Below are 56,518 nucleotides of genomic sequence, written 5' to 3'. Positions count from 1 at the left end.
GCTTCAATGAACAGGATATCGCCGCCAACAGGCGTCCATGCAAGCCCGGTCGCTACGCCGGGACTGCTGGTTCTCTGTGCCAGTTCCGCCTTGAACCGGGGTGGCCCGAGAATGTCGTGAATATCGGCTTCTTTGACCGACACCTTTTCCGCCTTTCCCTCGGCAATGCGAATGGCCACACGGCGGGCGACAGCACCAATTTCCCGTTCGAGGTTCCGGACGCCAGCCTCCCTTGTATAGCCATCAATGATCGCTTCGAGCGCGGACTTGTTGATGCGGCATTGGCTTGCCTTCAATCCGTTCGCAACCAGTTGGCGTTTGACGAGATACTGCCTGGCAATCTCGAGCTTCTCTTCAGCTGTGTAGCCCCCCAGCTCGATCACTTCCATCCGATCCCTCAACGGCCGGGGAATAGCTTCAAGCACATTGGCCGTAGCGATGAAGACGATCTTGCTGAGATCGAATGGCACACCGAGATAGTTGTCGCGGAACGTATTGTTCTGGGCGGGGTCGAGCACTTCCAGCATAGCCGATGCCGGGTCGCCATGCGCGCTTGCTCCCATCTTGTCCATCTCGTCCAGCATCAGGACGCAATCGCGCGACCCGGTTCTTTGGAGGGTCTTGATGATGTTGCCCGGCATGGCTCCGACATAAGTCATCCGGTGCCCGCGAATTTCCGCTTCGTCATGGACACCGCCGAGGCTGAGCCGCGCGAAATCCCGGCCCATGGCACGTGCAATGCTTTGTCCAAGCGACGTCTTGCCAACCCCGGGAGGGCCAACAAAACAAAGGATGGGGCTATTGCCGTCGGGATTGAGTTTGTGAACGGCAAGGAATTCCAGAATGCGCTGCTTGATCTTTTCCAGCCCGAAATGGTCCTCATCAAGGATCGCACGCGCCGTCCCAATGTCTATCTCGCGCGGGGCTGGCACCTTCCAGGGCAACTGCGCCAACGTCTCCAGATTCGTGCGCACCATGCCGTATTCCGTGGAAGCTTCGGGAATTCGCTCGAGCCGCGCGAGGTCCTTCAGGGCATGTTGCCTGGCTTCACCGGGCATCCCGGCAGCCTCGATGTCGGCCCTCAGCTGAGCCAGTTCCGCACCGGACCCGTCCACCTCGCCGAGCTCCCGCCGGATTTCCTGCAATTGCTGGCGGAGAATATGTTCGCGCTGCTGCGCCGAGAGTTTCTCCTGGGTCTGCCGTCCGATATCCTGGGACAGCTTCAGCACTTCGATCCGATACCCCAGGATATCGATCATCCGGTCCAGGCGTGTCTTCAGGTCCGCCGTTTCCAGAATCTCCTGCTTCTCCTGCGATTCCAGGTCCATGTGCTGCGCCACGAGGTCAGCCAGCGCAGAGGGCTGGTCAATCGCGGCAATCGTATTGATAAAGTCCTGCGGTATGCCTTCTAGAAGCCCAAGCGCTTCGAGCGCTCGCTCCTTGAGTTGCAGAAACCGGGCATCGATCTCTGCGCTGCGCTCATCTGAAGTCTCGATCACCGTATAGCCCGCTACCAGGAACGGGAAGTCCGGCCGAAACTCTTTGAGGCTAATCCGTTGCAGTCCCTCGCAAATCAGATGGTGTGCGCCATTGCCTGTCGGCATGTGGCGTATGATTTTTGCCAGCGTGCCAACCTTGAACAGGTCCTCGGGCTGCGGATCCGCGATCTCGGCTTCCCGTTGCATCACAACACCGACAGGCCGCCCTGCTTCGATGGCAACCTTTATCGCCGCGATGGATTTTGGGCGTCCGATGGCGATCGGCACAGTTGCACCCGGAAACAAAACCATACGCCTCACTGGGAGAATGATCAGGCCATCATCCTGCAACTGTCCAATCTGTTGTAATGTCTCCGTAGGCTTTCCCTGCCCGGCAGGCGACGCAATCTTTGGTTTGCTTTTTGTGAACGTATCCATGAAGGCTCCTGCAACCTGCCGGTCAGGCGATGATGGCAACAGGTTAGTGGTCCGGAAATTATCGCCATTGACGAAAATCAAGGAATAGGGAGAGCCGAGCTCTCATGAACCGCGACTTTGCAATTCCTCGTCAGGCGAAGCTTCTGCCAAATTGATCTCCATGATGCGATCAAACTCGTCGGCATAATCATGCACTGCGCTGCTCGCAGCATTGTACCATACTTCGGAGATATCCTGAGGTGTCTTGCAGGACGTCAGCGCGTTCATCAGGGACAGGTCCTTTTTCATGCGCGCAGAATAGAAACGCGCCAGTTCCTGGCTGCTGGCCACCCAGTGCTGCATTGCACGCGCGCTTCCTCCGAGTAGGCTGGTCATGCCACCGTTCTGCATGAACAAGCTCGATGGCTCACCATCCGATTGGGCCGAGCCGTTTCCATCACGGCCTTTCGCTTTTTTCGTCGCCTCGGATTGGGCCTGAGATGTGGTCATGGGGCACTCCTATCGTTGCGTGGATTGTACGGATTTTCATTTTCTCTCATGCACCGGACAAGGTAGAATTGAGACAAATCAATCCCCCATTGGCTCCCGTTCCCGTCGTTTTGAAGAAATCGGCGTCTGCTAGGTAGAATCCCGCAATTCAATTTTAGCGTGGAGTACCATCTTATCTGGGAGAGGCAGGATGGGTGACCTGCCGTAGACAAAAGGAGGTAGAAAATGACTGCTCACACCATTCTTGAACTCCCGACGGCGCGACATTCATCGAATGCGCGCACGGCTCATACCCACAGGGACGCGCATGGTGTACCGCGAAACAGGCTGCGATTTGCGCCACATGAGCATCTGTTCTTCCAGGGCGATCAGCCGACCGGTGTCTTTCAGATCATTTCAGGCACGGTAATCCTCTACAAACTGATGGCCGATGGCCGACGCCAGATTCAGGACTTTTCCAGCGACGGTGATTTTCTCGCGCTCACCTTCGCTGACGTTCACAATCTCAGCGCGGAGGCGCTGACAAATGTCGAGGCCGACTTCATCGCTCAATCCAGTTTTGATCGCGCGTTGCAAGAGAATGCGGAATTTCGCCAAGGCATCTTCACGCTGATCGGCGACATGCTGAACGCCTCGCGCGAGCAAGCCCTTCTGCTCGGACGCAAGTGCGCTATGGAACGCACAGCGACTTTCCTTCTGTTCCTCGACAGCCGCTTCGCAGACCCCAAGACCGGTTTCGTGGATATCCGGATGAGCCGCTGCGATATGGCCGACTATGTTGGACTGACTCTCGAAACGGTTAGCCGCATGATGAACCAGCTGAAGCGACAAGGGATCATTGAACTGCCGCAGTCGAACCGGATCAGGATATCCGACCGAAAGCGCCTCATCGCCGCCGCTGGTGAACCCAGTGAGGATGAATATGCATCCGTCGTCGGTTACTGATACAGTCGGAGAATCCTGACCAGACACGATGGGGCATATCTCTGATGATACAAAGCAGCGCGGAGCAAGGCGATCCGATCGACGCCTTCGCCACGATCCTCTCACGCGCAAACGGCGCCCCGATAGCGACAGCAGTCATTCATCCCGTCAGCCAGAATCCGCTTGAGGCTGCATTGGATGCGCAGGCAGCCGGGCTGATCAAGGCCGTTCTCATTGGACCAGAGCAACGGATTCGCACGGCCGCAGACGCGTTCAACCTTGATCTGGCTGGAACCGAGATCATAGACACACCGCACAGCCACGCCGCAGCCCAGACCGGCGTCGATCTCGCCCGGACCGGCAAGGTCCAGGCGTTGATGAAGGGCGCCCTGCACACGAGCGAATTGATGGCGGCCGTCGTTGCCCGCAATACCGGCCTGCGTACGGACCGCCGGATGAGCCATGTCTTCGTGATGCAGACACCTGCCTATTCGAAATACCTGCTCATCAGCGACGGCGCCCTGAATATTGCCCCAGACCTGAACACGAAGAGGTGGATCGTCCAGAACGCCATAGACGTTGCCAACGCCATCGGTATCGACTCACCGAAGACAGCGATCCTGGCCGCCACCGAAGAGGTCGATCCTCACATGCCGTCGACAACTGACGCGGCAGCGCTCTGCAAGATGGCCGAACGGGGGCAAATCATTGGCGGCGTGCTCGACGGACCGCTCGCCTTCGATCTGGCCGTCTCCAAACAGGCGGTCAAAATCAAGGGCCTCGTGTCGGATGTCGCCGGGGACGCCGATATTCTCATCGTGCCGAATATCGAAGCGGGCAACATGCTCGCCAAACAACTCGACTATCTGGCCGGCGCCGCAGCCGCAGGGCTCGTCGTCGGCGCACAGGTTCCTATTGTCCTGACCAGCCGCTCGGACAGCGTGACCGAGCGGCTCGCCTCTTGCGCGCTGGCCAAGTGCTATCGCGACTGGAAGGCTGGCAGGACATGAGCACGCCGGTGATCGCAACCTTCAATACCGGATCGTCCAGCCTGAAATTCTCGCTATACCGCGCCGGAACGGACCGGCTGGGAGAGCGCTTGCTGGGTGGGAAACTGACGGGACTGGGCACGGCAATAAAGGTCACGACGGACACCCCCGGTGAGAGCCTTCAACATCGGCTGTCTGCAGCCCTTTCAAATGTTGACCCGGCGCCTGAACGCCTCATCCCGGAGCTCGCACGCTGCCTGAGCACGACCGTAGAAGGCAGCGAACTCGTCGCGGCTGGACACCGCATCGTGCATGGCGGCCAGACCTGCGACGGCGCCCGGCTCGCAACGCCAGGATTGCTGGATGACCTCGACGAGCTGTCTGTCTTTGCGCCCGATCACCAGCCTTACAACCTGGCCGGGGTCCGCAGCCTGGCAGAAACATTCCCCGGCCTGCCCCAATCCCTGTCCTTCGATACCGCTTTCCACCGGACACAGCCGCGGGAAGCCTGCCTGTATGCGATCCCGAGAGAGCTCACCGAGGCCGGCCTTCAGCGCTACGGGTTCCATGGCCTCTCCTACGCCTACATTTCAGGTGTCCTGCCGCAAACCTTTTCCAGTGTCCCTCATCGCAAGACCATTGTTGCCCACCTTGGCAACGGCGCAAGCCTCTGCGCGATGCAGGACGGCAAGAGCGTCGCCACTTCGATGGGACTGACCGCCCTGTCGGGTATCCCCATGGCGACCCGCTGCGGCGACCTTGATCCGGGCGCCGTCCTTTATCTGATTGACGTCCAAAAGAAGACACCGGGCGAAGTCTCGGACCTGCTTCATCACAAGTCCGGTCTGCTCGGCGTCTCCGGGATTAGCGGCGATATCCGTGACCTTCTCGCCAGCCCCTCGCCAGCAGCGGAAGAGGCCCTCGATCTGTACACATACCGGATTGCACGTGAGATCGGCTCCCTCGCAGCTGCCCTCCATGGCCTTGATGCCATTGTCTTTACCGGTGGAGTCGGCGAAAATTCGCGAGAAATGAGACAGCGTATCTGCTCGCACCTGTCATGGATGGGAGTCAGGTTCGATGCGGCAAAAAATGAATCCGGCGCAGGCATTATCTCTTCCGAGCGCTCCGGCATTTCTGTTGCCGTGATCCCAACCAACGAGGAAGAAGTGATTGGCCGCGAAACCTTTTCCACCTGCCGGGCCGGATTGGGCGGGTAAGTCCATACGTGAACCGGCACGCAGCCAGCCTGGCGTGAGGCCTTCGGAGAAATCCCGATGACATTTGACGTTCCCTTCACCGGCCTGCTGACAGCACTCGGCATCGGTCTGCTGATCGGCCTCGAACGCGGCTGGAAAGATCGCGCCGACCCTGATGGTTCAAGAGTAGCCGGGTTCCGCACCATCGGACTTATCGGATTTCTGGGCGGCCTCTTCGCCTTCATCGATACGGGAAGCGGTCTTGTCATCGCAGCCGGTTTTGTCGGGCTCGCGCTGCTCTTGCGGGAAGGGTTTGAAGCCCAGATCGATGTTACGCGCATTGTCAGTGTCACAACGATGGTGGCCGCGCTGAGCGCCTATGCGCTCGGTGCCCTCGCAGTGCTCGGCCATACGCAGGCCGCAGCGGCTGGCGCAGTTGTCGTAACATTTGTGCTCTGGCTGAGAACACCCTTTCACGCCCTGTTACACAAGATCGAGGAAAAGGAGCTCAGCGCCTTCCTGCGATTGCTTCTGATTTCAGTGGTCGTCCTGCCCGTTCTGCCCGACCAGGCATATGGGCCATATGATGCGATCAATCCGCGCGCAATCTGGTGGCTCGTCGTACTGATCAGCGGCCTCGAATTTGCCGGTTATCTCGGCGTGAAATGGCTGGGCAGCCGACGCGGCCTCGGACTGCTGGCGCTCGCAGGCAGTTTCGCGTCATCGACCGCCGTCACCCTGTCCTTTGCCCGGTTCAGCCGGAACGATGCCGGCGATGCGCGCGCGCTTGTCGGTGGCACAACCCTGGCATGGGCTGGCATGATCATTCGCACTGCCGTGATCATCGGCGGCTTTGCCCCCGCACTTGTCGGCCCCCTCGCACTGCCATTTGGATTCATGCTGATTGTCGCCTTGGGACTATCGGCAATGTTCCTTTTTCACCGGGGGACACAAGCGGCTCCGGAATTGGTCTTGTCCAATCCGCTCGACTTGAGATCCGCCCTGTTCTTCGCAGCCCTGCTGGCAACGGCGCTCCTCCTGTCCCGGGCAGCGGCTGAAATACTGGGATCGACGGGAATTTACGGCATTGCCCTCGTGGCGGGCGCCGTGGATGTGGATGCGATCAGCCTCTCCATGGTCCGGATGAGCGCAACGGGACTGGACACAGAAACCGCAGCAATCGCCGTCGCGCTGGCCGCGATCGCCAATACGCTCCTGAAGGGCACCATCGCCATCGTCGCGGGCGAAGGCGCCTACAGACGGCGAGGCATGATGTCTGCAGCCCTCATGGCGCTGGCGGGTGGAGTGGGGCTGGGAGTGGCAGGCGCAATCGGGCTGCTTTGAAACCGCCCGCCACGGCCCGCTACTGCGCCACGAAGCCGCCATCCACCGGAATGTTCGCTCCGGTGACGAAGGACGCACTGGAGGAACACAACCAGACGATCAGTTCGGCAACTTCTTCGGGTTTTCCGATATGCCCGATCGGGTGCAAGGGGTCGAGCATCTCGCGGGATGTCATCTTTCCGTCGCTCGATTGTTCTGCGAGGGAATCCAGCATCCTGGTATCGATCCCACCGGGGCAAACCGAATTCACGCGGATACCGGCCTTGCCATACTCAAGCGCGGCATTCTTTGTCAGGCCGTTGACGCCATGCTTTGACGCCACATAGGGACTGAGGCCTGCAAACCCGACAAGGCCGGCAACCGAGGCGAGATTGACGATTGCCCCGCCGCCGGTTTCGGCCATGTGCCTGACCTCGGCGCGCAGGCACAGGAAGACGCCCTTCAGGTTGACCGATATGATCCGGTCGAAATTCTCTTCGGTCTGCTCTGCGAACGGCGCGATAGTCCCCTCAATCCCGGCATTGTTGCAGGCACAGTCGAGCTTTCCATAAGTTTCCACGGCCTGCTTCATCAAGGCGTCGACCTCATTTGCCTGAGAAACATCGGCGCGCATGAAGAAGGCCTCGCCCCCGGCTGCCTTGATCAGGCGAACTGTCTCCTCGCCCCCCTCTGCGTTGACATCCGAGACGATGACGCGGGCGCCTTCAGTCGCGAACTTGAGCGCTGTCGCCCGCCCGATTCCCGCGCCGGCACCGGTAACCAAGGCGCTCTTGCCGTCCACCATTCCCATGACTCGTCTCCTCGTTTTGCTTCAGAGGGCTTCGTAGTCATCTACGGAATAGCCCATCTGGCTCAGCCCCTCGATGAGATACGTGCTCGCGAGCGGCGTTTCTGAAAGATATTTGGCCAGGTTTATGTCGGCGACATCGACGGCCTGGTGGCGCGCAGCCGACCAGTCTTCAGGCTTGTAGTCGCCGCGCCCTACCCACATCAGGGCGAGCAGGTCCCTTTGGGCATCGACATTCAAGAGATTGACGGCAGAGTTCAACTCTTCGAGTATCGGGTCTGCCTGATCCTGCTCCTCCTTTTCGAGCAAGTCCTCCTGGTCAGTGAATGCCTCGTCGCCCGAATATTCTTCGCCTGTCGGATCAATGTCCTCAGTGTCGAACTCGCGCACCAGCATGGCAATCTGCATCGCGGCTGCGGGATCAAGGATAAGATCGAAATTTCGCACAAACATTGGAAGCCCCCTTTCGTTTCGCTCAGTCTCCGCGCAGGTGAACGGCGACAGCCTGCGGGCCCTTGTCGCCCGGCTCTATCCTGAAGGTGACATCATCGCCAATTCTCAGCGCCTTGAACCGGGCATCGGTCACCGAGCGGGCTTGAAAGTAGCATTCCTGCCCATCTTCGGCGACAATGAACCCCGCATCCTCTTCGGCCAGAAATCTCGCGATCTTTCCGGCGACCCGGGTTTTATCCGTCGTTCGGTCAACCCTGTTATCATGCTTGAGTTTCTTGATCTGCCGCTGGGCAGCCTTGAACGCATCCCGGACGCTGACAAGCACGTCCTCATGCGCATGATCGTCGTCGGCAACATGCGTGACGGCAATATCCTTCCGGCCCGGTGCCGTCAGGTGGATGCGCACTGTGGCCAGGCCACCCACGCGCTTGCGCCCACTCGGACCTTCAATCAGGACCGTGCAGCTGGTCAGGTCCGGATAAATATTCTCCAGCTGGCGGATTTCCTTGTCGACCCGCTCCTGCAAATGCTGGGATGGCTCGATATTTCGATACGATATCTCTGGTTCTATTTGCATGCACGCAACAAAGCACGGCTTGCGTCAGCTCGAATTGATCCTTGTCATCTCCGCGAAATTTTCGGGGGACGTGGAAATACGATTCGAACAACACGCGGCACTTGCTGCACAACGCGCTACGCTAGACTTTGACAAAGCTATTTGCCCGGCTAGGTTGGAAGCGAATGTGAGCTCGATCATGTCTCAACAAAGTTCTGTTCCGGTAAGAGAAGCCGTGGGCGTTTTCCAGACCGAAGACGCGCTTCAGGCTGCAATCGATGACTTGTTGTCGCATGGATTTGACCGGGCAGAGATCAGCCTGCTGGCGCGCTCGGATAGTGTTGAAAAGAAGCTCGGGCACGCCTACCGGAAAGTCGCCGAAGTGGAGGATGATGTGGCGGCCCCCCGGATCGCCTATGTCGCCGAGGAAGATGTCGGCAATGCCGAGGGCGCGGTGATTGGAACACTGATGTATGTCGGTGCTCTGGCAGGGCTGATACCGGTCGTCGCATCCGGCGGGGCGCTGGCAGCCGGGTTGGTTGCCCTCTTGATCGGTGGCGGAAGTGGTGCCGCGCTCGGAGCCGCACTCGCGCGCATAATCGGGAATGAACACGCTGAATACATCGCAGACCAGGTCGAGCATGGCGGCCTCGCATTGTGGGTGCGCACCTGGAATGAAGGGGACGAAGCGCGCGCGACGAAGATCCTGAAGGCCCATTCCGGGAAAGACGTACACTTGCATGGCCTGCCAGACCTGCATCCTGTTCTCGAAGACCGGTTTCTCGGGGCGATTTCAGACGCTGAAGCGGAAGCCTATCGGGATACGGGTTTTGTCCACTCGGGCGATGACGAATATTATGTCTCTGGCAAGGTCTTCTCGAGTGCCGAGGACGCCAGCTCCTATGTCGAGCGGCGGAAATATATCGAAGCCCTTCATGCATCGGTCCAATCAAAAAATATCGATCTGAACGCCGCCCTTACAGACCCAGCCGGCACATTTCACACAATTGCAAATCTCCTTGCCACGCCTTTGTCAAACGCCGTCAAGCTGGAGCTGCTCAAGCGTTGGGCGTACGATGCGAAGTCGCTTGAAGTGGCAGAAGGCGAAGGCATGATTGCACCCTCGAATGGGGACAAGCTCCAGGACATCGCAAAGGCGATCGCAGACCTGAAAGCAACGAACTGACTCTTCCCCAGAGAAGTCTTGAGAACCCGCCGGAGTTCCGCCTCCCTGCCCTGCCCGCAGATCCCGTGATGCCATTACAGTCTGCAACGAGGATCGCGGTCGTGTGAACTGGATAATTGCGAATTCAGTTCCAAAAGGGCTTGGCGCATGGAATGTTAGCGTGCAACAAAGAGGAAAATAAAGCGGAGCCGCACACGTCGGTTCCCGGCCTTTAGAGGAGGGGCGCATGATGACGGTCACCAAAAAAACCATGAAACGATTTCGGGAAACTGTAGGGTTCGCAGCACTCGCGGCGGGTCTTGCGGCCTGCGCCACGACGATGCCCCCTGCCGCAATGGATGTCGCGCCGAGCGCCGGTCCTACCGAAACCGTGACCTACGAATATCCATTCCGCGATCCCTCCCTCAGCCCCGAGGCACGCGCCGCCGATCTTGTCAGTCGCCTGACACTCGAAGAGAAGGCCGCGCAGATGTACGACAAGGCCACACCTGTCGAACGGCTCGGCATTCGCAAGCACAATTGGTGGAACGAAGCACTCCACGGCGTCGCGCGCGCCGGCGAGGCGACAGTCTTTCCTCAGGCAATCGGCCTTGCCGCGACGTGGGACGAAGACCTGATGCTCGAAGTGGCCACAGCCATTTCCGACGAAGGCCGAGCAAAGCATAACAATTTCGCCCGTCAGGGCGTCTACGAGATGTACACCGACCTCACCTACTGGTCGCCGAACATCAATATCTTCCGCGATCCGCGCTGGGGCCGGGGGCAGGAAACCTATGGCGAGGATCCGTTCCTCACGGGCCGCATGGCGACAAATTTCGTCAACGGAATCCAGGGAGACGATGACAAATACCTCAAGGCCGTAGCGACAGTGAAGCATTTCGCAGTCCATTCCGGTCCTGAGCCGACACGCCACTCCGACGATTACAATCCCACAGAAGCTGACCTTCACGAGACCTATCTTGGCGCGTTCAAGGCTGCCTTCGACAATACGCAAGTCGCGTCGGTAATGTGCGCCTACAATGCCTTCCGCGGCGCGCCGGCCTGCGGCAGCGAAGAGCTGATGGTCGACATCCTGCGTGGCGAGCTCGGCTTCAAAGGTTATGTCGTGTCCGATTGCGGTGCCATCGGCGATTTTTACTACGATCATGCCCACAAATACGTCAAAACCCGCGCCGAGGCAGCGGCACTCTCTGTAAACATGGGGACCGACATCAATTGCGGCGATGGCGAGGGCAACAAGATGGACGCCCTGCCCGAAGCCGTTGCTCTGGGACTAATCGACGAGGCGACGATTGATCAGGCCGTCACGCGACTGTTCACAGCCCGGTTCCGGCTCGGCGAATTCGACGAGGGCGTACCCTATGCCGATATCCCCTACAGCGTCGTAGCAAGCGAAAAGAACCTCGCCCTCTCGGCCGAGGCGGCCCGCGACTCCCTCGTTCTGCTGAAGAATGACGGCATTCTGCCTCTGGCTGAAGGCACGAAGGTCGCTGTTATCGGTCCGAATGCAGACAATGAATTGACCCTGGTGGCGAACTATTTCGGCTACCCGACCGCACCGGTGACCGCGCTTGAGGGTGTGATCGCCAAGGCAGGCGCTGAAAACGTCGTCTATGCGCCCGGCGCGGCGCTGGCAGGCAACGTCTTCGGCAACAAGAAGCCCGTCGAGGCGAGCGTTTTCAAGCATGCTGACGAGACCGGCGACTTGCAGTCCGGCCTGACGATGACGAGCTGGGACAATGCTTCGCGTGACGGCGATCCGGTGTCTGTCACGGTCGATGCGCAGATCGATCACCACTGGAAAACCTCGCCGATCAACGGCCAGGTCGCAGATGAATTTGTGATTGTCTGGACAGGCTTCATCGTTCCGGAAACCGATGGCGCCTACAGCTTTGGGGTTCCGAGAATGTCCGAGGCCACGGTTGATGGCAAGAAGATCACCGATGGCCCGATCGAGATGAAGGCAGGCGAGGCCTACCCGGTCGAATATACGCTGAACGCCGTGCGGGACTGGCCGGTCAACACGATCGAACCGGTCGCAAAACTGTCATGGGTGAATACATCGCGCGACTGGGCTGGCGAGGCGCTGGACGTCGCCAAGGACGCCGATGTCGTGCTGTTCTTCGGCGGCATTGACGCCGATCTCGAAGGCGAGGAAATGAGTGTCGAGATTGACGGCTTCCTCGGTGGCGACCGCACCCACCTCAAGCTGCCGCAAGTGCAGGAAGACCTGCTGAAGCAGCTTCACTCGACAGGCAAGCCGGTCGTTCTGGTCAATTTTTCGGGCAGCGCAGTGGCGCTCAACTGGGAGGCCGAGAACCTGCCGGCCATCGTCCAGGCCTTCTATCCCGGCGAGAAGGCTGGCATGGCCATCGCCGACCTGCTCTGGGGCGAGTTCAGCCCCTCGGGCCGCCTGCCGGTGACATTCTACACATCGCTCGACGGTATGCCCGCCTTTGACGATTATTCGATGCAGAACCGGACGTACAAATACTATGAGGGCAAGCCGCTCTATCCGTTCGGCCATGGCCTCAGCTATACGACCTTCGCCTATTCCGACATCTCAGTGCCGGAAACGCAGGACAGCGCTGCAGCAATGCCCGTCTCGGTGACCGTAACCAATACGGGCGAACGCGCAGGACGCGAAGTCGTGCAGGCCTATATCCAGCTCGACGAGCGGCCGAACCCCTCGACCCCGCGCGTTGAACTCGTGGCATTCGATGTCGTTGAACTGGCCCCCGGTGAGAGCAAGACTGTAACTTTCGACCTGTCGCCGGAGCGACTTGGCTACTTCAGCGATGATGGCGCGCTTGTCGCCCCGGCGGGCATGTCGGCAACGATATCGCTCGGCGGCGGCCAACCGGGATTTGTCAGCGAGACCGGTGCGGCGTCCGCCCGAGTCGCCTTCAACGCGGACTGATCCGCAGCAATACGACGATCCAGCGACCTGAAAGGGGCGCCGCTCGCAAGGGACGGCGCCTCTCATCGTTCTAGCATGTTGTTCGTTTCACTGTTTCCCTCGCAGCCGAACAGATTGAAACGTATTTTTGAAGTCGTCCTACCGTCTGAAATGGGAGTACTCCCGTTCCCGGAAGCGGAATGGCAGGAGTGCCGACGGCGAGCCTTCAGGCGATGCGCAGAGGTGCACTGGCGGAGCCCGTCGCGGAATGCCAAACTGAGTTTATGACGATCCGAGCAACGACTAAAAATCAGACACTCATGAAATCCTCCAGCCAGCGCCGGATCAATCTTCCCGCAACGTTGACGGCCGGCCTGCTCATATTGTTGACGGGTTGTGTTCATCCTGACCGCTCACCGCAGCATGAGACCACGATCACCCACGGCACCGAGCGGGATGAACCCGGTGAAACCGCTTCGTCGGCAGTATCGCCTCCGAAAGATGTCGAGCTGCAAAGCAATATTCTGACGGACGCCCTTGCCCGGCTGTCCGAGCATGGCCTTGATCCCGAGGACTATGGCCTTTCGCATATTCTTGACTTGTCGGACCATCCCGGTGCTCAGGATCTAGTAGCGCAACAAGCCTGGCTTCTGGCCGCCACTCACCTCGCGCATGGCGTGCTGGATCCAGGTACGCTGCAGCGACGCCTTGCAGCAGGTGCCGCAGAAAACGCGATGTTCACGCAGCTCGACGCACAAGGCGGCCCGGCGGCGCTTGCTGCCGCGCTAGACCGTATGGCGCCGCAGCATCCGGAATACCTCGCCCTGCGCGCGGAGCTGGCCCGCGAGCAAGCCGCATTGGCACTGGCAACCGATCCGACCGTCCGCGACGGGCATACGGCACGGATCGGCCAGCTGCATGTCAACATGGAGCGATGGCGCTGGCTGCCGCATACGCTCGGGCCGCGATATGTCATTGCCAACATCCCCGGGTTCGACGTCGCCGCTATTGAACAGGGGGCCGTCCATACCAGTCACGCGGCAATATTCGGCAAAACCAACCGGGAAACACCGACCTTTTCCGACAGTATCGAATATATCATCTTCAATCCGTGGTGGGATGTACCTGACAGCATCGCCCGGGCCGACAAGCTGCCGCAGTTCCGGCGCGATCCCGGAATCATCGGCCGACTTGGCTACAGGGTGCTCGACCGGCAGGGAAAGGCCATCAATCCGGCTGACATCAATTGGTCCGAGGTGTCAGCCGCATCCTTTCCGTACCGGCTGCGCCAGGCCCCCGGTCCGTCCAATGCACTCGGGCAGGTGAAGATCATGTTCCCGAACCCGCACAATGTTTATCTCCACGATACGCCGGACCGGGACTTGTTCGATGCCGACCAGCGAACCTTTTCATCCGGCTGCGTCAGGGTGAAGGAGCCGCTCGACCTTGCGGCATGGTTGCTGGAGGACACGGCGGGCTGGGATCGAACGCGCATCGATGCAGCCGTCGCTTCGGGCGCCGAAACGCGCGTCGACCTGCTGGCGCCGGTGCCAGTCTACGTGGTCTATATGACCGCCGTCGACAATTCCTGCGGCGGCGTACGGTATCTGACAGACATTTACGGGCGTGACGATGCCATCCTTGAAGCGCTGGAACGACCGATCCTGCGATAAAGCAGGTGTCAGGTTTCAAGGCCGGTCCATTCATCCAGGCCCAGCGCTATGTTGAGATTCTGGACCGCAGCACCGGATGCGCCTTTGCCGAGATTGTCGAGCCGCGCGACGAGACGGACCTGGTCATCCGATCCGAAGACGTAGAGATCCAGCCGGTTGGTGCCGTTGCAGCCTTCCGGTTCGAGCCCCGTCAGACTGTCACTGTCGGCCAGTGGCACCACGCGCACGAAGCGTTCGCCTTCATAAGCATGCGTGATCGCGTCGTGAAGCGCCGCCCGCTTCGGTGTGCCGGGTAGTGCCCAAAGCGCCAATGGCACTTCAATGATCATGCCCTGCGCAAAGCGGCCGACGGCGGGCATGAACAGCGGCAGGTTGGCGAGGCGGCAATGCCGCATCATTTCCGGCGGGTGCTTGTGCTTCTGCGAAAGACCATAGATGCGGTAATTGTCCGCTGTGTGGTTGGCTGCGTCGGTATTTTCGAATTCAGCGATCATCGTATTGCCGCCACCCGAATAGCCTGACACGGCACTCACGGTCAGCGGATGCGACGCGGGCAGCAAGCCGCGCGCTACGAGTGGTCGCACCAGCGCGATTACACCAGTCGGATAGCAGCCCGGATTTGATATCCGGGTTGAGGCCTGAATCGCCGCGCGCTGGGCCTTGTCCATTTCGGGGAAGCCGTAAGTCCAACCCGGCGCTGTGCGATGCGCGGTGGAGGCATCGATGATGATCGTGTTCTTGTTAGTGACAAGCGACACGCCAAGCCGGGCAGCATCATCCGGCAGGCAGAGGATCACGGCATCCGCCATGTTCATGAGACGGGCGCGTTCGTCGATATCCTTGCGCAGGGCCGGATCGATCGAGATCACATCAAGATCGCTGCGCTGGCGCAACCGGTCGGCAATCTGCAGGCCGGTCGTACCTGCTTCGCCATCAATGAAAACCTTTGGCAACATCGTCGCCCCCCATCACAGGACAATAAAAAACGGGCGCTTCGTCTCCGAAGCGCCCGCCGGGAATTTGAAAAACCGGAATACGGCTTTAGCGCTTGGAGAACTGGAAGCTGCGGCGAGCTTTGGCTCGGCCGTACTTCTTGCGTTCGACAACGCGCGGGTCGCGGGTCATGAAGCCGAATGGCTTCAGCACGGCGCGCAGGCCTGGCTCATATGCAACGAGCGCACGTGAGATACCGTGCCGGACAGCGCCTGCCTGGCCCATCAGGCCGGAGCCCTTGACGGTGGCGATGACGTCGAACTCGGTCTCACGGCCGGATTCGATCAGCGGCTGGGCGATGACCATGCGCAGGACCGGACGCGCAAAATACGTTTCCTGGTCGCGGCCATTGATCGTGATCTTGCCGGAACCCGGTTTGATCCAGACGCGTGCAGTGGCTTCCTTGCGGCGACCCGTGCCGTATGCGCGACCCTGTGCGTCGATTTTTGGCTCCACCTTGATCGCGGGCGCTTCAGCGGCCGGCGCGCCGGACATGGCGCCAAGTTCCTCGAGGGAGTTTGCTGTATCGGTCATATGTATCAGGCCGCCTTGATGTTCTTGCAATTCATCGACTTGAAGTCGACGGTTTCAGGCTGTTGCGCCGTGTGCGGGTGCTCGGAACCGGCATAGACGCGCAGCTTGCCGAACTGGGTCCGTGCGAGCGTGCTTTCCTTCGGCATCATCCGCTTCACAGCCATCTGGATGGCGCGCTCAGGATACTTGCCGTTCAGGATCTTCTCAGGTGTCGTCGACTTGATGCCGCCCGGGTAACCGGTGTGACGGTAGTAGATCTTGTCCGTCAGCTTCTTGCCTGTGAATTTCGCTTTATCCGCATTGATAATGACGACATGATCGCCGGTATCGATGTGCGGCGTGAAGTCGACGCGGTGCTTGCCGCGAAGGCGTTTGGCGACGTATGAAGCAAGGCGTCCGATGACGACGTCAGTCGCGTCAATCACGACCCACTTGTGCTCCACATCTGCTGGTGCGTTATAGGTTTTCATCGCTCTAATCAGAGCCTCTCGCTTTCGGAGTTCATGGAATGCAATTCAAGCGCTGGCGTTTAAGCGCCGCTTCCCCCCTTGTCAACGCTGGGGTTGGCCTTGCCCTGCTTTTTACGGCATCGGCCTGCTCAAAACAAGACAAGGCAGCCCAGACCGAGGCTGAAGTCCCTGTAATCTCTGCAGGGACCGTGCTTCCAGCCGTCTGGTCGACTCGCCCGCTGGAGGGCGAAGTCGCCTCAATCGCGCTCTCGGGCGGCCTACGCGGTATTCTGGCTGTGGCCTATGAGAAAGGCGGCCTGCAATTCTACGACATGGAAGCCGAAAAATTGGGTGAAAAGTCCAATTTCCGCTTGAAATCGCTCGCTGGCGGCCAGTCATCAATCGTTGAAGAGCGGTCAATCACGGTGTTCCCGGGAATCACCCGGGAGGGCGAGCTGAAAGGCTATATATTCGGCGAAGGCCTGCTGGCACCGGCCCAGGTCGATCTTCCTGTCAGCACCGATCACGTCGTAGCTGGCGTATGCTCCGGCCCCGCCCCCGGGACCGGGCTGATGCGCCTCGCCTTCTGGACAGAAGCCAATAACCGCGTGCTGCAGAACGGCATCATACGCGAATCCGACGGAGAGCTGAATTGGTCGGCGGGTGAGTCGACCTTTACCGAGTTCCCGGTGAAATCCTGCGCCTTTACCAGCGACACGCTTGTCGCGTCGCCGCGCGCTTCCACTGCTTCTTCGCTGGTGCGCGGACCGCTTGATGCCCTCGTTTCGCTGGAAGACGGCAAGCTGGGCATCTCGACCGATATGGGCATGACCAATGCCGAGATCGACGTGAAGGACGGAATCACGGTCGTGGCCCCGGATACGCCGGTCGCCATGGCGGCCATGGGCACGATGATGTCTGGTGGCTATCCCGGTGGACTGATCGTAATCGCAGGCGAAACCAAGCCCGGTGAACATCACGCCGTGTTCGTGGACCCGAGCGCATTGACGCTGTCGACCAATTGACCGGAACCGCGTGAGCGCCAGACCAGCCTCACCGCCGCCAAAGTGACGATCACGCCAAGAGCCTGGTGCAACAGCGCCAGGTTCATCGGCGCAGCGTTTACAAGGGTCAGGATGCCCCATAGGGCCTGAAGGCTGACGAGCAGAGCGAGGCCGGCGAACGCGCCCCTGAGTGCCGTCTCGCGGAACGCCCATGCTGCGACGAGGGCGGCGATCCAGATCAGGTAGGCCAGGATGCGGTGGTTGAACTGGGTTGTGGCGCGGCCCTCGAACAGGCTGCGCAGACCGAGGCCTTCGCCGAGGTATGATTTCGGCACAAACTCGCCGGCCATCAAAGGCCAGTCATTGTAGGTGCGTCCGGCATCCAGACCGGCAACGAGTGCGCCGGCCGCCATCTGCACGACGATCAGCGCAAGCAACACCCACGCAGCGACTCGTACCGACCGGGCCACCGGCTCTCGCACCTTGGCGCCGAGATCGAGCCACAGCCATGTGGTGAAGCCGATAATCAGCAGCGCCAGCATGAAATGCGTGGCGAGGCGATAGGGAGCGACATCGACGCGGGTCGTTTCGCCAATGCCGCTTGAGACCATCCACCAGCCGATGGCGCCCTGCAGGCCGCCCAACAGGATAAGGATAACAAACTTGGTGGCGAGAGCCCGGCTGAGCCAGCCCCGGATCGCGAAGACCGCCAGGCCGAACATGGCGACAAGACCGATCATGCGCCCAAACAGCCGGTGCCCCCATTCCCACCAGAATATCTGCTGGAAGTCGCCAAGCGACATGCCGGAATTCTGCAAACGATACTCGGATGTCTGCTTGTACTTTTCGAACAGGCCCGCCCATGCGGCATCGGTCAGCGGCGGCAGCGCACCCTTGATCGGGTCCCATTCCGTGATCGACAGGCCGCTATCCGTGAGGCGGGTGGCGCCGCCAATCAGGATCATGGCGTAGACCAGCACGCCGATGACCACGAGCCAGATGCGCATCCAGCGTGTGGCATTATGGGGTTTGCCTGATTGGGACATGCCGCCTAAATGGCCTATCCATGCGGCGCGGCAAGAGGCAACCATGTCGCAGCGCCCACGACCCAAGCCAAGGAAGGCCCCGAATTGCCATGCGCAAACCCGTCGCCAGCCTTGTCCTGCTCGTCTTCATCGCGCTTTGGATTGTCCTCGTCGGGACATTTTCCGGCATGATCGGCAGCTGGCCGCGCTGGGCGCAGCTGGTTTTCTACGTCATCGCAGGATTTGGCTGGATCGTCCCGCTGAAGCCCCTGTTCGCCTGGATGAACAGCGGCCCGCAAGAAGAGCGCGACGACTAATCGTCGTGTCGACACGACGCTTCCCGCAAGCGTGCCAGTATCACAGCCGGATCGTCGGGCGTTTCCATATCTTCGGGCGAGGGATATTCGTCGTCATCCTCTTCTTCCACCTTAAACGGAGCGTTGTCTTCGACTTGAAGCGCCGGTTCACCATCGGCATCTTCTTCCGCCATGCCATCGAACAAATCCGTATCGCCCTGCGACTTGAGGCGGCCCATCACGGTCTCGCCTCCAATCAGGGTCTGGCCGGGCCATATAAGCATTCCAACGCCGTTCGGGACATAAACGTCGCACCAGCCTCCTAGCCTGCGCGTACCGAAGGGCCGACCGAGCCTGACGATGTCTCCTGCCTGTGTCGCAAGATCTATTCGCGGACCGAAGCCGCCGGACGCCAGGCGCACGCCAACCTGCTGTCCGCGGCTTTCGAAGGTGAGAAAGGCGCGAGCCAGGCCGTCATCGTCGGCGCGGGCGGCGAGCGGGACGGTATTCTCGCCGGCTTCGAAGATCATGGATTCCACGCTGCCCGCGATGGGCGTGTAGACCTTGTTCGTGGCCGACGGGGCCGAGGCAATGCGAATGCGCGTCACACCCGATTCCGTGAGGCGCAGCTCCGATGGCGCTTCGGCGCGTCCGACAGAAACCACAACGCCGTCGCAGGGCGCAACAATGCCATTGGCAAGGTCCGGCGGCATGCGGTGCGACCAGCGTGCCGCCATCAACGCGATCACGACGCCGGCAAAACCGATCCAGAACAGCGGAGACCAGATCACGCCGAGCAAGAGCGCGACCAGCAGGGCGCCGAGGGCCGCTGCGACGCCTTCCCAGTCGAGCCCGATATTCATCCACGGTGTGCTCTTGCTATCGAGATCTTCAGACATTCAATCAGGCCCCTTCCCCGGGCAAACTCTAGTCGTCAACAAGTGCCAGGTCGGCATTTTTCGCCTGACGATCCCACATATCAGCATATTTGCCGCCTTTGGCCAGCAGGGTCGCATGGTTGCCCCGCTCGATCACTTTGCCCGCTTCGAGCACGAGTATCTCGTCGGCAGACTTCACTGTGGAAAGGCGGTGAGCCACCATGAGGGTTGTGCGGCCTTCCGCGGCCTCCTCCAGTGCGTCCTGCACGGCTTCCTCTGTAGCGCTGTCGAGGGCCGATGTGGCCTCGTCGAGCACGAGAATGGCGGGATCGGCGAGAATGACGCGGGCGATGCCGACGCGTTGCTTTTCCCCACCCGACAGTTTCAGGCCACGCTCGCCAACGCGGGTTTTCCAGCCGTCCGGCAGGCTGTCGATGAATTCGAGCAATTGTGCCCGGCGTGCCGCGTCGCGGAGTTCCGCCTCGGACGCATCCGGACGGGCATAGCCAATATTGTAGCGGATCGTGTCGTTGAAGAGCACCACATCCTGCGGCACCAGTCCCAATGCCTTGCGCAGGGATTCCTGTGTCAGCGAGCGCACATCCTTGCCATCAACGAGCACGCGGCCAGATTCGACATCGTAGAAACGGAACAGGAGTTTGAGCAGTGTCGACTTGCCCGCGCCGGATGTACCGACAAAGGCAATCTTGCGCCCGGGTTTCAGGTGAAAGCTGACATCGTCGACACCGACAGCGCGGCCCTCATGCGAAAAGCCGACATGTTCAAATTTCACGTCGCCGGTCGGCGAGACAAGCGGTACGGCGTCAGGCGCATCGGAAACATCGGCCTTCATCGAGAGGAGGCCGAACAGCTTTTCCAGGTCCACAGCGCCTTGCTTGATCTCACGCCAGGCCCAGCCGAGGATATTCAGCGGCGCATACAGCGACAGCAGCATCAGCATGACGGCGGTCAGGTCACCGATCTGCATCTTGCCGTCGATGACATTCCACGCCGACAGGACCAGCACGGCCAGCAGGCCGATATTCATCACGAGCGCCTGGACCGCGTTCAGGATGTACATGCTTCGTACGGTTTCGACGTAGCGATCATTGTATGTGCCCATGGCCGTATCGAAACGGCCCGTCTCGCGGCGTTCGGCGGCGAAGGACTTCACCGTCTCGAAATTGGTGAGGATATCGACCGCCATGGCGCGGAAATGCGTGTCTGCCTCGTTCATCCGTCGGCGCTGGCGCACGCGCCACTCGGTGATGATCACTGTCGAAATCACGTAGATGATGATTGTCGCGATGGCGATCAGGGCGAGCCGGTAGTCATATGCCAGGCCGAGCGCGATGGACGCGAGAACCAACCGGATGAATGTCGGCCCGATATTGAAAGCGAGAAAGCGGATCAGGTAGTCGATGGCACCGGCGCCGCGCTCGATGACGCGGTTGAGCGCGCCGGTTCGGCGTGTCTGGTGGAAATTCAGGGACAGCAGCTGGGCGTGGCCGAAAGCATCCACGCTGGCAACGCGCTGCGCGTCCTGGCTGACCGGCGCGAACAGGAAATCACGCAATTGCGGCAAGCCGGCTGCGAGGAAGCGTACGCCGATGCCGATGGAAAGCCATAGAGCAGCCGAGGCGAAAGCGGGGGCCACACCGGCCCTGGGCGCGGCCTGATTGATCGCGTGGCCCAGAACGAGGGGCGAGACAACTTCAAGAACAGAGGCCGCGAGAGTCAGAATGACAGCGATCACCATCACCGGGCGCCATCTGGCGAGTTCCGAACGGCCCAGAAGCTTCAGGATTCGCAGGATCGAAACGCCAATGCCACCGTCGGCGCTGTCGATCTTGTCGTGATTGGCGGGGGTCTCTGTCGGTTTTGTCATCCCGGCCATATGGGGCGGAATCGGCGGAAGACAAAACAGGTTCTGCGCGCCGGAGACGTTCGCAGACATTGGAACTGGCATCATCGGGCTTCAGTCGCTATCTCTGCGCGTCGTTCAAGGAGCCGGAACTGCGATGAAAAAGCAAAAATCAATCTGCGTCTATTGCGGAGCTTCCGATGCCGTGAGCCCGGGTTATATCGCGCTTGCCGAGGAACTGGGCCGGGAACTGGCCAAACAGGACATTCGCCTCGTCTATGGCGGCGGCGGCGTTGGCCTGATGGGGGCCTGTGCCCGCGCGGCGCATGAATCTGCCGGCGAGGTGCTGGGCATCATGCCGCGCTTCCTCTTGCAAAAGGAACGCATTTTCGAGGATGTCGAGCACCGCATCGTGGAAGACATGCACACCCGCAAGCAGATGATGTTTGACGAATCAGACGCATTCATCGTGCTGCCGGGCGGCATCGGCACGCTTGAGGAAGCCGTCGAGATGCTGTCATGGGCAAGACTCGGACTGCACGCCAAGCCGATGGCCTTCCTCGACGAGGACGGATTTTGGGAGCCCTTCTTCGACCTGATGGAGCGCATCATCGAGGGCGGCTTCACGCCCGACAGTTTCCGGTCGCTGCTCGTTCACTCGGATACGCCCCAGACGGCGATATCCGCGCTGAATGACCGAATGATCGTACTGGACGTCTAGCGCACGCCCTGGAAGCCGGTCACTTCCTCTGCCGGCTTCTTGTTCAGGTCCATGCCGAGTGACAGAACGATGGCCGAGGCGATGAAGATCGACGAATAGGTACCAATAAAGATACCCCAAATCAGCGCGAAGCTCATGCCGCGCAGGACGGGCCCGCCAAGGAAGAAAATCGCGAACAGGGCCAGCAGCGTCGTGCCGGAGGTCAGCAGCGTACGCGAAAGGGTCATGTTCAGCGACTGGTCGATAACCTGCCGGTCCGGCATTTTCTTGTACTTGCGGCGTTCCTCCCGGACCCGGTCAAACACGACGACAGTGTCGTTCATCGAATAACCGATAATCGTCAGCAAGGCAGCGATAGTGGTCAGGTTGAATTCAAGCTGCAGAAGGGAAAACACACCCAGTGTGATGATGACGTCATGCGCCAGCGCGGCCACGGCCCCGACCGAGAACTGCCACTCGAACCGGAACCAGATATAAGCGAGCATCAGCGCAAGCGCGACAACAAGCGCCAGGATACCGGAGCGGAACAGTTCGCCGGACACTTTCGGGCCAACGGAATCGTCGCGCAGGAAATCGTTATCGGTCAGGCCGAGTTTTTCCATCAGCGTGTCTTTGACAATGTCATTGGTGACCTGCTGCGCGCGTTCGGCCTGCGCTTCAGGCGCGAGAGTCGTAAACTCTTCACCGAGTTTCGACGGATCGGCGGCGCCGAACTTGACCACAATGATCGCACGCGCATCCGTACCGACGGCGCTGTTCACGTCCGCCGGAAATGGCATGGCCGCGCGGACGGATTCGACGGTCACCGTTTGGGTCTGCTCTATCTCCATCACCGTGCCACCGGCAAAATCGACACCGAGGTTGAGACCGCGTGTCGCCAGGAAGAAAATCGACGCCGTGATCATGAGCACGGACAGGAGCGCCCCGCCCATGCGCAGGCTCATGAACTTTACGTTCGTGCTTTCGGGCCAGTACCTGAGTAGCATAATGTCTCTCCTGCCAGCCTAGAGGGCGAATTTCTTGGGCTTGAAGCCCTTGAGGTACATGACCGTGAACCAACGGGTCAGCACAAAGGCCGTAAACACCGAGGTGACGATACCGATCGCCAGTGTCACGGCGAACCCCTTCACCGGACCAGACCCCAGCAAGTACAGGATGGAAGCGGCGATGAAGGTCGTGATGTTGGCATCGAGAATGGTTGACAGGGCGCGCTCATAGCCCGCCTGCACGGCCGTCAGCGGCGAGCGCCCGGCACGCTGCTCTTCCCGGATGCGCTCGAACACCAGCACGTTGGCATCAACTGCCATACCGATCGTGAGGATGATACCGGCGATGCCTGGGAGGGTCAGCGTAGCGCCAAGCCCCGACAAGGCACCCACGATGAGAACGATGTTGGCGGCGAGCGATCCGACTGCGAAGAAGCCCATCAGGCCGTAGGCCAGGATCATGAATACAGCGACCAGGGCGAGACCGATCAGTGACGCCCGGACACCTGCCCGAATCGAGTCCTGGCCGAGAGTGGCACTGACCGTGCGCTGGTCGAGAAACTGGACTTTGGCGGGCATCTCGCCTGCCTCGATGATGGCCGCAAGGTCTTGCGCTTCTTCCAGCGTAAACGTGCCCGTGATGCGTACGCTGCCACCAGGAATTGGCTCGTTGATGCGTGGCGCTGACATGATCGTGTCGTCCAGCACGATGGCAAACAGCTTGCCGGAATTGTTGCGGGTGGTCTGGTAGAACTTTGACGCACCATTGCCATTGAGACGGAAGTTGATCTGCGGCCGGTTGCCGTCGTCGTAGCCTTGGCTGGCCGTAGCGATATCGGCGCCCGTCACTTCAGGAATATTGCGCACCAGGAGCGGGCCGGTTTCAGGCCCCGTCAGCAGGCGGTATCCCGGTTTGACAACGCCTTTCTCGGCCGCCGCGATCGCCGAAGGACTGTTCTCGACCAGATTGAAGGTCATCTTGCCGTCTCGGCTGAGCAGGCTTTTCAGGCGCGTTGCGTCCGGCTCGCCGGGGGCTTCCAGGATGATGCGGTTATTGCCCTGCGGCGTGATTGAAATCTCGCTGACGCCTTCCGGATCGACGCGGCGGCGCACGATGGTCATCGTCTTGCCGAGCGCGTCTTTCATCAGCGCTTCTTCGGACGTCGCCGGAACCGTGACCTTGATCACCGCAGGTCCTGCGGCTTCGATATCATAGGTCTTTGCGCCGCCAATGGCGCCTTCGACGCTGGCATTCAGCTTGCGCACGCGGACGAGCGCCTCATCGATCGGAAAGTTGCCGTCAACATCCGGGCGCGTCAGGTTGATGTTCAGGGTGCGGCCATCAATGGTCGGCAAGTGGCCGATCAGCGTCTTGCCATCCTTGTTGCCCAGCGCATTGCGTACGTCGATGGCGAACACTTCCAGCCGGTTGGCGACGACTTCATCCGGATTGATCTCCATCATCAGGTAGACGCCGCCCTGAAGATCGAGGCCAAGATTGACGCCCTGCTTGGGTATGCCGGCTGGCGCGCCGGACATGTTCACGACGTTGGGCAGGGCCATCATGACGCCCCACAGCATAATGCCGAGGATCAGGCTGACCTTCCAGATGGGAAACTGAAGCATTTATTCGTCCTTAGACGTGAAAGCGGCTGGGCGCGGTAAACCTAGTCGTTGGCGGCGACCGGCTCGCTCTTGCCGCGAACCTCGACGACCATGGCCTTGATCACGCGGACACGGACATTTTCGGCAAGTTCGACGTTAACTTCCGTATCGCCAACCTTGGTAACTTTGCCGATCAGGCCGCCTGACGTGACGACCGTGTCGCCGCGCTTGACGTTCTCAACCATTTCCCGGTGTTTCTTGGCGCGCTGTTGCTGCGGACGGATCAGAAGGAAGTAGAAGATCAGGATCAGCGGCAGGAAGAACATGACCTGCGTCAGGACGCCCGGTCCAGCCGCTGGCGCGGCCTGCGCAAGCGCTGGAAGGGAAAGACCCGCGAAAGTGATGAATACCGCGGCGAATTTGTTCAGCATATTGGTCAACTCCCTGTAACCCTGTGTCGCGGCAGCCCTCTCAGGGTGCCTGCGAAAGTCATGCCCCTATAGCTGTGGGCGATGGCCTTGGCAAACAAGCCCTGCAGGCCGCGCGAATCTGTCCTAGAGCGCCCTGGAGCGCCCTTCGACCAGCATCGGCAGCGGGTGGGCGATGGCGAGCCGCTCTTGCGTGCCATCTGCGCTCAACCGCAGCAGGACCTGCACATCGGCTGTTTGCAGCGGCGCGATCAGCACGCCACCCTTGGCCAATTGCTGCAACAGGACGTCCGGCACCTCGTCGACCGCGCCCGTGAGCAATATCCGGTCATATGGGCCGCGTTCGGGCCAGCCGACGAAACCGTCACCGTGGCGGATGGCAACATTGCCGAGGTCGAGGTCGAGCATGCGCCGCCGGGCCGCGTCGCAGAGACGGCGGAACCGGTCCATGGCAAAAACATCCGCGCCGAGCTGGGCCGCCAGCGCTGCCGTGTAACCGCTGCCAACGCCGATCAACAGGATACGCGCCTCACGGACCTGTTTTATCTGCAAAGCCTGCAACAGCTGGCCCGTCACCGCCGGGCGCGGCACGATCTGGCCGCAAGGGATCGGCAGGACGCAGTCCTCGAAGGACAGCTTTTCGAGGCCGGGCGTATCGACAAATGCGCCCCGGTCGATCGTCTCCATCGCCTTCAGCACGCCGTCATCGGTAATCCCCTCCTGACGCAGGTGCAGGACAAGGCGCGCGGCGCGGAAAGGATCGGCGATCAGGTCGGCCATGTCTCGCGCAGTTCCTTGAGATAGGCTTCGTGCGTCAGGTCGACATGCAGCGGCGAGACCGAAACATAGCCGTCATAGATAGCGCGCAGGTCCGTCCCGGCATCGGGCTTCGACAGCTTTCCCTTGTAGCCGATCCAGTAATAGTCGTTGCCTCGCAGGTCTTCGCGCCGGTCGGTATGGATGATGCTCTCATCACGGAACCCCTGACGGGTGATCTGGATGCCGGCGACATCGCCCGGTTCGCGGTCCGGGAAGTTCACATTGATCACGACATCCGACGGCCAGCCCTGCTTGATCAGGGGCCGCAACGTCTTCGCGCCCCAGGCCCGCGCCGTCTCCCATGGCAGGGACCCGCGCTCGCGAAAACTCTGCGCCTGGCTGAGGGCGATCGACGGGATGCCCATCTGCATGCCGAACATGGCCGCCGCGATGGTGCCGGAAAAGCTCGTGTCCTCGGCGATGTTCTGGCCGCGATTGACGCCTGACAGGACCAGGTCCGGCGCATCGGGCATCAGGTCCTGCATGGCCAGCAGCACGCAGTCCGATGGCGTGCCCGCAATGGCCCAGGCCTTGGCGCCGACCTTGCGGGTGCGCACCGGCTGGGTCAGCGAGATGGCGCGGCCCTTGCCGGACTGCTCCTCTTCCGGCGCCGCGATCCAGATATCGTCTGTAAGGTCCTTGGCAATGTCTTCCAGCACCGAAAGGCCCGGCGCGTTGATGCCGTCATCATTAGTGAGCAGGATCCTCATGCGATAATCTCCAGCCCGCCCATATAGGGCCGCAGCACGTCCGGCACGGTGATGGAGCCGTCCTCGTTCTGGTAGTTCTCGATGATCGCCACCAGCGTACGGCCGACGGCGAGGCCGGAGCCGTTCAGCGTGTGGACGAATTCGGGCTTGGCGCCTGCTTCCTTGCGGAAGCGCGCGTCCATACGGCGGGCCTGGAAGTCGCCGCAATAGGAGCACGAGCTGATCTCGCGATAAGTATTCTGGCTCGGCAGCCAGACTTCCAGGTCATAGGTCTTGCGGGCCCCTGCCCCCATGTCGCCGGTGCAGAGCAGCATCCGGCGGAACGGCAGGTTCAGGCGTTTCAGCACTTCCTCGGCGCACCCGGTCATCCGTTCCAGCTCAGCGAGGCCCTGTTCCTCATTCTCGACGATGGAGACGAGTTCGACCTTGTTGAACTGGTGCAGGCGGATCATGCCCTTCGTATCCCGCCCCGCACTGCCCGCTTCCGAGCGGAAGCAGGGCGTGTGCGCGGTGAAGCGCAGGGGGAGACGCGCCGCGTCGAGGATCTGCTCGCGGACGAGGTTCGTGAGGGGGACTTCGGCAGTGGGGATGAGGAAATGATCCAGCGTCGTCGCGAACAGGTCTTCAGCAAACTTCGGCAGCTGCCCCGTACCAACGAGCGCCTGATCCTTGACCAGGAGCGGCGGACTCACTTCCTCATAGCCATGCTCGCCCGTCTGCAGATCGAGCATGAACGCCGCGAGGGCCCGTTCCATGCGGGCGAGCTTGCCGCGCAGGGCAACGAAGCGTGCGCCGCTCATCTTCACGGCGCTGTCGAAATCCATCTGGGAAAAGCCCGCGTCGCTTTTCAACGCCTCGCCAAGATCGGCATGGTCTTTCGGATTGTTGATCCGCTTCGGCTCGCCCCAGCGACTTTTTTCAACATTGGCGTGCTCGTCCGGGCCGTCAGGCACGTCCGACAGCGGCAGGTTGGGCAGGCCCATCAGGATGTCGTCCAGCAGCGCCTTGGCGGCAGCTTCCTGCTCGCCGGCGGCCTCGATTGTCAGCTTGGCTTCCGCGACAAGGGCCATCAGGCGCGCAGCCTCTTCCTCGTTCTTCTCGGCCTTCGCCCGGCCGATCAGTTTGGAATTCTCGTTGCGGACCTTTTCAGCGTCCTGCTTGTCAGTGACCGCCTTGCGCAGCGCACCATCATGCGCGTGGATCTGGTCGACGAAATCGCCGAGGCCGGGATTGCGGCGGTTCCAGGCGAGACGGAAGGCTTCCGGATTGTCGCGAAGGGCGCGGATATCAAACATGGAATGGTCCTGCAGTGGCTGTCGCTACAGGCTCTAATGCGCCCCGGGCGCGGCGTCCACTACGCGGTGGCTTCGGCACTTGCTTGAGAGGTCGCAGGCGCCGCCGTCTTGGGCACGCGGCAGATGACCTGGGTGCCGTTACGCTTTTGCGGGCGGACCTCAATGCTCGGCTCGAGCGCGCGCAGGCGCATCATCATCACCGCATAATTGCGCAGGCCAAACCAGGCTGGCTGGCCCTTTTGCGGCGTGGTGGCAAAATCCGGAATGGCCGACAGCGCCTTGACGATCTTCTCGCGGGCAATCGGTTGGTCTGGCGTGCGGGCACCCAGCTGCATGATGAGTTCTGCCGCGCGGGTGAGGTGCGGATGTTCGTCCGCCGGGCGAGCGCCCTGCGAATCCTGCTCGTCCCGGACCGCATTACGCACTTTCATCATCAGCGGAGAGCGGCGCTCCTGCACAAGGCGCGGTTCGGGCACTTCAGGTGGCGGACTGCGGAAGCGGTACCATTTACGCGGCGTACGCTCATAGTCGCATGCGGCCTTCAGCGCCGACATATGGACTACGGCATCAGCATGCTGGCTGTAGAGTTCATATGTCGGGTCGGTTTCCTTGCCGCCGGTGACAACACGCAAACGGGGAGACTGGATACGATTCACCACAGGCACGAAATCTGAATCCGTCGTCAGGACGATGACTTCGTCAAGATCCTTGACCTGCCTTGCCAGTTCGACGGCGTCCATCGTGAGGACGATATCGGCCGAACTCTTGCCTGCCGAAATCTTGTTCTTGGCAAAGGCGCGGCAGTTGAAGGCTTCGAAACCTGCTGCCTCGAATGCCGGCCTGTGCACGTCGTATTGCAGGTTCCAGTAAACGCGCTTGGCCAAGAACTTGCGCCGCTTCTGCCGTTCCGACAGGGCGCCATCCTCCAGCCAGAGAACCCAATTGGCCACTTTTTCTGTGAAACCCGCGCCGGTCGCCGCGTATATATTGTCGAAATCGACAAGCAGGACGCTGTTCACGCGTGACAAAAGGGTTCTCCCTGATTCGCTAATTGAGCGAGGGTGGGATGTTCAACATTCGCAGGGCGAATGCAACCGTGCACCGCACCAATTTTGCCTATTCGGCAGCGGCCGAGGCGTCTTCTGCGTCCTGTTTCTTCTCGATTAGCTTCACGCAAAAGATCGAAATTTCGTACAGGCAATACACAGGCCCGGTCAGCAGGAGCTGGGAAATCACGTCCGGCGGCGTGAACACTGCGGAGAACCCCAAAATCAGAACGATCGCATACTTGCGCCCGCTGATCAGGGTTTTCGCCGAGACGAGCCCGATCTTGGCCAGCAAGGTCAGGACCACCGGCAGCTGGAACGAAATCCCGAACGCCAGCATCAGCGCCATCACGAGCGAGAGGTATTCCGACACTTTCGGCAACAGCTTGATCGTTGCGACGCCACTGTCGATCTGTTCCTGCGAAATCGAGAAACGCGCCAGCATCGGCAGCATCAGGACATAGACAAACGCCGCCCCCGCCGCGAACAGAAGCGGGGCGATCACCAGGAACGGCCAGAAGGCCCCCCGCTCGCTCTTGTAGAGCCCCGGTGCGACGAAGGCATAGATTTGCCAGGCGATCACCGGGAAAGACACGAAAATGCCCGCAAAAATGGCCAGCTTCACCTTGGCGAAGAAGAATTCCATCGGCGCCGTGAAGATCAGTTCCAGCGGCGCACCGCGCAGGGCCTCTGCCTTCGCCGCGAACGGCGCGAGCAGGAAATCATAGATCGGCTGGGCGACGAAGAAACAGGCGAGCGCAGCGATGCCCAGCGCCGTCAGCGAGATGATCAACCGCGAGCGCAGTTCAGTCAGGTGCTCCAGCAGCGGTGCCCGGCTGGCTTCCACTTCATCAAGGATTTCAGGCTGTTCGTCTTTCGGCGGGACCTTGTTCACGCAGCATCGTCCTTGGAACTCGGTGCAGGCGCCTTCACTTCGTCTGCAGTCGCTTCGGATTTTTGCATGACGGCCGCGTTGATATCGCTTTCCAAATTGGCCAGGTCAGCCTGGGCTTCGGTCATCGCATTGGTGCGCTTGAGGTCTTCGATCTCCTTGCGCAACTCATCCAGTTCGCCCTGCCGGGCTATGTCTTCGAAGGCGGCCTGGAATTCGCGGGCCATCGCACGCGCCTTGCCCACCATCTGGCCCGCCTTCCGCATCATCAGCGGCAGGTCCTTCGGGCCCACAATGATGAGCGCAGCAAGGGCGAGCAAAATGAGTTCGGAAAATCCGATTCCGGGCAGCATTATGCGCCCTCCACCAGGAACATTATGACGAGGCTTTCGTCTCGTCTTTCTTTGGAGTCACGTTGACGAGGTCGTCCTTGTCGACAGCCTTCGTATCATCGTCGTCAGCCAGCCCCTTGCGGAACGAGCGCACACCCTTGGCCATGTCGCCCATGATCGAGGAAATCCGGCCACGTCCACCGAACAATAGCAACGCGACCACGATGACGAGGACAATCTGGAGCGGACCGACTGAGCCCATGGGGGCCTCCTGAATACTTGTTTCGCATTGCAGCATAGCCTCGCGTTCCGGCTGGAACAATGGGGCGAAGCTGTTAAAGGGAAAGGCATGCGTATCGCCACATGGAATGTCAACTCGATCAAGGCCCGTCTTCCCACCGTTCTGGAAGTGCTGGGCGCAATCGATTGTGACGTCGTTTGCCTTCAGGAGCTCAAATGCGAGACTGACGGCTTCCCCTATCTGGAACTGGAAGAGCTCGGCTGGACCTGCGCGGTCCACGGGCAGAAATCCTATAATGGCGTCGCCATCCTGTCGAAATACCCGCTGGACGATGTCCGCAAGGGCTTGTCGACCATGGAAGACGACCAGTCCCGCTATATCGAAGCCCTGGTCATGGCCGACACGCCGATCCGCGTCGGCGGCCTCTACCTGCCGAACGGCAACCCGGCGCCAGGCCAGAAATTCGACTACAAGCTGGAATGGATGGAGGCCCTTGAGGGCCACGCCCGCGAATTGCTGAAAACCGAAGAGGCTTTCGTCCTGTGCGGCGACTACAATGTGATACCGGGCGTCAATGACAGCTGGGACGAAAGCGTCTGGGCCGACGATGCGCTGGCCCTGCCGGAATCGCGGCAGGCTTTCAGGCGCCTCAGGAATCTCGGCCTGACGGACGTCTTCGAGACCTGTGACGGACGCGGGCACCAGTACACGTTCTGGGATTACCAGGGCGGCGCGTTCCAGAAGGACCATGGCATCCGCATCGACCACCTGCTTTGCTCGCCGCAAGCTGCTGACCGGCTGACCGGTGTGGAAATCTACCGCAAGGCGCGCACGCTGGAAAAACCGTCAGACCATGTACCAGTCATCGGCATTTTCGAGAACTGACGTCTATTTCTTGGGCGTACAGGACCGGTTGTAGTCGGCGACGTCCTGATTGAACTGCCGGGCGTTTGACTGCAGTGCGAACTCCGCCTGTGCAAATGCACGACGGGCTGCATCGAATTCTGACTTGGCAGTATCTGCAGCCTCGGCATTCGAAGCCGAAGCAAGGCGCATGACCTGGGCATCCTCATAGCGTTCGCCGAGCGCTTCAGCCCTGGCGGCCAGTTCATCGCGCTTGGCAGTGGCCGCCTCGAGCTCCGCATGTTTCGGCGCCAGCGTCGACTGCATCGCCTTGCACCGCTCAACCTGCCTTGGCGACAAGGTGTCAGCGGCAGCCGGCATGGCCACCATCACGGCTACAGAAGCGAGGAAAATACGGATCATGGATAGGAGTCTCTTTATTCAGCTTGCCTGCCTAATGCCGGAACATGGCTGAAGCAAACCTGAATGGGCTTGCCACACAGCGGCCCCATTTCCTCGAATTTCGCGTCGCCATTCAGTCGCCAACATTAAAAATGATCAATCGCTCACATTGCCATCTTTTTGCCATGATCGGGCATATATTTGTGATCGTTCGCTCACATCGCGAATGCACAAGGAGAATAAAGATGACTGCCCTCACGCCTGAAACGAACAAAGTGCGCCGTTCGACCGGCCCTTCGCCTGCCATCGCCGTGACGCTCGACCAGCTCGTTGCGCCTCTGGACATTCCGGCTGAACTCAATGCGGCCCGGTGGGCGCCGAAATGGACGCTGATCCTGCCTATCGCGATGCTGGCTGCTTTCACAATGCCTGCTCTTCCGATCGAAAATGTCGACCTTGCGCACCCAAGCCCGGTACGCCCAGCTTAAGTCCGTCCGGGGTCAGGCACCCCTGCCCCGGCGATTGGCCATCACGGAATCGATAATGTTGAATACAGCTGCGAAATCTCTCAACAGCTCGCGCACGCGTTCCGGGTCGTCGAGTCGCTTGAACATGCTGCCGGGTTCGAACAGGTCGCTGCCCTGAAGGGTGATGAACAATTCGCCACCGTCAAAACAGCATTTCAGCTTGCCGCCATGGAAGGCCTTTTCCATGTCGACCAGTTTCTGCATCAGGTCGGGGGTCAGCAGGAATCGGCTCTCGACCTGGTCGGTCGTGTAGACTTCGAAAATGCGTTCGAATTCCGGGTCTTCCAGCATGGCGCGCTGCATGCCGTTTCCCCCTCCGAACCGGTTGAAAAATCCTGCATCGCGCGTGACCAGCGTTCGGCCATGGAACGTTTTGTCGAAATGAAACCTGAGGCACTGGCCGCGAAACACGGTGACCCATCGGGTCTGCGTACGCCCTTTGGAATCGGTTGACTGGCGTCGCTCCTCCAGATGCGCCTCGAACAGCTCGAAGTCGACGCCCTTGCGTGTGCCGGTGATCAGGTCTTCGTAACTGTCCCGGTCCCAGTCCGGCACGATGCCGACTTCATGATGCCTGTAGATCGATGCAACCTGACCCGGGGCCTCGTTGAAACCCAGCTCGAACTGGCGCGCCACTGGCGAGACCAGCAATGTCTTTGCTGCCTTGCCCAGCTGCACGACGTCGCGCGCGCCCCACCAGACATATCCGAACCCGACCGCTGCCGCGACGAAGGCCAGCACCGGCAGCTTGACGACGAACAGGCCGAGCAGGACGCCGACAATACCGATGCCGCCACCGACATATCGCGCCTGCTGGGCCTTCGCGACAGCAGCAACGCGATCGCCTTCCCGCGCCTGCAGCGCCGGCCGGATTTCGTCCTGGAAGATGCGCGCGAAGTGGCCGAAGCCGTCCGGTAGGCCGGACAAGGCCTTGGCAATATCCGGATCGACCGGGTCGGGCTCGCCGCCGGGAAGGTCAGGCATCTGGTCTGTCATTCGCGCGCGTCTCCGGCTGGCTCGGCCCGCATACTAGACCGGGCCTGCCCGGCGCTCAAACCGCTTCAGATATCCGCGTAGACATGGCCTTCGCCCTCAAAGCCGGGATGGGTGACGGCGCCTTCATGTGCCGGCCCGACCAGTTTCGCGAATTTCTGCAATGCGCCGGAGCCATACATCGTCTTGCGCGGCTTCCAGTTGCGCTTGCGGTCTTCCAGCTGCGACGGCGTCAACTGCACGTCGATCGTGCCCTTGATGGCATCGAGAGTGATGATGTCGCCGTCTTCGATGAGACCGATCGGTCCGGCTTCGGCCGCTTCGGGGCCAACATGGCCGACGCAGAAGCCACGCGTCGCGCCGCTAAAACGTCCGTCCGTGATCAGGGCCACCTTGTCTCCCATTCCCTGCCCATAAAGGGCGGCCGTGGTCGACAGCATCTCGCGCATTCCGGGGCCACCTTTCGGTCCCTCATAGCGGATCACCAGGACATCGCCTTCCTTGTACTTGCGCTCGGAAACCGCCTTGAAACAGGCTGCCTCGCCGTCGAACACGCGGGCCGGGCCGGTGAACTCGAGGTTTTGCAGGCCCGCAACTTTAACAATGGCGCCATTCGGGGCGAGCGAACCCCAGAGCCCCACCACCCCGCCATTGGGCGAGATCGGGTCACTGGCTTCGCGGATCACTTTCTGGTCCTTGTTGAAGACAACGTCCCGCAGGTTTTCGGCCACCGTCTTGCCGGTAACCGTCATGCAATCGCCGTGAATGAGGCCCGCATCGTAGAGCGTCTTCATCAGCATCGGCACGCCGCCAGCCTCGCCGAAATCCTTGGCAACGAATTCGCCACCGGGCTTGAGGCTGGCGATGTAAGGCGTCTTGGCAAAGATCTCGGCAACATCCTTCAGGTCGAACTGGACACCGCACTCATGCGCCATCGCCGGCAGGTGCAGGCCGGCATTGGTCGACCCACCGGTAGCCGCGACAACGACAGCTGCGTTCTCGAACGCCTTGCGCGTGCAGATATCGCGCGGGCGGATATTCTTCTCGATCAGGTGCATCACCGCCTTGCCGCTCTCGACGCAGTATTCATCGCGCTCGAGATAAGGCGCTGGTAGGGCGGACGAGAGTGGCAGGGCGAGGCCAATCGCTTCCGACACGCAGGCCATCGTATTGGCTGTGAATTGGCCGCCGCAGGCGCCGTCACCCGGACAGGCCAGTTTTTCAAGCGCGTGCAGTTTTTCGTCCGACATGTCGTTCGATCCGGCCGCATTGGCGCCGACAGCCTCGAACACATCCATGACGGTCACGTCCTTGCCTTCGAATGTGCCCGGCAGGATCGATCCGCCATAGATGAAGACCGACGGCACGTTGAGGCGCAGCATGGCCATCATCATGCCGGGCAGCGACTTGTCGCAACCGGCGACGCCGACCAGCGCGTCATAGGAATGCCCGCGGATCGTCAGTTCGACAAAGTCCGCAATCACCTCGCGGCTGACCAGCGACGAACGCATGCCCTCATGGCCCATCGCGATGCCGTCGGTAACGGTGATCGTACAGAACTCACGCGGCGTGCCGTCGGCCGCTTTCACGCCTTCGCTGGCCGCATGCGCCTGGCGCATCAGGGCCGTGTTGCAGGGCGCCGCCTCGTTCCAGCAGGACGCCACGCCGACGAACGGCTTCTTGATGTCCTTGGTCGAGAGCCCCATCGCGTAATAATACGAGCGGTGAGGCGCGCGTTCCGGGCCTTCCGTCACATGGCGCGACGGCAGTCTCGATTTGTCCCAGGTCTTGGTCATGTCAGCTCTTTCGTGAAGTAAGGCCACCGCACTAGCGCGCAAATCTCATGCGGAAAAGGGGCGAATCGTCACCGCGATCGGCAAGTCCTGCCCCGGCGGCCACGATTTCAGTTCAACGTTTGCTGAGATCGTTCAAATGTCGAGCATTGCCAGATCATCGCTTGAAAGCGTGAGCGATGCAGACGGCAGGATCTCCTTCAGCTGCGCGACGCTGGTGGCGCTGGCGATGGGCGCCGTGATCGACGGGCGCGCCATCAGCCAGGCCAGTGCGACCTGCGCTGGCGTCGCGCCATGCCGGGCAGCCACCGTGTCGAGCGCGGCCAGCACTTTCGGCCCGCGCCCTTCAAGCAGCGGTTTCATCTGGCCGCCGCGCGGGCTTTTTCTCAGGTCCGCTTCGGTCCGGTACTTGCCGGTCAGGAAGCCGCTGGCGAGCGAGAAATACGGGATTACGCCCAGTCCCTCGCGCTTGCATATCTTGGCGCGGGCCCCTTCGTATTCGTGACGAACGAGAAGGTTATAGTGGGGCTGCAGCACCTCGTAGCGCGCCCGGCCGTTGCCTGCAGCTGCAAGCGCCGCTTCCAGGCCCGGCCCGTCATAGTTCGAGCCGCCGACCGCAAGCACCTTGCCAGCGTCAATCAGGCGCTGATGGGCTTCCAGCGTCTCCTCGATCGACGTATCCGGATCGGGGAAGTGAGAAAGGTAGAGGTCGATATGGTCAGTCTGCAGGCGCTTCAGCGAGGCCTCGCAAGCCTTCACGATATAGTCCGCCTTCAGGCCCTTGCGCCCTTCGCCCATGTCGGAGCCGACCTTAGTGATCAGCAGAGTCTTGTCGCGTTTGCCGTGCGCGGCGAACCATTCGCCCATCACGGTCTCGGACTCGCCGCCCACATGACCCGGCACCCAGCGCGAATAGACGTCTGCCGTATCGACCGCATTGAAGCCCGCGTCGATGAAGGCATCGAGAATGTCGAACGACGTCGCCTTGTCGGCCGTCCAGCCGAACACATTGCCGCCGAGCACGAGCGGGGCAGTCTTGAGGCCTGATTTTCCGAGGTCACGCATCTGCATCTATTCGTTTCCTTCTGGCTGGTCGCGGAAAATGGCTGTGGTGGCGCCTTTCGCACTGATTTCTCCCCGGTACATGCCGGCGGAATTGAACACGAAGTAGACATGGCCTGCGCCGTCAATAACGATCACGCCGCCATCGCCGCCTAGCGACGCCACTTCGTCCAGCGCGACCTCGGCGGCTATACCGACGGGCTCGCCGGCGAGCTTCACCCGGTCGCAGATAGTCTTGGCGACGCCGACGCGGATGAAATACTCGCCATGGCCCGTGGCGGAGACGGCGCAGACGCCGTTCTCTGCATAGGTGGCCGCGCCCACGAGAGGCGCATCGCCCACCCGGCCCGGCGCCTTGGCCGTCATGCCGCCCGTGGTCGTGGCAGCGGCGAGATTGCCCTGGCTGTCAATTGCGACGGCACCGACCGTGCCGAAGCGATCAGCGGCCGTGCGCCGCTGCGCGACCGGTGTGCCTGCCCGCGACTCGAGCAGGCGCTGCAGATCGTTCTTCCGCCGCTCGGTATCGAAATAGGTGTTCTCGACCATCTCGAGCCCTTGGCTTTCGGCGAAGGCATCGGCGCCCGGACCCGCGAACATGACATGCTCTGACTTGTCCATCACCGCACGGGCCGCAAGGATCGGGTTCTTGACGCGCATCACGCCAGCAACGGACCCTGCATCTCGGTCGCGCCCGTCCATGATCGAGGCGTCGAGCTCATGCGTGCCATTGACCGCGAATACAGCGCCATAGCCGGCATTGAACAGCGGGTTGTCTTCCATTGGCAGGACGGCAGCCTGCACTGCATCCACGGCGCTGCCGCCTTCGCGCAGAACCGCCGCCCCCGCCTCCATCGCCGCGTTCAGCCCCGCGACATAGGCCGCTTCCTGTTCGGCTGACAGGTTCTCGCGCAGGATAACACCTGCCCCGCCATGAATGGCCAGATGCCATTCCGGTTGGGACGGCACGGGGTCGCTCACGGCGACCGGCGTGGCGCAGGCACCAAGGAAGAGGGTTGCCGCCACGAAGGCGCTCAAGGATTTCACGGACATCAGCGTCTCCAGCATTGCTGGAAACAGGATGAACCTATTGCCTAGAGACCTTCAAGGCTTTTCCGGGCCGCTTTCAGTTTCACGCGGCGGTCTGTCCAGTCGACAATGCGCTCGCGGTTCTCCTCGACGATCTCGGACGGTGCTTTCGACACGAAAGCCTCATTACCGAGCTTTTTCTCGGTCGAGGTGATGTCCTTGTCGAGCTGGGCGATTTCCTTGTCGAGCCGCTTGCGCGCCTCGGCCACGTCGATCTGCTCGGCAATGTTCAGCGCGACGACGGTGTCGCCGACAACTGTCGAGACAGCCCCCGTCGGCACGGCATCGGACACGACAATGTCCTCGAGCCGCGCGAGGCGTTTCAGGATATCCTCATGGCGGACGGCCCGGTCTTCGATGACCGGCCCGGCATTGACCAGCGAGAGCGGGATCTTCGAGCCTGCAGGCACACCAAGGTCGTTGCGCAAGGACCGGATCTCGGTGATCAGGTCGAGCACCCACTGAATTTCCGTGTCGGCGTCGGCATCGCGCGCGATGGCGTATTTCGGCCAGGACTGGCCCATCAGGAAGCCACGCTCGTCCACGCGGCCGGTCGCGCGGCGCTCCCACAGCTCTTCGGTGACGAAGGGCATGAACGGGTGGAGCAGTTTCAGTGTCTCGTCGAGGACGTAGCCGCAGACGTCGCGCGTTTCCTTCTTGGCCGCATCATCCATGCCCATCAGCAGCGGCTTGATCAGTTCGAGATACCAGTCGCACAGCACGTTCCAGATGAACTTGTAGAGCGCGCCTGCGGCATCGTTGAAGCGATATTCCTCGATGGCTTTCGTAGCTTCGGCCTCGCAGGCGGCGAGTTCGCCCAGCACCCAGCGGTTCACCGGGCTCGTCACTTTGGCGAAATCGATCTCGCCCGGCGCGCCGCATTCATTCATCTCGGCAAAGCGCGCGGCGTTCCACAGCTTGGTGGCAAAGTTGCGGTTGCCTTCGACGGCCTGTTTCGACAGGCGGATATTACGTCCCTGCCCGGCCATGCGGCCCATTGTGAAGCGCAAGGCGTCGGCGCCGTATTCGTCGACCAGTTCCAGCGGGTCCATGACATTGCCCTTGGACTTCGACATCTTCTGGCCCTTCTCGTCGAGGACGAGGGCGTGGATATAAACGTCCTTGAACGGAACTTCCCCCATGAACTCGATGCCCATCATCATCATCCGGGCGACCCAGAAGAAGATGATGTCGAAGGCCGTGACCAGCGTGGCGGTGGGATAGAACGTGTCGAGTTCAGGCGTCTTGTCCGGCCAACCCATGGTCGAGAACGGCCAGAGCGCGGACGAGAACCATGTGTCGAGGACGTCTTCGTCCTGCTTCAGTTCGACTCCCTTGCCAGCCTGTGCCTGTGCCTCCGCTTCGGACTTCGCGACATAGATTGTTCCGTCTTCTGCAAACCAAGCTGGAATCCGATGCCCCCACCAGAGCTGGCGGCTGATGCACCAGGGTTGGATGTTTTCCATCCAGTTATAATACGTCTTCTCCCAGTTTTCGGGCACGAACCGCGTCTTGCCCTCTTTCACCGCCGCAATGGCGGGCTGGGCCATGGTCTTGGCGTCGACATACCACTGGTCCGTCATCCACGGCTCGATGACCACATTGGACCGGTCGCCGAAAGGCTGCTCGATCTTGAGACTCTCGATCTCCTGCAGCAGTTCCGCCGCCTCGAAGGCCGCAACCACATTCTTGCGTGCGTCGAACCGGTCGAGCCCGCGATAGTCCACCGGAATACCCGCCGCATCCGCGTCCGCGCCATCGACGATATGCGCCGTGGCATTCAGGATGTTCAGCGGCGTGTGCCCCGCCCGCTTTCCGACCTCGAAGTCGTTGAAATCATGCGCAGGCGTAATCTTCACCGCGCCCGAGCCTTTTGTCGGATCGGCATACTCGTCGGCGATGATCGGCACACGGCGGCCGACAATTGGCAGGGTCACGAACTTGCCGACGAGACCGGCATAGCGTTCGTCATCCGGATGCACCGCCACGCCCGTATCGCCCAACATCGTCTCGGGGCGCGACGTGGCGACCACGATATAGTCACGCGTCTCGGTGCCGGTGACGTTGCCGTCCTCGTCCTTGACCGGGTGCTCATAGGTGATGCCACCGGCCAGCGGGTAGCGCAGGTGCCAGTAATGGCCATTCACTTCGCGCTGGTCGACCTCGAGGTCAGAGATCGCCGTCTGGAAATGCGGGTCCCAGTTCACGAGCCGCTTGTCGCGATAGATAAGGCCCTTGTTGTAAAGTTCGACGAACACCTTGGTGACAGCGCGCATCATGTTGTTGTCGGGATCGTTGCGGTCGCCCATCGTGAAGGCTTCGCGCGACCAGTCGCACGAGGCACCGAGGCGCTTCAGCTGTCCGACAATCGCGCCACCGGATTCCTCTTTCCACGCCCAGACGCGATCCACGAACGCGTCGCGGCCAAGACTGGCGCGGCTCTCATTGCCGCCAGCCTCTGCCATCTGGCGCTCGACCACCATCTGCGTCGCGATGCCGGCATGGTCCGTTCCTGGCTGCCACAGCACGTTCTTGCCGCGCATCCGCTCGAACCGGACCAGCACGTCCTGCAGCGTATTGTTCAGCGCGTGGCCCATGTGCAGCACGCCGGTAACGTTCGGCGGCGGGATGACGATGGAATAGGCCTGTGCACTGGTATCGCCCGAGGGCTTGAAGCAGCCGCCATCCTCCCAGGCCTTGTACAGGCGGGTTTCGGCTTCGGCGGGGTCAAATCGTTGATCGAGCATGGGGACGTGGGGTTCCGGCGTGGTCTGGGCAAAAAGAAAAGGGCGCGCCTGATGCGGCGCGCCCTTCCCTATAACGAATTTGTCGGGTGAGGCTAGCGCGCCATGCGGGCTATGCGCTGTACCTCGGCCTCGACCTTTTCCTCGACGATGCCGGGCAGGTGGGCATCGAGCCAGTCCTTGATCATCGGCTTCAGCAGCTCGCGGACCAGGCCTTCGATCGTGTTGTCGCTGCCGGTGTCCATTTTCGACATCAGCTTGCCGAGAGAACCGGCGGCGGCGTCAGATGTCTTGTCATCGGTCAGGACCGTGTTCTGGTAGCGGGCGCTGGCGGGCATGTCGGTCTCCGTGGAAACGTGAGCTTGAGGACGCGCAGCAGGCTCTGGCGCGGGACGCAGTGCGGGCTCTGGTGCGGGACGCGGAGCAGGTTCAGGCGCCTGCTGGAAAACCGGCCCTGGTTCGGGCTGGTGCCGGAACGTCGCAACAGGTTCTGGCTGCTCAACAGCGCGCGCCGCATCAAGCACGCCTTCGAAGGATTCCGCCTCTTCTGCTTCATCGACGGCATCAACGGTTTCGTAGTTCTCGTCAGGCTCGACGTCGAACATTGCCTCGTCGATGTCTTCCTCGGCGGCCTCGAACGAGGTCTCCGAATAGTCGGAAAGCTCAGCATCATGCGACTCGGCCACGCTTTCTTCACGCACAACAGTAGGCGCACCGGGACGGCGAGACGAGCTGGAATCATCCTCGGAGATGATCTTGCGGATCGACGCGAGGATTTCCTCCATCGTCGGCTCCTTGTGCGCTTCGTTGGCCATATCAGCCCCTTACTCTTAACCCATCAGAATCAGTATTGATTAATGGATAAGATGCAGGGGTTAACAACCACTTGACGTCATTAACCTTAACTCAGCCACAACTTTTTCATTCGGCGACCGGCGAAGCCCCTGTCGGCACAGGCTTATCCAGCTCTCCGGCGGCCCTGAGCAGGCGGAACGCCGCGACATAGGCGTCGCGCTCCGACTGGACCAGCGCGAGGCGGGCTTCGAACAGCTGCTGCTCCTGGTCCAGAACGTCCAGAGTCGTGCGAACTCCCACGGCCAGCTCTTCCTTGGCACCCTCATAGGCAATTTCGGCTGCGTCGACTTGGCGACGGGAGGCCTCGATCGAACGCAGCGACGCATCATAGCCAAACCAGGCTTGCGCGACCTGCGCGCGAATCTGGCGCTCCAGCACGTCAATCTGGTTGCGGGCCTGGTCGCGGCGCAGGCGTGCCGAGCTGACCTGGCTCTTGATCAGGCCGCCCGACAGCAGCGGGATTTTGCCCTGCGCGACGGCCGACACGCTGGTGTCGCGCTGGGTGACGTCGCCATAGGTTTCCTGCACGCCCGCGGTGCCGACAATGCTGATCTGCGGCCGGTATTGCGCGCGCGCCACCTCAATCGCTTCGCTGGCTGCACGCTCGGAATGGCGGGCGGCTTCAATATCCGGGTTTCCGTCCAGCGCCACGGCCACGGCGTCTTCGAGAGACCCAGGCAATGGCGGCACAGGCGGCGGCGGCGCAAGGTCTCCGGGCTTGAGACTGGTGAGGAACTGGTAATTGGCCTCACTAGCCTCGCGCGACGCTTCCGCGCCGGCAAGGGCCGCCCGGGCGCCCTCGAGGCGCGCATTGGCCAGAGACACGTCCGTCCGCGTCACGACACCCACTTCAAAACGGTCGTCTGCCGCGCGGACCTGCTCGCTCGTCACTTCCACATTGTTCTTGCGAATCGCAACGGCTTCGCGGTCGCGGCGCACATCCACATAGGCCGTCACAACCTGGAGGATGAGATCCTGTTCGGCGGCATCAAACTGCGACTTGGCCGCACTAATGCCCGCCTTTGCCTGTCGGATGCCCGCACTGACGCGACCGCCCGTATATATCGGCTGCACGGCCTGCACCTGCGCACTGGCGATCGGCCGGTCACCCAGGCCAAAGGCAAAAGGCGACGTCGTATCGACATATTCGTACCCGGCACTGCCGCTGACATTCACGGTTGTCCGTCCACCGGACCGGGCTTGCTCAAGGCCTTCGCGCGCGATGTCGGTTTCGTATCGCTGGAGGTCGAGTTGGGGATTGGTTGCGAAGGCCGAGGCGATGGCCTCATCCAGCGTTTCACCTGATGCCGGCATTCCAGCCATCATGGCGAAAACGGCTGAGCCCAACAGGCAACGATACTTTACACTCATCCTGAACTCCCTGATGTCCCGGTTTGCTCGGCCATATATAGGCATACACAACACGTTAGTGAACACTGTTCACTTTTCCAGCGCTTTAACAACGCGGGCAATTCAGCGCAGCCCGAATCAGAAGACGAAGGATTGCTTGCGGTCAAATTGCGCAAATTTGGGTGGGCACGCATCGAAAGCATCGCGAGCCGCCACTGCATCGCCCGCCTTGGTGAACACGGTTCCCCGCCCAAGGCCTTCACGCTCCATCACCACGGCGACAAGGCGTCCGCCCTCTGCCAGCTGGTCTGACCAGGCATCCGGCAGGGATTCAACCATGCCACATACATAAATCACGTCGAATGGGGCCTGATCCGGGAGGCCCGCGTCGATCTTGCCTTCGACGGCCACGGCCCGGTCGAGGCCCAGCGCAGCGAATCGCGCCGACATGGCATCCACAAGCTCCGTTGTCTCTTCCAGCGCGATGACGGTTTCCGACAGGTGGCTGATAAGGGCCGCCTCATAGCCTGCCCCTGCCCCGATCACGAGGACGATGTCGCTTGGCTTGATCGCGGCCAGTTTGACCAGCTTTGCCGTGTCGCGCGGAATCCACAGTGAACGCTCGGGCGATGTTGCGATCTCAAGCTCCGAATAGGCGACCGATTTACGTGAATTGGGCACAAACGCTTCGCGCGGCGTGCGCAGAAACGCTGAGACGATTGGCGCATCGGTCACATCATTCGGGCGGATCTGGCTATCCACCATGATCTCGCGGGCTGCGTCAAAGTTCATGGGCGCACGCCTTCCTCTGGCAAAAACGAACGTAGGACCGCCCTTTAGCATGGGCGGCGTTGGGTGCAATGCGCGATAAACGCACGGCGGATGAAAAGGCAGATTGAAAGCAGACGCTTTGCTTGCTAGGGACGCGCCTCTGGTCAGGCTCTATGGCGGAGTGGTGACGCAGCGGATTGCAAATCCGTGCACCCCGGTTCGATTCCGGGTGGAGCCTCCAGACCATCCCCTCCCTCATTCCGCACAATTTCTCCAAGCTTAACGGGATGTTACGCAGTTCTCACGTGTTTCCTGGTTAATCGTTTACGTCACATTAACCAATTCGGGCGATGTTCGGACTGTCTTCTCTTGGAGACACCCACCATCACCCAACGCCTCGGCGGGAGCTCTAAGTCTCCCGCCATTTTTTTGTCTGACGCCGAAGTTTTTGGACAGCAGCAGCAATTGGGGCTTGAACCGGCCCAATGGTCTGCTATTCACCCGCTCTCGGCTGATCCGCGATAGCTCAGTTGGTAGAGCAGGCGACTGTTAATCGCCCGGTCGTAGGTTCGAGTCCTACTCGCGGAGCCACTCCCCTTCCCCAAGAACACGCCTGACAGTTCGTCAGTTCGCATCCAGGCGCGCAAGCAAGTCCTCTGGCCGTGAAAAATACCCACCCGGCACCACGATCATCACTTTGGCCTTCGGGAACATGGTCTCGAAAAAAGCTGTCTAGGTCGCGAATGTCGGCATGGGCCCGCAGCAAGGATAGCCACGCTGGATAACCAGAGTAAGCCTTTTCCCTGAATCTGTTTTGTCATCGGCCTAACAATTCAAAGTATAGTCTCCCCATATTTAGTGAGCTTACTTGCCATTACACGGCGAATGGATTTTTTCGACAACATCGTCAGCGTGCGACTTGACCGTTTATTACCCGAAACAAGTCGGGGCAGCGTGAGGGCGGGCGCAGGCGCTTCCCCGGCGAGCCGTAAATAACAGTTCCGGCCTGCAAAGGCAGGTTCCGGCCAGCGGCGCTTGGCTCTATAAATCGCCCGAATCCACGATGCCGTTTCCCTCCCCTGAACTCAAACTTGCCTGCGGAGAGTTTTCGCGATGCACGCCCCTTTTGACATGGTTGAAGTTGAACCCGGCCGTCGCCTCCATGTTCTTGTCGAGGGCCCGGAAGATGCGCCATGGGTCGTGTTCGACCATGGCGCCTTCGGCTCCTATGTCGACGGATGGTGGGTCAAGGAAGCACTGAAGGCCGACCACCGCGTTGTGCTCTACGGTCGCGCCGGCATGGGCTGGAGCGATCCGGCGCCCGAGGGCACATCCCTGACGCCTGAATTCCATATCGCCGACCTGCGCCGCCTTCTGGCCGTGCTCGGTGCGCGCCCGCCTTATGTTCTGGTCGGGCATTCCATGGCGGGCTTGCGCCTGCACGCTTTCGCCAATCTTCATCCCGACGAACTGGCAGGCCGTGTCTTCGTCGACGCGATGAACCCCAAATACTTGCGAAAGGCAGGCGGCATGCGCCCGCTCAACGCCTTTGCCTTCCTGTTGCGGATCGGCGGCGCAGTTGCAAAAACCGGCCTTCTGCGCGCAGTCGCGCCATTCACCGCAGACGATATCGACCTGCCCCGAGCGCGCCGGGCCGAGAAACGATTCCTGTTCTGCAAACCCGAACACTGGATTGCCGCTCATGGCGAAGTCACCGCGATTGACCCCGCAGCGGCCTATTTCAACCCGGCTGTCACGGTCAACTCGCCCGTATCGGTCTTCTCGCGCGCCGCCGATGGCGGAGAAAACGCGGGCCTGGTCAGGTCGGTCTCCAACCAGGGCGGTTATGGCCGCCTGTTCGGGCTCGACGGTGAAACTCACACATCTCTCCTCGATCCGGCCCATGCAGCCCGAATCGCACGGGAAGTGCGCTACATGACACGCATGATGGTGCCACTGGCACCGACGGCCCCGGTCAGCATATCAATGAGTGATCCGTCCAAAATCGGCGTATAGTAGCGGGGCTGCCATTCGAGGGAGGCCGGCCATGAAGGATATTGCGACACTTGCGCGTGACCTGATGCAGTCGCGGCTGGAAGACCTGACTGAGCGCGAGCGCCGCGTCCTCGAGCGGTTCGTTGAGCGCCGCAGGATATCCCGCAATGTCGGTCGGATACTCGAAAAGGAATCGACATTTGGCGATCGGTTGGCCGACAAGGTCGCCGAGTTCGGCGGATCGTGGATGTTCATCAGCCTGTTCGGACTTGTCCTAGTGGTCTGGATCGTCGGCAATACCGCCCTTGTGCTCAATAAGGCGCATGCGTTCGATCCCTATCCGTTCATCTTCCTCAATCTCGTCCTCTCGATGCTTGCCGCGATACAGGCACCCGTCATCATGATGTCTCAAAACCGGCAGGCTGCGAAGGATCGCGCCGCCGCCAACTACGACTATGAAGTGAACCTCAAGGCAGAGCTGGAAATCCTGCAGCTGCACGAGAAACTGGACGAGATGCGCCAGACCCAGCTCACCAGCCTTCTCGAAACGCAGGCGGCGCAGCTCGCGCTGCTGGAAAGACTTGCCGCCGCACCTCCAGGCGCGGGCCAGGATGGCTGAACCCGACACACAGTTCACAGACGATACGATAGCACCCGGGCTTTCACCATGGAAACGCCAAGCCCCGCTGGCTTTGGTTGCCGTCCTTTTCGTTCTCGCGATCGTGGCGATCCATTCGGAAATTCGTCACCTGTCGTTCCATAAGATCTATGCCGAGTTGCGCGCGCTGTCGCTCGAACAGGTCCTGCTCGCATTGGCGGGAGTCATTGCCAGCTATCTGGCGGTGACCGCCTATGACACGCTGGCCCTTCGCTATGCGCGCAAGCCTTTGGCCTATGGCAAGACCGCCTTCGCCTCGTTCACTTCCTACGCCCTGTCGAACTCGCTCGGCCTGCCGCTGTTCACGGGCGGCGCTGTGCGCTATCGCCTGTATTCCAGCTGGGGCCTCACGGCGAAGGAGATCGTCCTCCTGGCCATAGTGACCGGCATGACCCTCTATGTCGGCGCCCTCGCAGTTGTCGGCGCCGGTTTGATAATCGAGGCTCCACGGTTCGAAACCGTGTTTCACTTGCCTGCCCCGCTGGCCTATTCGCTTGGCACGATCTGCCTGGCAGCTATCTGCGTCTTCCTGTACTTTGCAGGAAACAAGGGCCGGACGAGACATCTCCGGTCTGTGGCGTTCACGACGCCTGGCCTACCAGTCGCCGCCGGGCAACTCCTCGCCAGCATGGCCGACTGGGCCGGGGCGAGTCTTGTCCTGTTCGCCGTCCTTCCACCTGACACTGGTCTCCCCTACCTGGCGTTCCTGCCGGTCTTCGTTGCCGCCTGCCTCATGGGTGGCGTCAGTGGCCTGCCGGGCGGCGTCGGCGTCTTCGAGGCGGTAATCCTGCTGATGGTACCGACCGAGAACAATGAAGCCCTCGTCGCCAGCCTCATTGCCTATCGCGTGCTCTACTACCTCATCCCTCTCGGCGTCGCAGCGGTGCTTCTGGCGATTTACCAGTTGCCAAATGCCGGCGCACAACTGAAAGGCGCCGCGACTAGGGCGCAGGACATCACAGAGATTTTTGCGCCGACTCTGTTCTCCCTTATCGCCTTCCTCGCCGGCGCCTTCATGCTGATCTCGGCGACGACGCCGACTCTTGCTGGCCCGCTTGAGGCCGCTGGGCGCATCCTGCCATTGCCCGTGATCGAGCTGTCCCACTTCCTCGCCTCAATTGTCGGCGTCCTGCTGCTCATCGTGGCGCTGGGCCTGCGCCAGAAGCTCGATCACGCCTGGACCATCGGCATGATCCTTCTGGTACTCGGTGCAGGCCTCACGTTGCTCAAGGGTGCCGATCCGCACGAAGCCGTCATCCTCCTCGCATCGCTCGCGCTGCTCGCCACTTCGCGCAAGGCCTTCTACCGCAAGACGCCGCTCAGTCAGGCCAGGCTCACCCTGCCCTGGATATTGGCCATCCTTGGCGCCACCTTTGCGGCGGTCTGGCTCGGCTTCTTCTCCTATGAGCACGTCGCCTATCGCGACGAGCTCTGGTGGAGCTTCTCGGTCAGCGGCCAGACGTCCCGGTTTCTGCGCGCGGCTGCAGCCTTGCCCATCGTCCTCCTCCTGGTCTCGCTCTGGCGCTGGCTACAGCCTGCCATCGACAAAGGCATCTTGTCGGATCCCGTCAATCCCGGCACCTTGAAACGTATCCTGTCCTCGGCTGAAATCGGCTATGCCGATGGCGCCCTCGCCCTGCTAGGCGACAAGCAATTCCTGCTGAGCCCCAGTGGCCAGAGCTTCATCATGTATGGCGTGCGCGGACGCCACTGGATCGCAATGAGCGAGCCGGTCGGCAAACGTGACGAGATCGGTCCACTCCTCTGGGCGTTCCGGGAACAGGCCGACCTCTACGGCGCCGCTCCAGTGTTCTATTCGGTCCGCAAGGAGTTCCTGCCATTTGCGCTCGACCTGGGTCTTGCAGCGCAAAAGATAGGTGAGACAGCGCTCGTGCCGCTGGCCGAATTCTCACTCGACGGGCCTGCTCGGTCCGGTTTGCGTGCGAGCCACAGGCGGGCGCTTCGAGACGGCTTGGCGTTCGACATTATCGCGCAAGGCGCATGTGAGGAATCGCTGCCTGCGCTGCAGGCAATCTCGAACGAATGGCTCGCCATGCATGGCGGCGCCGAGAAGAGCTTCTCGCTGGGCCGGTTCGATCCGGACTATATCCGCAACTTTCCCATCGCGGTCGCTCGTCTTGACGGCAAAATTGTTGCTTTTGCCAACCTGATGTCGACCGCTGACGGGCGCGAAATCGCCATCGACCTGATGCGATACGGCCATGCAGCGCCCAACGGCGCTATGGATTTTCTATTCATCGAACTGATGCTCTGGGGAAAGGACAAAGGGGTCCTGACCTTTGATCTCGGCATGGCGCCATTGTCAGGACTGGAAGGCCATCGCCTCGCGACGCTCACGTCCAAGCTTGGCGCGTTCGTCTACGAACACGCCAACAAGATCTACGGTTTCGAAGGCCTTCGAAACTACAAAAACAAGTTCGATCCGATATGGGAACCACTCTACCTTGTTGCCCCGCCCGGCCTCTCCCTCCCTATCGCACTCGGCGACATCGCCATGCTGACCAGTGGCGGCATCAAGGGCATGCTCTCGAAAGGCTAGATTTCAGCATTCAATGACGTTGACGGCCAGCCCGCCCTGGCTCGTTTCCTTGTACTTGGACGACATGTCGATGCCCGTCTGGCGCATCGTCTCGATTACCTGGTCAAGCGACACCTTGGTCTGCTCCACCGAATGAAGGGCCAGTCGCGCGGCATTGACGGCTTTGACTGCACCGATCGCATTGCGCTCAATACAGGGAATCTGGACCAGTCCGCCGACCGGGTCGCAGGTCAGTCCCAAATTGTGCTCCATCCCGATCTCGGCAGCATTCGCGCATTGTTGCGGCGTACCGCCCCACACCGCCGCGAGGCCGGCCGCAGCCATCGAGCACGCCACACCTACTTCACCCTGGCAGCCCATCTCGGCACCGGAAATGGAGGCGCGCTGCTTGTAGAGCAGGCCCACGCCGCCCGCCGTCAGCAGGAACTTACGCAACCGCTCGGCAGCATTTTCCGCATTCGCACAATAATGTTTGATGACGGATGGAATGATTCCCGCTGCCCCATTCGTCGGCGCCGTCACCACTTGTCCGCCGCTGGCATTCTCTTCATTCACCGCCATCGCATAGACATTCAGCCAATCGAATAACTGTTCGCGCTCATTCGATTGCGGCGCGGCCTGCAACTTTTGCCACAAAGCCGGGGCCCGGCGTCGTACCTTTAGCCCTCCCGGCAATACGCCCTCGCGGGCCACCCCCCTCTGGATACAGCCCAGCATGACATCGGCAATCCGGTCGAGCGCTGCTTCGGTCTCTGTCCGTGATCGCACCGCGTCCTCGTTGGCGAGAATCACATCGTCAATGGAAGCTCCCCTGTCAGCACAGATCGACAGGAGCTCTGCGGCTGACGCAAATGGATAGGGAACCTCATTCCCTGTCTTTACGATATCGTCGGCTGGCGGTGTCCGCAGCTGTTTCGCCGTGGCGATAAATCCGCCACCGGTGGAATAATAGGTCTCGTCTTCCAACACGTCGCCTACTGCTGAAAAGGCGCGCAGCGTCATGCCGTTGGGGTGCAGGTCCGGCAACACATGATAAGCAAACACAATGTCCGCTTCCGGATCGAAACCTATGGTTCGTCCATCGGGCAGCGGAAGGCACTTGTTCGCATAGACTTCAGCCACCTGGGCGTCCGCGGCGTTCGGATCGAGCGTTTCAGGTTCCAGCCCGAGCAGCCCCAGGACCACCGCCTTCGGCGTTGCGTGCCCGGCCCCGGTCAGTGCCAGCGAGCCCTGAAGCTCCACTTCGATACGCGACACTCGGCTGAGCACACCCGCATCGCCAAGCGACGCTACGAACCGGTTGGCAATCCGTATCGGCCCCACCGTGTGGGAACTCGACGGACCGATGCCGACGCGAAAGAGATCAAGGACCGAAAGCATGAATTTGCCCATAAACAGCTGTCAGAAGGCACGCATATGCGGTCGTCCCATGTTTTCGCGAGAGGGTATACCCGTTCGCAAAAATTCACTTGGTCCGGCTCCTCCCGCCTGATGAGAAGGCGAGAGAAATTTGGGCGGGATATGTAGAAAGGGGGCAAGGTTTTACACTTGCCCCCTCTTGGTAACTATTTGAAAGCCTTGGCAAAGACGACGCCGAAGACTGTATTTTCCTTGTCTTCAAGATAGTCTATCGCAACCGTCGGGCTGATGTGGAAATCGCCGACATGGAAGTCATAAGCAGCGCCAATGCGCCAAACTGGCAATTCGTGGCCGTGGGAATATTCGCGCCCGGCGCCCGCCAGGAAGCGAAGGCCGATATCCGTGTGGTAGTTGGCGATCAGCAGCAGCTGGTTGGCTTCATAGCCATGGTCGTCTTCCGGCGAATGTTCGATCACCGCTCCAAGCCCCACACGCTCTGTCAGGCGGTACTCGGCTTCGATACCATACGTGGCCTCGGTTAAATCCTCAAAGCTTGTGGCCCCGACAAAAACGCCGGCAACGACATGCGGTTTGAATTCGCCATGATGGCCTGCTTCCGCCTCATGACCGGATTCTGCAATCGCAGGAGCGGCCAAAAGACCTGCGGACGTTGAACAAGCGAGAACTGTGACGAATGACTTAAAAGACAACATGTTTGAATCCCTTGCTGGATAAGGTGATCCGACTACCTGCGGCATTATGCTTAACAAATTCCTTGTTGCACTGCGCAAAGGAAATGACGCCATGGACTCGCCCTTTCCGCTGGGGTGGTCCCATAGTGTTGGCAGGCGCACTCCGACGAAATTACCCACCCGGCATTCGAAATATCGGTCGCTCGCCGAATACGTTTGCGACGACAAACTAAGGCAGGGGTTTCATTCGCTGGGTTGCCGTAACGTCATGACCATAGATCCAGTCATTGCGAGAATGCACAAAGCCGGGCGCCGCGCGACCCGCCAGCCACATGGGGCCATACGTGGCCAATTGGGTCAGCGGATTGCGGCGGTGGAACAGTTTCGCATTCGCCCGTGCACCGGCCTGAACCGCGCTGGTCCGGGCCATACGGTCAGATTCATAGTCTGCGAGCGACGCTGCCAAATCGGTTCCCTCTGACAGGCGCGCGGCAAGAACCCAGGCATCCTCAACCGCCATGACTGCACCCTGCGCGAGGAATGGCAGCATCGGATGGCAGGCATCGCCCAGCAGCACGACGCGGCCGTCACTCCACCGGGACAGTGGCGCACGGTCAAACAGCGCCCAGCGGTTCAGCCTGGTCGAATTCCGGATCAGGTTCAGGATGACCGGATGGAACTCGGCAAAGTCCCTGAGCGCATCTTCACGCGCGCCCTCGCCGGACCAGGATTCCACCTGCCAGCCATCATGCTCCACCACGCCGACAAAATTCGCGAGCAATCCTCTACGCAGCCGATAGGTCACGGCATGGCGGCCTTTGCCCACCCATGCACACGCCGTTGGCGGCGGCAGGTCATTGCCCAACAGGTCAATCGGCACAACGGCGCGCCACGCCACATTGCCGGTAAAACGCGGCTTGTCAGGCCCCAACATCTGCTCTCGCACGACAGAATGCATGCCATCGGCCCCGACAAGAACGTCAGCAGTCAGGCGCGTCCCGTCGCCGAGTTCGGCCACAACCCCCTTTTCATCCTGGACGTATCGGGCCAGCCGCGCGCCCAGCTTCACCGCTTGCGGTGCGCGCTCAGCCAGTTCGTCACTCAGCGCAGTGATCAGATCGGCGCGGTGCAGGTGGAGATAGGGACCGCCCCAGCGGTCAGCTGCCGCCAGGCCCAGCGGGATATCGAACACGACATGGCCGCTATGGCCGAGGCGCATTTCAATTCCTTCCGGCTGGAAGGCATTTTCAGCGATCCGGTCAGACAGGCCGAGCGCCTCGAACACTTTCATCCCATTCGGACTGATCTGAAGGCCGGCCCCGACTTCCCCCAGCGAATCGGCCTGTTCGAGAACCGTTACGTCATGCCCGAATTGCGTAAGCGCCAGCGCGGTCGTCAGACCGCCGATACCGCCCCCTGCAATCAGGATTTTCATGGAACAGGCTCACCTGGGCGTTTTGCGACGATCTTCCTTGCCGCCAAGCAGGATGTAGCGCCGGTCGCAATACTTGCACTCGACAAAGTCATCGTCGCCCATCTCGTACCAGACTTTCGGATGGCCAAGGGCCCCGCCACCGCCATTGCACGACACCTTGCGGCCTGTCGCCAGCACGATTTCAGGTGGGCTGAAAACATCACGGGGTTTGTCCATCGGTCGCGGCTTTCCATGGAGTTTACGGCCCGAGTCCTTGTTCGCGCCGCTTCATCGACCTAACTAGTCCGCAGGGCCGCGCTACGCAAGATAGCCCTGCCATAGCATTGAGGCCCGAATGACCGACGCGACGACCGCCCCCGAATATGCCATCGAAGTCGAACACCTTGAGAAAATCTATCACGCCTCCGGCAAGATGCCGGAAAAGCACGCCCTGAAGGATATCAGCCTTCGCATTCCGCGTGGTTCGATCTTCGGCCTGCTCGGCCCCAATGGTGCTGGCAAGTCGACCTTCATCAACATTCTCGCCGGTCTCGTGAACAAGACCTCCGGCACTGCCCGCATCTGGGGCCTCGACATCGACCAGCACCCGCGCCAGAGCCGGGCCGCCATCGGGGTCGTGAACCAGGAAATCGTCGCCGACCCCTTCTTCACGCCAGTGGAAATGCTGGAACTGATGGCTGGCTTTTACGGCGTGCCGAAATCTGAACGCCGCAGCCTCGAAATCCTCACCGCCGTCGGCCTCGACGACAAGAAGGACGCCTATGTCCGCCAGCTGTCCGGCGGCATGAAGCGCCGCCTCATGGTCGCCAAGGCGCTCGTCCACAATCCGCCTGTCCTGATTCTCGACGAACCGACTGCGGGCGTCGATGTCGAACTGCGCCGGTCGCTCTGGACCTATGTCCGCGAACTGCACGAGCGCGGCACCACGATCATCCTCACCACGCACTACCTCGAAGAGGCCGAAGAGCTGTGCAATTCCATCGCCATCGTGAATCACGGCGAGATCGTTGCCTGCGAGCCGACCCCGAAACTGTTGGCGCGCCTCGACTACAAGACGCTGGTGATTACCCCGAAAGAGGCGCTGAACGCGGTGCCCGCGAGCCTGTCCGGCCTCGACGCACACATCCGCCCCGGCGGGGAAATCGCAATCACCTTCCGCACCAGCGAGACGGGCATCGGCCGCCTGCTGGAACAGGTGCGCGGCGCCGGAATCAGCATCGGGGACCTCGTTACCGAAGCCCCCGATCTGGAAGACGTCTTCTTGTCGCTGACAAGCGAGCCGGAGCCAGCCTAGACGCTCTGCTTGATCCAGTCGGCAATGGCCTGCTTGCTCATCGCGCCGAGATGGGTCGCGGCAACCTTGCCATCCTTGAACACCATCAGCGTCGGCATGCCGCGCACGCCATACTTGGAGGCGGCCATCGGGTTCTCGTCGACATTGATCTTGGCGACCTTGACCTTCCCGGCCATATCGACCGAAACGGCCTCGAGATGCGGCGCCATCTGCTTGCAGGGCCCGCACCATTCCGCCCAGAAATCCACCACGACCGGCACGTCAGATGCCGCGATCACATTGTCGAATTCGTCGTCGGTAACATTAATTGCAGCCATGACAGGCTCCTTCATCTAGCTTCACTGGATGATACATAGGGACTCAGGGCCGAAGTCAAACCTCGCTCTGCGCACGCTTTAGCGCCGCTAACAGGTCCGCCTCCGGCAAAACCATCAGTTTCGGCCCGTCCGTCCAGCACAGCGCCGCCACCACGTCCCGGCCGCTATAGGCCTGCTTCAGTACCGCCCAATAGGCACCCATCTGGGTCATGTATGTCGCCGCCACTCCCGATACCTTGTCCGGCGCTGGCTGGTCGGTCTTGAAGTCGATCACCAGCACCCGTTCGGCCGTCACAACAAGGCGGTCGACCCGGCCATTGATCACCGTTCCCGGCGGCAGGTCCGGTGCCGTTCCGATAACGGCCGCCTCGGCCCGCCCGCCGGGCGCAAACACGTCCGCCATGGCCGGGTCCTGAAGCACGCCCATCGCCGCGCTGAGCATCTCGGTGCGCTGCGCATCGTCCAGGTCAACGTCCCGCCCGAGGAATTCCCGCCCCGCAGCCTCCCGTCGCGCCTCGGGAAGTTCTGGCAGGTATTGCAGCAGCGAGTGGATCAGCCGGCCGCGCTTCATCTGCGCCTCGCGATGCGGTCCGAACGGCGCCAGCACCGGCGTGCGGCGCGAGAGGAGCCCGGTCGGCGCACTCAGGCGGCGCGCCGGGCCATCGACGGGCGGCGCACGCAGCGCCCAGTCCGGAACGCGCCCTTGCCGCTCCCTTGCCGTCCCGTCGCCACCCTTCAGCGGCCCCGGCACCCCATGCCGGCGAACGCCCTCATTTCCCTCCGGCGCGAACGCGTTCATCGCGCCCGCACACAAGGCGTACCAGGATTTCTTGTGATGGCCTTCCTTGCCGCCGCCATGCCAGTGCCCCGCAATGATCAGCCGGTCCTGCGCCCGTGTCAGCGCCACATAGAGCAGGCGCCGGTGCTCTTCCTCGGCCTTTGCGTCGGCAATCGCGCGCTCGGCGGCAATCTCCGGCGTGTCGGCATCCTTGCGCGGCGACCAGACAGGAACACCGCCAATATCGAACATGCGGGCAGAGCCGCCACGCGGCCCCGCCGTCGTGTCCGGCAACACCACGACCGGCGCCTGCAGGCCCTTGGCCCCATGCACCGTCATCACCCGCACTTCGCGCTCCGGTGCAGCCAGATCCCGTTTGATTTCAGTGTCATGCGCTTCCATCGCCGCCAGGAATCCCTGCAGCGATGCCGGCTCGGCCGAATCATGCTGCAGCGCCCGCGACATCAGCGCCTCGACCGGGTCGCGCGCGGGCGTGCCCAGACGCGCATTGATCCTTTCCCAGCCCGTCTGGCCGTCGGCCCCGGCCTGGTCCATCACGGATGACAGGAACTCGTAAGGCGCCAGATGCGTCCGCTCCAGCAACCCCCGAAGGAACACCGCCGCCGCCTGGACATTAGGGTCGTCACTTTCCTGAACACGGCCCCACAGCGACACGCCTTTGTCGCGCTGGCCGGCGAGCGGATAAAGATAGCGGTCATCGTCGACAAGGCCGAGGAATGGCCCACGCAGGATTTCCGCCAGCGTCAGGTCCGCCTCCGGCAGTACCGCGAACCGCAACAGGTTGAGGCAATCCTGTACGCCAATATGGTCGAGCAGTTTCAGCCTGTCTGCACCCGCAACCGGCAGGCCGACCGATTTCAGCGCCCCGATCATCGCGTCAAACAGGCCGCCCGTCCGGCTCCTCACCAGTACCAGGATATCCTGCGGCTGCACTTCGCGGCGCACCCACGAGCGGTCGGGCAGTTCCGCCCATATCGTTTCGCCGCTGTCGATCATGGCCTTGACCTGGATCGCCAGCCGCTTGGCCAGCTGCGCCTTGGGCGAGGCCTCGCGCATCGCGTTCACCGGCCGGTCCCAGGCATCCTCCGGCACATCCTCGGCGACCGGTTCGATCGGCCACAGTTCGACACAGCCCGGCTGGCTTGCCCGGCGCGCAGTATGTTTCACGATATCGGCTGTCGCAGGCGCCGACGGCGCATGCGCAACGTCAACGGGCGGCGCGCTGTTCCACACCTGGTCGACAAATTCCAGCACCTGCGGTGAAGACCGGAACGACATGTCCATCGACCGCTGCAGCATGTCGGTCGACTGCAGGCTCAGCTCCTGCGCCTTGTCCCGGAATTTCGCGGGGTCTGCCCCCTGGAACGAATAGATCGACTGTTTTTCGTCTCCCACCACGAACAGCGTGCGCGGGTCCTGCTGGCGTTCGGGTCCCAGTCCCGAGAAGAATTCCGTCGTCAGGGCCGTGATCAGTTCCCATTGCGGCGGGCTCGTATCCTGCGCTTCGTCCAGCAGGACATGGCTGAGGCCGCCATCGAGCTTGTACAGAACCCAGTCCGACATGCCGCTCTGCGTCAGCAGCAAGCGCGTCTTGTGGATGAGGTCGTCAAAGTCGAGCGCTGCACGGGCTGCTTTCGCCTGCTGGTAAGCGTGCAAAGCAGGTACGCCGACCCGCAACAGCGCCGACGTCCGCTCGAAGGCACGCGCGCGGGCAAGAGCCTCGGCCAATTGGCGCACGCGGGCCACTTCCCGGCCTTCGCCATCCTTCATCTGGAACAGGTCGGCGATCAGCGGCGACTGCTTCACGCTGTCTGCTGTATAGGGGTTGGACTTGCGATAATCTCCGCTGCCGGTGGTGAATATGCTGAGATAGGTCTCCCACCGGTCCGCCGAATCCTCGGCCCCCAGGACCGCGACCAGCGCATCAGCCGTCTTCTGGTCCGAGACCTTGCCACCCTGCAACACCGAGATCGCTGCCTTCAGGTCCGCCACCGGCATCGCCTCGCCCATGGCGAGGTCCAGCAACTCACGCGCACTGGCCTCCGGCGCATTCAGGCCTTCGCGCAGGGAGAAATCCATCGCGTCGAAATCAAAACCGTGCGCTTCGGCAAAATCGAGCACAGCACTGGCCGACCAGCGCAGCATGTCGAGACCGGCCATGGCCCCGTCATGGCCACCCTCCAGCGCGAGCAGGTCCAGCAACTCCGGCGACGCTTCCTGCGCCTGCAACACCGCGCGGGCGCGCGCGGTTTGCCACAACGCCGCCGCCTCATCCTCTTCAATTTCGGAAAAGCCGGGCAGTACACCGGCTTCCTGCGGGAACCGCCTCAGGATACGCGAACAGAAGGCATGAATGGTCTCGATGCGCAGGCCACCGGGCGACTCGAGTGCGCGGGCGAACAGGGCACGCGCCGCTTTCAGGTCGTCAGGCGTGTACGCATCATCGGTCC

The 56,518-nt window shown here is 61.2% G+C and carries 51 protein-coding genes, 2 tRNA genes and 1 pseudogene (2 of these 54 only partly in view); 18 read left to right on the top strand and 36 right to left on the bottom strand.

The window, feature by feature from the left end:
- Nucleotides 1-1,916 carry the 5' portion of an endopeptidase La gene (gene lon, locus AC0L7I_RS10450; protein ID WP_473396369.1) on the bottom strand. The gene continues 481 nt to the left of window position 1, outside the view, so only the first 1,916 of its 2,397 coding nucleotides appear in the window; the start codon lies at nt 1,914-1,916; its stop codon lies off the left edge, out of view.
- A 102-nt stretch (nt 1,917-2,018) separates the two neighbouring features.
- Nucleotides 2,019-2,405, bottom strand: a complete 387-nt coding sequence (locus AC0L7I_RS10445; RefSeq protein WP_473396368.1) for a hypothetical protein — start codon at nt 2,403-2,405, stop codon at nt 2,019-2,021.
- Nucleotides 2,406-2,630: 225 nt separating this feature from the next.
- Between AC0L7I_RS10445 and AC0L7I_RS10440 the strand changes: the two genes are divergently transcribed.
- Genes AC0L7I_RS10440 through AC0L7I_RS10425 form a run of 4 tightly spaced genes read left to right on the top strand, consistent with a single transcriptional unit; the run spans nt 2,631 to nt 6,861 of the window.
- Nucleotides 2,631-3,350 (top strand): helix-turn-helix domain-containing protein, encoded by a 720-nt coding sequence (locus tag AC0L7I_RS10440; protein WP_473396367.1) that lies wholly within the window; start codon nt 2,631-2,633, stop codon nt 3,348-3,350.
- A gap of 44 nt (nt 3,351-3,394) precedes the next feature.
- Nucleotides 3,395-4,339 carry a bifunctional enoyl-CoA hydratase/phosphate acetyltransferase gene (locus AC0L7I_RS10435; RefSeq protein ID WP_473396366.1) on the top strand — a complete coding sequence of 315 codons (945 nt, stop codon included), beginning with the start codon at nt 3,395-3,397 and terminating at the stop codon, nt 4,337-4,339.
- Nucleotides 4,336-5,538, top strand: a complete 1,203-nt coding sequence (locus AC0L7I_RS10430; RefSeq protein WP_473396365.1) for an acetate/propionate family kinase — start codon at nt 4,336-4,338, stop codon at nt 5,536-5,538. Before AC0L7I_RS10435 ends, AC0L7I_RS10430 begins: the two co-directional genes overlap by 4 nt.
- 57 nt (nt 5,539-5,595) lie before the next feature.
- Nucleotides 5,596-6,861 carry an MgtC/SapB family protein gene (locus AC0L7I_RS10425; RefSeq protein WP_473396364.1) on the top strand — a complete coding sequence of 422 codons (1,266 nt, stop codon included), beginning with the start codon at nt 5,596-5,598 and terminating at the stop codon, nt 6,859-6,861.
- Between the two features lie 19 nt (nt 6,862-6,880).
- Here the strand turns inward: AC0L7I_RS10425 and AC0L7I_RS10420 are convergent, their stop codons facing one another.
- The 3 genes from AC0L7I_RS10420 to AC0L7I_RS10410 are packed head-to-tail and all read right to left on the bottom strand — an operon-like array spanning nt 6,881 to nt 8,678.
- On the bottom strand, nt 6,881-7,651 hold the full coding sequence (locus AC0L7I_RS10420) for an SDR family oxidoreductase (protein WP_473396363.1): 771 nt from the start codon (nt 7,649-7,651) through the stop codon (nt 6,881-6,883).
- Between the two features lie 21 nt (nt 7,652-7,672).
- Nucleotides 7,673-8,101 (bottom strand): DUF3775 domain-containing protein, encoded by a 429-nt coding sequence (locus tag AC0L7I_RS10415; RefSeq protein ID WP_473396362.1) that lies wholly within the window; start codon nt 8,099-8,101, stop codon nt 7,673-7,675.
- A 22-nt stretch (nt 8,102-8,123) separates the two neighbouring features.
- A complete protein-coding gene (locus AC0L7I_RS10410; RefSeq protein ID WP_473396361.1) occupies nt 8,124-8,678 on the bottom strand; it encodes an HPF/RaiA family ribosome-associated protein in 555 nt (184 codons plus the stop codon).
- 178 nt (nt 8,679-8,856) lie between these two features.
- Here AC0L7I_RS10410 and AC0L7I_RS10405 point away from each other — a divergent pair, with 178 nt between their 5' ends.
- From AC0L7I_RS10405 to AC0L7I_RS10395, 3 genes are all read left to right on the top strand, one after another.
- A complete protein-coding gene (locus AC0L7I_RS10405; RefSeq protein ID WP_473396360.1) occupies nt 8,857-9,843 on the top strand; it encodes a hypothetical protein in 987 nt (328 codons plus the stop codon).
- Nucleotides 9,844-10,162: 319 nt separating this feature from the next.
- Nucleotides 10,163-12,763: a glycoside hydrolase family 3 C-terminal domain-containing protein gene (locus AC0L7I_RS10400; RefSeq protein ID WP_473399142.1), complete on the top strand. Its 2,601-nt coding sequence runs from the start codon at nt 10,163-10,165 to the stop codon at nt 12,761-12,763.
- 299 nt (nt 12,764-13,062) lie between these two features.
- Nucleotides 13,063-14,415, top strand: coding sequence for a L,D-transpeptidase family protein (locus AC0L7I_RS10395; protein ID WP_473396359.1), 1,353 nt, complete (start codon nt 13,063-13,065; stop codon nt 14,413-14,415).
- 8 nt (nt 14,416-14,423) lie between these two features.
- Here AC0L7I_RS10395 and argC read toward each other — a convergent pair whose 3' ends face one another.
- The 3 genes from argC to rplM form a co-directional block, all read right to left on the bottom strand.
- Complete coding sequence (argC, locus tag AC0L7I_RS10390) at nt 14,424-15,371, bottom strand: N-acetyl-gamma-glutamyl-phosphate reductase (protein WP_473396358.1); 948 nt, start codon at nt 15,369-15,371, stop codon at nt 14,424-14,426.
- A gap of 85 nt (nt 15,372-15,456) precedes the next feature.
- Nucleotides 15,457-15,942 carry a 30S ribosomal protein S9 gene (gene rpsI, locus AC0L7I_RS10385; protein WP_473396357.1) on the bottom strand — a complete coding sequence of 162 codons (486 nt, stop codon included), beginning with the start codon at nt 15,940-15,942 and terminating at the stop codon, nt 15,457-15,459.
- Nucleotides 15,943-15,947: 5 nt separating this feature from the next.
- Nucleotides 15,948-16,412 carry a 50S ribosomal protein L13 gene (rplM, locus tag AC0L7I_RS10380; RefSeq protein WP_473396356.1) on the bottom strand — a complete coding sequence of 155 codons (465 nt, stop codon included), beginning with the start codon at nt 16,410-16,412 and terminating at the stop codon, nt 15,948-15,950.
- 38 nt (nt 16,413-16,450) lie between these two features.
- Between rplM and AC0L7I_RS10375 the strand changes: the two genes are divergently transcribed.
- Nucleotides 16,451-17,416 carry a hypothetical protein gene (locus AC0L7I_RS10375; protein WP_473396355.1) on the top strand — a complete coding sequence of 322 codons (966 nt, stop codon included), beginning with the start codon at nt 16,451-16,453 and terminating at the stop codon, nt 17,414-17,416.
- Here the strand turns inward: AC0L7I_RS10375 and AC0L7I_RS10370 are convergent.
- The gene (locus tag AC0L7I_RS10370) at nt 17,368-18,402 is read right to left on the bottom strand and encodes a COX15/CtaA family protein (RefSeq protein ID WP_473396354.1); all 1,035 of its coding nucleotides are present in this window, start codon (nt 18,400-18,402) and stop codon (nt 17,368-17,370) included. The two genes, AC0L7I_RS10375 and AC0L7I_RS10370, sit on opposite strands and share 49 nt — an antisense overlap.
- A 128-nt stretch (nt 18,403-18,530) precedes the next feature.
- Between AC0L7I_RS10370 and AC0L7I_RS10365 the strand changes: the two genes are divergently transcribed.
- Complete coding sequence (locus tag AC0L7I_RS10365; protein ID WP_473396353.1) at nt 18,531-18,737, top strand: DUF2842 domain-containing protein; 207 nt, start codon at nt 18,531-18,533, stop codon at nt 18,735-18,737.
- On the opposite strand, the gene AC0L7I_RS10360 is transcribed toward AC0L7I_RS10365, so the two are convergent.
- Entirely contained in the window at nt 18,734-19,615 is an 882-nt protein-coding gene (locus AC0L7I_RS10360) for a phosphatidylserine decarboxylase (RefSeq protein WP_473396352.1), read from the bottom strand. The two genes, AC0L7I_RS10365 and AC0L7I_RS10360, sit on opposite strands and share 4 nt — an antisense overlap.
- Before the next feature lie 28 nt (nt 19,616-19,643).
- Nucleotides 19,644-21,482: an ABCB family ABC transporter ATP-binding protein/permease gene (locus AC0L7I_RS10355; RefSeq protein ID WP_473396351.1), complete on the bottom strand. Its 1,839-nt coding sequence runs from the start codon at nt 21,480-21,482 to the stop codon at nt 19,644-19,646.
- Nucleotides 21,483-21,615: 133 nt separating this feature from the next.
- Here AC0L7I_RS10355 and AC0L7I_RS10350 point away from each other — a divergent pair, with 133 nt between their 5' ends.
- The gene (locus tag AC0L7I_RS10350; protein WP_473396350.1) at nt 21,616-22,179 is read left to right on the top strand and encodes an LOG family protein; all 564 of its coding nucleotides are present in this window, start codon (nt 21,616-21,618) and stop codon (nt 22,177-22,179) included.
- Here the strand turns inward: AC0L7I_RS10350 and secF are convergent.
- From secF to AC0L7I_RS10300, 10 genes and pseudogenes are all read right to left on the bottom strand, one after another.
- Complete coding sequence (gene secF, locus AC0L7I_RS10345) at nt 22,176-23,165, bottom strand: protein translocase subunit SecF (RefSeq protein WP_473396349.1); 990 nt, start codon at nt 23,163-23,165, stop codon at nt 22,176-22,178. The two genes, AC0L7I_RS10350 and secF, sit on opposite strands and share 4 nt — an antisense overlap.
- Before the next feature lie 18 nt (nt 23,166-23,183).
- Nucleotides 23,184-24,791 carry a protein translocase subunit SecD gene (gene secD, locus AC0L7I_RS10340; protein ID WP_473396348.1) on the bottom strand — a complete coding sequence of 536 codons (1,608 nt, stop codon included), beginning with the start codon at nt 24,789-24,791 and terminating at the stop codon, nt 23,184-23,186.
- A gap of 41 nt (nt 24,792-24,832) precedes the next feature.
- A complete protein-coding gene (gene yajC, locus AC0L7I_RS10335; protein ID WP_473396347.1) occupies nt 24,833-25,201 on the bottom strand; it encodes a preprotein translocase subunit YajC in 369 nt (122 codons plus the stop codon).
- A 123-nt stretch (nt 25,202-25,324) separates the two neighbouring features.
- Nucleotides 25,325-25,978 (bottom strand): protein-L-isoaspartate O-methyltransferase family protein, encoded by a 654-nt coding sequence (locus tag AC0L7I_RS10330; RefSeq protein ID WP_473396346.1) that lies wholly within the window; start codon nt 25,976-25,978, stop codon nt 25,325-25,327.
- The gene (gene surE / locus AC0L7I_RS10325) at nt 25,966-26,727 is read right to left on the bottom strand and encodes a 5'/3'-nucleotidase SurE (protein WP_473396345.1); all 762 of its coding nucleotides are present in this window, start codon (nt 26,725-26,727) and stop codon (nt 25,966-25,968) included. Before surE ends, AC0L7I_RS10330 begins: the two co-directional genes overlap by 13 nt.
- On the bottom strand, nt 26,724-28,022 hold the full coding sequence (serS, locus tag AC0L7I_RS10320) for a serine--tRNA ligase (protein WP_473396344.1): 1,299 nt from the start codon (nt 28,020-28,022) through the stop codon (nt 26,724-26,726). The genes surE and serS overlap by 4 nt, the downstream gene beginning before the upstream one ends.
- Before the next feature lie 59 nt (nt 28,023-28,081).
- Nucleotides 28,082-29,041 (bottom strand): NYN domain-containing protein, encoded by a 960-nt coding sequence (locus AC0L7I_RS10315; protein WP_473399141.1) that lies wholly within the window; start codon nt 29,039-29,041, stop codon nt 28,082-28,084.
- Nucleotides 29,042-29,138: 97 nt separating this feature from the next.
- On the bottom strand, nt 29,139-29,963 hold the full coding sequence (tatC, locus tag AC0L7I_RS10310; RefSeq protein ID WP_473396343.1) for a twin-arginine translocase subunit TatC: 825 nt from the start codon (nt 29,961-29,963) through the stop codon (nt 29,139-29,141).
- A 151-nt stretch (nt 29,964-30,114) separates the two neighbouring features.
- Nucleotides 30,115-30,313, bottom strand: a pseudogene (tatB, locus tag AC0L7I_RS10305) (Sec-independent protein translocase protein TatB); the annotation flags it as partial.
- A gap of 22 nt (nt 30,314-30,335) precedes the next feature.
- Entirely contained in the window at nt 30,336-30,554 is a 219-nt protein-coding gene (locus AC0L7I_RS10300) for a twin-arginine translocase TatA/TatE family subunit (protein WP_473396342.1), read from the bottom strand.
- 87 nt (nt 30,555-30,641) lie between these two features.
- Here AC0L7I_RS10300 and xth point away from each other — a divergent pair, with 87 nt between their 5' ends.
- Nucleotides 30,642-31,418: an exodeoxyribonuclease III gene (xth, locus tag AC0L7I_RS10295; protein ID WP_473396341.1), complete on the top strand. Its 777-nt coding sequence runs from the start codon at nt 30,642-30,644 to the stop codon at nt 31,416-31,418.
- Nucleotides 31,419-31,421: 3 nt separating this feature from the next.
- Here the strand turns inward: xth and AC0L7I_RS10290 are convergent, their stop codons facing one another.
- On the bottom strand, nt 31,422-31,799 hold the full coding sequence (locus AC0L7I_RS10290; protein ID WP_473396340.1) for a hypothetical protein: 378 nt from the start codon (nt 31,797-31,799) through the stop codon (nt 31,422-31,424).
- A gap of 224 nt (nt 31,800-32,023) precedes the next feature.
- Here AC0L7I_RS10290 and AC0L7I_RS10285 point away from each other — a divergent pair, with 224 nt between their 5' ends.
- The gene (locus AC0L7I_RS10285; RefSeq protein ID WP_473396339.1) at nt 32,024-32,266 is read left to right on the top strand and encodes a hypothetical protein; all 243 of its coding nucleotides are present in this window, start codon (nt 32,024-32,026) and stop codon (nt 32,264-32,266) included.
- Between the two features lie 12 nt (nt 32,267-32,278).
- Here the strand turns inward: AC0L7I_RS10285 and AC0L7I_RS10280 are convergent, their stop codons facing one another.
- The 8 genes from AC0L7I_RS10280 to AC0L7I_RS10245 form a co-directional block, all read right to left on the bottom strand.
- Nucleotides 32,279-33,301, bottom strand: a complete 1,023-nt coding sequence (locus tag AC0L7I_RS10280) for a DUF3137 domain-containing protein (RefSeq protein WP_473396338.1) — start codon at nt 33,299-33,301, stop codon at nt 32,279-32,281.
- Between the two features lie 65 nt (nt 33,302-33,366).
- Nucleotides 33,367-35,094 carry a dihydroxy-acid dehydratase gene (ilvD, locus tag AC0L7I_RS10275; protein ID WP_473396337.1) on the bottom strand — a complete coding sequence of 576 codons (1,728 nt, stop codon included), beginning with the start codon at nt 35,092-35,094 and terminating at the stop codon, nt 33,367-33,369.
- 132 nt (nt 35,095-35,226) lie between these two features.
- A complete protein-coding gene (locus tag AC0L7I_RS10270; RefSeq protein WP_473396336.1) occupies nt 35,227-36,162 on the bottom strand; it encodes an aldo/keto reductase in 936 nt (311 codons plus the stop codon).
- On the bottom strand, nt 36,163-37,203 hold the full coding sequence (locus AC0L7I_RS10265) for an isoaspartyl peptidase/L-asparaginase family protein (RefSeq protein WP_473396335.1): 1,041 nt from the start codon (nt 37,201-37,203) through the stop codon (nt 36,163-36,165).
- 41 nt (nt 37,204-37,244) lie between these two features.
- Nucleotides 37,245-39,986: a valine--tRNA ligase gene (locus AC0L7I_RS10260; protein WP_473396334.1), complete on the bottom strand. Its 2,742-nt coding sequence runs from the start codon at nt 39,984-39,986 to the stop codon at nt 37,245-37,247.
- Between the two features lie 92 nt (nt 39,987-40,078).
- Nucleotides 40,079-40,798 carry a DUF2497 domain-containing protein gene (locus tag AC0L7I_RS10255; protein WP_473396333.1) on the bottom strand — a complete coding sequence of 240 codons (720 nt, stop codon included), beginning with the start codon at nt 40,796-40,798 and terminating at the stop codon, nt 40,079-40,081.
- A gap of 106 nt (nt 40,799-40,904) precedes the next feature.
- On the bottom strand, nt 40,905-42,164 hold the full coding sequence (locus AC0L7I_RS10250) for a TolC family outer membrane protein (RefSeq protein ID WP_473396332.1): 1,260 nt from the start codon (nt 42,162-42,164) through the stop codon (nt 40,905-40,907).
- Between the two features lie 162 nt (nt 42,165-42,326).
- Entirely contained in the window at nt 42,327-42,980 is a 654-nt protein-coding gene (locus AC0L7I_RS10245; protein ID WP_473396331.1) for a protein-L-isoaspartate O-methyltransferase family protein, read from the bottom strand.
- A gap of 146 nt (nt 42,981-43,126) precedes the next feature.
- On the opposite strand from AC0L7I_RS10245, the gene AC0L7I_RS10240 reads away from it, so the two are divergent.
- The 5 genes from AC0L7I_RS10240 to mprF all read left to right on the top strand — a co-directional run bounded on the left by AC0L7I_RS10240 (nt 43,127) and on the right by mprF (nt 48,172).
- A tRNA-Cys gene (locus AC0L7I_RS10240) sits at nt 43,127-43,200 on the top strand.
- A gap of 274 nt (nt 43,201-43,474) precedes the next feature.
- Nucleotides 43,475-43,550, top strand: a tRNA-Asn gene (locus AC0L7I_RS10235).
- A 522-nt stretch (nt 43,551-44,072) separates the two neighbouring features.
- The gene (locus AC0L7I_RS10230; protein ID WP_473396330.1) at nt 44,073-44,975 is read left to right on the top strand and encodes an alpha/beta fold hydrolase; all 903 of its coding nucleotides are present in this window, start codon (nt 44,073-44,075) and stop codon (nt 44,973-44,975) included.
- Between the two features lie 31 nt (nt 44,976-45,006).
- Entirely contained in the window at nt 45,007-45,573 is a 567-nt protein-coding gene (locus AC0L7I_RS10225) for a DUF1003 domain-containing protein (protein ID WP_473396329.1), read from the top strand.
- A complete protein-coding gene (mprF, locus tag AC0L7I_RS10220) occupies nt 45,566-48,172 on the top strand; it encodes a bifunctional lysylphosphatidylglycerol flippase/synthetase MprF (RefSeq protein WP_473396328.1) in 2,607 nt (868 codons plus the stop codon). The genes AC0L7I_RS10225 and mprF overlap by 8 nt, the downstream gene beginning before the upstream one ends.
- A gap of 3 nt (nt 48,173-48,175) precedes the next feature.
- Here the strand turns inward: mprF and AC0L7I_RS10215 are convergent, their stop codons facing one another.
- The 4 genes from AC0L7I_RS10215 to AC0L7I_RS10200 form a co-directional block, all read right to left on the bottom strand.
- The gene (locus tag AC0L7I_RS10215; RefSeq protein WP_473399140.1) at nt 48,176-49,552 is read right to left on the bottom strand and encodes an L-serine ammonia-lyase; all 1,377 of its coding nucleotides are present in this window, start codon (nt 49,550-49,552) and stop codon (nt 48,176-48,178) included.
- A 185-nt stretch (nt 49,553-49,737) separates the two neighbouring features.
- Complete coding sequence (locus tag AC0L7I_RS10210) at nt 49,738-50,337, bottom strand: hypothetical protein (protein ID WP_473396327.1); 600 nt, start codon at nt 50,335-50,337, stop codon at nt 49,738-49,740.
- Nucleotides 50,338-50,452: 115 nt separating this feature from the next.
- Nucleotides 50,453-51,658 (bottom strand): FAD-dependent monooxygenase, encoded by a 1,206-nt coding sequence (locus AC0L7I_RS10205; protein ID WP_473396326.1) that lies wholly within the window; start codon nt 51,656-51,658, stop codon nt 50,453-50,455.
- A gap of 9 nt (nt 51,659-51,667) precedes the next feature.
- Nucleotides 51,668-51,874, bottom strand: a complete 207-nt coding sequence (locus tag AC0L7I_RS10200; RefSeq protein WP_473396325.1) for a zinc-finger domain-containing protein — start codon at nt 51,872-51,874, stop codon at nt 51,668-51,670.
- 118 nt (nt 51,875-51,992) lie between these two features.
- Here AC0L7I_RS10200 and AC0L7I_RS10195 point away from each other — a divergent pair, with 118 nt between their 5' ends.
- Entirely contained in the window at nt 51,993-52,952 is a 960-nt protein-coding gene (locus AC0L7I_RS10195; protein WP_473396324.1) for an ABC transporter ATP-binding protein, read from the top strand.
- Here AC0L7I_RS10195 and trxA read toward each other — a convergent pair.
- Both trxA and addA read right to left on the bottom strand, forming a co-directional pair.
- Nucleotides 52,949-53,269 carry a thioredoxin gene (trxA, locus tag AC0L7I_RS10190; protein ID WP_473396323.1) on the bottom strand — a complete coding sequence of 107 codons (321 nt, stop codon included), beginning with the start codon at nt 53,267-53,269 and terminating at the stop codon, nt 52,949-52,951. The two genes, AC0L7I_RS10195 and trxA, sit on opposite strands and share 4 nt — an antisense overlap.
- Nucleotides 53,270-53,324: 55 nt before the next feature.
- Nucleotides 53,325-56,518, bottom strand: partial view of a double-strand break repair helicase AddA gene (gene addA / locus AC0L7I_RS10185; protein WP_473396322.1) — the 3' portion only. The gene runs 337 nt beyond the window's last position; the window shows 3,194 of its 3,531 coding nt (coding positions 338-3,531); its start codon lies off the right edge, out of view; it ends in the stop codon at nt 53,325-53,327.

This window comes from Hyphomonas sp. J20-32 (assembly GCF_055808555.1).
The sequence above is the reverse complement of the archived record's forward strand: the minus strand, read 5'-3'. Positions and strand labels throughout refer to the sequence as shown.

What these genes read in the sequence shown, in the direction of transcription:
- yajC (WP_473396347.1), bottom strand. Translation starts at nt 25,201, where the DNA reads ATGCTGAACAAATTCGCCGCGGTATTCATCACTTTCGCGGGTCTTTCC.
- AC0L7I_RS10370 (WP_473396354.1), bottom strand. Translation starts at nt 18,402, where the DNA reads ATGCGCATCTGGCTCGTGGTCATCGGCGTGCTGGTCTACGCCATGATC.
- AC0L7I_RS10425 (WP_473396364.1), top strand. Translation starts at nt 5,596, where the DNA reads ATGACATTTGACGTTCCCTTCACCGGCCTGCTGACAGCACTCGGCATC.
- AC0L7I_RS10420 (WP_473396363.1), bottom strand. Translation starts at nt 7,651, where the DNA reads ATGGGAATGGTGGACGGCAAGAGCGCCTTGGTTACCGGTGCCGGCGCG.
- AC0L7I_RS10265 (WP_473396335.1), bottom strand. Translation starts at nt 37,203, where the DNA reads ATGTCCGTGAAATCCTTGAGCGCCTTCGTGGCGGCAACCCTCTTCCTT.
- AC0L7I_RS10270 (WP_473396336.1), bottom strand. Translation starts at nt 36,162, where the DNA reads ATGCAGATGCGTGACCTCGGAAAATCAGGCCTCAAGACTGCCCCGCTC.
- AC0L7I_RS10405 (WP_473396360.1), top strand. Translation starts at nt 8,857, where the DNA reads ATGTCTCAACAAAGTTCTGTTCCGGTAAGAGAAGCCGTGGGCGTTTTC.
- AC0L7I_RS10285 (WP_473396339.1), top strand. Translation starts at nt 32,024, where the DNA reads ATGACTGCCCTCACGCCTGAAACGAACAAAGTGCGCCGTTCGACCGGC.
- AC0L7I_RS10255 (WP_473396333.1), bottom strand. Translation starts at nt 40,798, where the DNA reads ATGGCCAACGAAGCGCACAAGGAGCCGACGATGGAGGAAATCCTCGCG.
- AC0L7I_RS10225 (WP_473396329.1), top strand. Translation starts at nt 45,007, where the DNA reads ATGAAGGATATTGCGACACTTGCGCGTGACCTGATGCAGTCGCGGCTG.
- AC0L7I_RS10445 (WP_473396368.1), bottom strand. Translation starts at nt 2,405, where the DNA reads ATGACCACATCTCAGGCCCAATCCGAGGCGACGAAAAAAGCGAAAGGC.
- AC0L7I_RS10290 (WP_473396340.1), bottom strand. Translation starts at nt 31,799, where the DNA reads ATGATCCGTATTTTCCTCGCTTCTGTAGCCGTGATGGTGGCCATGCCG.
- AC0L7I_RS10375 (WP_473396355.1), top strand. Translation starts at nt 16,451, where the DNA reads ATGCAATTCAAGCGCTGGCGTTTAAGCGCCGCTTCCCCCCTTGTCAAC.
- AC0L7I_RS10350 (WP_473396350.1), top strand. Translation starts at nt 21,616, where the DNA reads ATGAAAAAGCAAAAATCAATCTGCGTCTATTGCGGAGCTTCCGATGCC.
- AC0L7I_RS10365 (WP_473396353.1), top strand. Translation starts at nt 18,531, where the DNA reads ATGCGCAAACCCGTCGCCAGCCTTGTCCTGCTCGTCTTCATCGCGCTT.
- AC0L7I_RS10430 (WP_473396365.1), top strand. Translation starts at nt 4,336, where the DNA reads ATGAGCACGCCGGTGATCGCAACCTTCAATACCGGATCGTCCAGCCTG.
- serS (WP_473396344.1), bottom strand. Translation starts at nt 28,022, where the DNA reads ATGTTTGATATCCGCGCCCTTCGCGACAATCCGGAAGCCTTCCGTCTC.
- AC0L7I_RS10230 (WP_473396330.1), top strand. Translation starts at nt 44,073, where the DNA reads ATGCACGCCCCTTTTGACATGGTTGAAGTTGAACCCGGCCGTCGCCTC.
- rpsI (WP_473396357.1), bottom strand. Translation starts at nt 15,942, where the DNA reads ATGACCGATACAGCAAACTCCCTCGAGGAACTTGGCGCCATGTCCGGC.
- argC (WP_473396358.1), bottom strand. Translation starts at nt 15,371, where the DNA reads ATGTTGCCAAAGGTTTTCATTGATGGCGAAGCAGGTACGACCGGCCTG.
- xth (WP_473396341.1), top strand. Translation starts at nt 30,642, where the DNA reads ATGCGTATCGCCACATGGAATGTCAACTCGATCAAGGCCCGTCTTCCC.
- secD (WP_473396348.1), bottom strand. Translation starts at nt 24,791, where the DNA reads ATGCTTCAGTTTCCCATCTGGAAGGTCAGCCTGATCCTCGGCATTATG.
- AC0L7I_RS10245 (WP_473396331.1), bottom strand. Translation starts at nt 42,980, where the DNA reads ATGAACTTTGACGCAGCCCGCGAGATCATGGTGGATAGCCAGATCCGC.
- AC0L7I_RS10330 (WP_473396346.1), bottom strand. Translation starts at nt 25,978, where the DNA reads ATGGCCGACCTGATCGCCGATCCTTTCCGCGCCGCGCGCCTTGTCCTG.
- AC0L7I_RS10400 (WP_473399142.1), top strand. Translation starts at nt 10,163, where the DNA reads ATGCCCCCTGCCGCAATGGATGTCGCGCCGAGCGCCGGTCCTACCGAA.
- AC0L7I_RS10355 (WP_473396351.1), bottom strand. Translation starts at nt 21,482, where the DNA reads ATGACAAAACCGACAGAGACCCCCGCCAATCACGACAAGATCGACAGC.
- mprF (WP_473396328.1), top strand. Translation starts at nt 45,566, where the DNA reads ATGGCTGAACCCGACACACAGTTCACAGACGATACGATAGCACCCGGG.
- AC0L7I_RS10395 (WP_473396359.1), top strand. Translation starts at nt 13,063, where the DNA reads ATGAAATCCTCCAGCCAGCGCCGGATCAATCTTCCCGCAACGTTGACG.
- AC0L7I_RS10360 (WP_473396352.1), bottom strand. Translation starts at nt 19,615, where the DNA reads ATGTCTGAAGATCTCGATAGCAAGAGCACACCGTGGATGAATATCGGG.
- rplM (WP_473396356.1), bottom strand. Translation starts at nt 16,412, where the DNA reads ATGAAAACCTATAACGCACCAGCAGATGTGGAGCACAAGTGGGTCGTG.
- AC0L7I_RS10215 (WP_473399140.1), bottom strand. Translation starts at nt 49,552, where the DNA reads ATGCTTTCGGTCCTTGATCTCTTTCGCGTCGGCATCGGTCCGTCGAGT.
- secF (WP_473396349.1), bottom strand. Translation starts at nt 23,165, where the DNA reads ATGCTACTCAGGTACTGGCCCGAAAGCACGAACGTAAAGTTCATGAGC.
- AC0L7I_RS10410 (WP_473396361.1), bottom strand. Translation starts at nt 8,678, where the DNA reads ATGCAAATAGAACCAGAGATATCGTATCGAAATATCGAGCCATCCCAG.
- AC0L7I_RS10440 (WP_473396367.1), top strand. Translation starts at nt 2,631, where the DNA reads ATGACTGCTCACACCATTCTTGAACTCCCGACGGCGCGACATTCATCG.
- AC0L7I_RS10435 (WP_473396366.1), top strand. Translation starts at nt 3,395, where the DNA reads ATGATACAAAGCAGCGCGGAGCAAGGCGATCCGATCGACGCCTTCGCC.
- AC0L7I_RS10415 (WP_473396362.1), bottom strand. Translation starts at nt 8,101, where the DNA reads ATGTTTGTGCGAAATTTCGATCTTATCCTTGATCCCGCAGCCGCGATG.
- AC0L7I_RS10210 (WP_473396327.1), bottom strand. Translation starts at nt 50,337, where the DNA reads ATGGCGTCATTTCCTTTGCGCAGTGCAACAAGGAATTTGTTAAGCATA.
- AC0L7I_RS10195 (WP_473396324.1), top strand. Translation starts at nt 51,993, where the DNA reads ATGACCGACGCGACGACCGCCCCCGAATATGCCATCGAAGTCGAACAC.
- AC0L7I_RS10280 (WP_473396338.1), bottom strand. Translation starts at nt 33,301, where the DNA reads ATGACAGACCAGATGCCTGACCTTCCCGGCGGCGAGCCCGACCCGGTC.
- AC0L7I_RS10260 (WP_473396334.1), bottom strand. Translation starts at nt 39,986, where the DNA reads ATGCTCGATCAACGATTTGACCCCGCCGAAGCCGAAACCCGCCTGTAC.
- AC0L7I_RS10300 (WP_473396342.1), bottom strand. Translation starts at nt 30,554, where the DNA reads ATGGGCTCAGTCGGTCCGCTCCAGATTGTCCTCGTCATCGTGGTCGCG.
- ilvD (WP_473396337.1), bottom strand. Translation starts at nt 35,094, where the DNA reads ATGACCAAGACCTGGGACAAATCGAGACTGCCGTCGCGCCATGTGACG.
- trxA (WP_473396323.1), bottom strand. Translation starts at nt 53,269, where the DNA reads ATGGCTGCAATTAATGTTACCGACGACGAATTCGACAATGTGATCGCG.
- AC0L7I_RS10205 (WP_473396326.1), bottom strand. Translation starts at nt 51,658, where the DNA reads ATGAAAATCCTGATTGCAGGGGGCGGTATCGGCGGTCTGACGACCGCG.
- AC0L7I_RS10200 (WP_473396325.1), bottom strand. Translation starts at nt 51,874, where the DNA reads ATGGACAAACCCCGTGATGTTTTCAGCCCACCTGAAATCGTGCTGGCG.
- surE (WP_473396345.1), bottom strand. Translation starts at nt 26,727, where the DNA reads ATGAGGATCCTGCTCACTAATGATGACGGCATCAACGCGCCGGGCCTT.
- AC0L7I_RS10250 (WP_473396332.1), bottom strand. Translation starts at nt 42,164, where the DNA reads ATGATGGCTGGAATGCCGGCATCAGGTGAAACGCTGGATGAGGCCATC.